General features: G+C 44.7%; 34 protein-coding genes (1 of these 34 running past the window's edge). 27 read left to right on the forward strand and 7 right to left on the reverse strand.

The window, feature by feature from the left end:
• From ACWB0I_RS06875 to ACWB0I_RS06925, 11 genes are all read left to right on the forward strand, one after another.
• The coding region (locus tag ACWB0I_RS06875) for a hypothetical protein (RefSeq protein ID WP_479387312.1) at positions 1-683 on the forward strand (683 nt) is incomplete at its 5' end.
• A 21-nt stretch (positions 684-704) separates the two neighbouring features.
• Complete coding sequence (locus tag ACWB0I_RS06880) at positions 705-2,510, forward strand: flagellar hook assembly protein FlgD (protein ID WP_479387313.1); 1,806 nt, start codon at positions 705-707, stop codon at positions 2,508-2,510.
• Positions 2,494-4,575 carry a T9SS type A sorting domain-containing protein gene (locus tag ACWB0I_RS06885; protein WP_479387314.1) on the forward strand — a complete coding sequence of 694 codons (2,082 nt, stop codon included), beginning with the start codon at positions 2,494-2,496 and terminating at the stop codon, positions 4,573-4,575. Before ACWB0I_RS06880 ends, ACWB0I_RS06885 begins: the two co-directional genes overlap by 17 nt.
• Before the next feature lie 12 nt (positions 4,576-4,587).
• Positions 4,588-5,922, forward strand: coding sequence for a family 43 glycosylhydrolase (locus ACWB0I_RS06890; protein WP_479387315.1), 1,335 nt, complete (start codon positions 4,588-4,590; stop codon positions 5,920-5,922).
• A 12-nt stretch (positions 5,923-5,934) separates the two neighbouring features.
• Complete coding sequence (locus ACWB0I_RS06895) at positions 5,935-6,543, forward strand: hypothetical protein (RefSeq protein WP_479387316.1); 609 nt, start codon at positions 5,935-5,937, stop codon at positions 6,541-6,543.
• A gap of 3 nt (positions 6,544-6,546) precedes the next feature.
• On the forward strand, positions 6,547-9,375 hold the full coding sequence (locus tag ACWB0I_RS06900; RefSeq protein ID WP_479387317.1) for a TonB-dependent receptor: 2,829 nt from the start codon (positions 6,547-6,549) through the stop codon (positions 9,373-9,375).
• 14 nt (positions 9,376-9,389) lie between these two features.
• Positions 9,390-10,313, forward strand: a complete 924-nt coding sequence (locus ACWB0I_RS06905; RefSeq protein ID WP_479387318.1) for a PorV/PorQ family protein — start codon at positions 9,390-9,392, stop codon at positions 10,311-10,313.
• A gap of 4 nt (positions 10,314-10,317) precedes the next feature.
• Entirely contained in the window at positions 10,318-12,402 is a 2,085-nt protein-coding gene (locus ACWB0I_RS06910; protein ID WP_479387319.1) for a sugar-binding protein, read from the forward strand.
• Positions 12,403-12,417: 15 nt separating this feature from the next.
• The gene (locus ACWB0I_RS06915) at positions 12,418-14,880 is read left to right on the forward strand and encodes a PA14 domain-containing protein (protein WP_479387320.1); all 2,463 of its coding nucleotides are present in this window, start codon (positions 12,418-12,420) and stop codon (positions 14,878-14,880) included.
• A 130-nt stretch (positions 14,881-15,010) separates the two neighbouring features.
• Positions 15,011-15,841 (forward strand): alpha/beta hydrolase, encoded by an 831-nt coding sequence (locus ACWB0I_RS06920; protein WP_479387321.1) that lies wholly within the window; start codon positions 15,011-15,013, stop codon positions 15,839-15,841.
• A 14-nt stretch (positions 15,842-15,855) separates the two neighbouring features.
• The gene (locus ACWB0I_RS06925) at positions 15,856-17,001 is read left to right on the forward strand and encodes an aldose epimerase family protein (RefSeq protein WP_479387322.1); all 1,146 of its coding nucleotides are present in this window, start codon (positions 15,856-15,858) and stop codon (positions 16,999-17,001) included.
• Positions 17,002-17,104: 103 nt separating this feature from the next.
• On the opposite strand, the gene ACWB0I_RS06930 is transcribed toward ACWB0I_RS06925, so the two are convergent.
• Complete coding sequence (locus tag ACWB0I_RS06930; protein WP_479387323.1) at positions 17,105-18,376, reverse strand: galactokinase; 1,272 nt, start codon at positions 18,374-18,376, stop codon at positions 17,105-17,107.
• A 279-nt stretch (positions 18,377-18,655) separates the two neighbouring features.
• Here ACWB0I_RS06930 and ACWB0I_RS06935 point away from each other — a divergent pair, with 279 nt between their 5' ends.
• The 14 genes from ACWB0I_RS06935 to ACWB0I_RS07000 all read left to right on the forward strand — a co-directional run bounded on the left by ACWB0I_RS06935 (position 18,656) and on the right by ACWB0I_RS07000 (position 46,519).
• Entirely contained in the window at positions 18,656-19,657 is a 1,002-nt protein-coding gene (locus ACWB0I_RS06935; protein ID WP_479387324.1) for a LacI family DNA-binding transcriptional regulator, read from the forward strand.
• 50 nt (positions 19,658-19,707) lie between these two features.
• Positions 19,708-22,674 carry a T9SS type A sorting domain-containing protein gene (locus tag ACWB0I_RS06940; protein WP_479387325.1) on the forward strand — a complete coding sequence of 989 codons (2,967 nt, stop codon included), beginning with the start codon at positions 19,708-19,710 and terminating at the stop codon, positions 22,672-22,674.
• A gap of 76 nt (positions 22,675-22,750) precedes the next feature.
• Complete coding sequence (locus ACWB0I_RS06945; protein ID WP_479387326.1) at positions 22,751-25,717, forward strand: TonB-dependent receptor; 2,967 nt, start codon at positions 22,751-22,753, stop codon at positions 25,715-25,717.
• Positions 25,718-25,732: 15 nt separating this feature from the next.
• On the forward strand, positions 25,733-26,788 hold the full coding sequence (locus ACWB0I_RS06950; protein WP_479387327.1) for a PorV/PorQ family protein: 1,056 nt from the start codon (positions 25,733-25,735) through the stop codon (positions 26,786-26,788).
• Positions 26,789-26,816: 28 nt separating this feature from the next.
• Entirely contained in the window at positions 26,817-30,416 is a 3,600-nt protein-coding gene (locus ACWB0I_RS06955; protein WP_479387328.1) for a fibronectin type III domain-containing protein, read from the forward strand.
• 105 nt (positions 30,417-30,521) lie between these two features.
• Positions 30,522-31,952 (forward strand): peptidylprolyl isomerase, encoded by a 1,431-nt coding sequence (locus ACWB0I_RS06960; RefSeq protein ID WP_479387329.1) that lies wholly within the window; start codon positions 30,522-30,524, stop codon positions 31,950-31,952.
• A 2-nt stretch (positions 31,953-31,954) separates the two neighbouring features.
• Positions 31,955-33,745: a sodium:solute symporter family protein gene (locus tag ACWB0I_RS06965; protein ID WP_479387330.1), complete on the forward strand. Its 1,791-nt coding sequence runs from the start codon at positions 31,955-31,957 to the stop codon at positions 33,743-33,745.
• Positions 33,746-33,749: 4 nt separating this feature from the next.
• Positions 33,750-35,579, forward strand: a complete 1,830-nt coding sequence (locus tag ACWB0I_RS06970; protein ID WP_479387331.1) for a glycoside hydrolase 5 family protein — start codon at positions 33,750-33,752, stop codon at positions 35,577-35,579.
• Entirely contained in the window at positions 35,551-36,789 is a 1,239-nt protein-coding gene (locus ACWB0I_RS06975; protein ID WP_479387332.1) for an AGE family epimerase/isomerase, read from the forward strand. The genes ACWB0I_RS06970 and ACWB0I_RS06975 overlap by 29 nt, the downstream gene beginning before the upstream one ends.
• Complete coding sequence (locus ACWB0I_RS06980; RefSeq protein WP_479387333.1) at positions 36,786-37,964, forward strand: glycoside hydrolase family 130 protein; 1,179 nt, start codon at positions 36,786-36,788, stop codon at positions 37,962-37,964. The genes ACWB0I_RS06975 and ACWB0I_RS06980 overlap by 4 nt, the downstream gene beginning before the upstream one ends.
• Before the next feature lie 16 nt (positions 37,965-37,980).
• Positions 37,981-40,938, forward strand: a complete 2,958-nt coding sequence (locus tag ACWB0I_RS06985) for a glycosyl hydrolase (RefSeq protein ID WP_479387334.1) — start codon at positions 37,981-37,983, stop codon at positions 40,936-40,938.
• A gap of 81 nt (positions 40,939-41,019) precedes the next feature.
• Positions 41,020-42,414: a glycoside hydrolase family 26 protein gene (locus ACWB0I_RS06990; RefSeq protein WP_479387335.1), complete on the forward strand. Its 1,395-nt coding sequence runs from the start codon at positions 41,020-41,022 to the stop codon at positions 42,412-42,414.
• Positions 42,415-42,427: 13 nt separating this feature from the next.
• On the forward strand, positions 42,428-45,193 hold the full coding sequence (locus ACWB0I_RS06995; RefSeq protein ID WP_479387336.1) for a DUF5060 domain-containing protein: 2,766 nt from the start codon (positions 42,428-42,430) through the stop codon (positions 45,191-45,193).
• Positions 45,194-45,202: 9 nt separating this feature from the next.
• Positions 45,203-46,519 (forward strand): glycoside hydrolase 5 family protein, encoded by a 1,317-nt coding sequence (locus ACWB0I_RS07000; RefSeq protein WP_479387337.1) that lies wholly within the window; start codon positions 45,203-45,205, stop codon positions 46,517-46,519.
• 92 nt (positions 46,520-46,611) lie between these two features.
• Here ACWB0I_RS07000 and ACWB0I_RS07005 read toward each other — a convergent pair whose 3' ends face one another.
• The 6 genes from ACWB0I_RS07005 to ACWB0I_RS07030 form a co-directional block, all read right to left on the reverse strand.
• Positions 46,612-47,967: an SGNH/GDSL hydrolase family protein gene (locus ACWB0I_RS07005; RefSeq protein WP_479387338.1), complete on the reverse strand. Its 1,356-nt coding sequence runs from the start codon at positions 47,965-47,967 to the stop codon at positions 46,612-46,614.
• 22 nt (positions 47,968-47,989) lie between these two features.
• Entirely contained in the window at positions 47,990-49,246 is a 1,257-nt protein-coding gene (locus ACWB0I_RS07010; RefSeq protein WP_479387339.1) for an OmpP1/FadL family transporter, read from the reverse strand.
• A gap of 727 nt (positions 49,247-49,973) precedes the next feature.
• Positions 49,974-51,155, reverse strand: a complete 1,182-nt coding sequence (locus tag ACWB0I_RS07015; RefSeq protein WP_479387340.1) for an NAD(P)/FAD-dependent oxidoreductase — start codon at positions 51,153-51,155, stop codon at positions 49,974-49,976.
• Between the two features lie 441 nt (positions 51,156-51,596).
• On the reverse strand, positions 51,597-53,693 hold the full coding sequence (locus tag ACWB0I_RS07020; RefSeq protein ID WP_479387341.1) for an acetate--CoA ligase family protein: 2,097 nt from the start codon (positions 53,691-53,693) through the stop codon (positions 51,597-51,599).
• A gap of 1,096 nt (positions 53,694-54,789) precedes the next feature.
• Positions 54,790-55,254 carry a YkvA family protein gene (locus ACWB0I_RS07025; RefSeq protein ID WP_479387342.1) on the reverse strand — a complete coding sequence of 155 codons (465 nt, stop codon included), beginning with the start codon at positions 55,252-55,254 and terminating at the stop codon, positions 54,790-54,792.
• Positions 55,255-55,278: 24 nt separating this feature from the next.
• Positions 55,279-56,121: a TerB family tellurite resistance protein gene (locus ACWB0I_RS07030; protein WP_479387343.1), complete on the reverse strand. Its 843-nt coding sequence runs from the start codon at positions 56,119-56,121 to the stop codon at positions 55,279-55,281.
• A gap of 182 nt (positions 56,122-56,303) precedes the next feature.
• On the opposite strand from ACWB0I_RS07030, the gene ACWB0I_RS07035 reads away from it, so the two are divergent.
• Both ACWB0I_RS07035 and ACWB0I_RS07040 read left to right on the forward strand, forming a co-directional pair.
• Positions 56,304-57,332: a hypothetical protein gene (locus ACWB0I_RS07035; RefSeq protein ID WP_479387344.1), complete on the forward strand. Its 1,029-nt coding sequence runs from the start codon at positions 56,304-56,306 to the stop codon at positions 57,330-57,332.
• Positions 57,305-57,671, forward strand: the beginning of a protein-coding gene (locus ACWB0I_RS07040; protein ID WP_479387345.1) for a FlgD immunoglobulin-like domain containing protein. The gene runs 440 nt beyond the window's last position; 367 of the gene's 807 nt are visible here — the first part of the coding sequence; the start codon lies at positions 57,305-57,307; its stop codon lies beyond the right edge, outside the window. The genes ACWB0I_RS07035 and ACWB0I_RS07040 overlap by 28 nt, the downstream gene beginning before the upstream one ends.

Here is a 57,671-nt window from a genome sequence, read left to right on the forward strand (position 1 = left end):
AAACCGATGAATCGCAATTTCCTGCCAGCGCCAAAACCACAGATGCCCGAGTAGATAGTTTTTATTGGGACTTGTTCGGCCAGCATGACACATGGGATTACGCCGCACAGGGCATGCCCGAAAAGAAAATATTGGGTCGATACAAAATGTTGATCTGGCATGCAGACAACAAGCCTACCAGCCGTCCTCACGAGATCATCAATCACACGCAAGAAATTTCCGATTATCTAAATGTGGGCGGCAGTTTAATCATTTCTGGCTGGCGAATATTAAAATCCTTTGCCTGGGAAGAAAATTTTCCCAAATCATTTGAAAAGGGCTCTTTTGTTCATGATTACCTGCACATTAACAAAGTGGATGAAACACCGGCCATCCCATCTGACATGTTTGCCGTTAACGGCATTAACGGGCTGGATGATATGTACGCAGATTCCCTTAAGTTGAAATCGTTTCCCTACCTTTACAAACTAAATCAGGTAAATATCATTACCGAACTGGGCGGTTTTACTAAAACAATTTTTTTGTACGGCGGGGCCAATATGGATTATGTGGGACGGCCCTGTGGTTTGCATTACTATGGCACCAGCTTTGACGTGGTAGTGTTAGGCTTTCCATTATATTTTATGAAGCAAGATCAAGCTAAAATTGTAGGGCGACAACTTTTGCAAAGCATGGGGTTTTAAATGAGGAATTCGCAAGGGTTGATGAAAAAATTAATTTTACTGCTTTTAGTAGGCCTTTCCTTTTGTTTCTCTCAGGAAATAACGATCGATTGGAAATATCATAATGTAGGACAGGTGCGGCAACTAATTACAAATAAGGGGCCCTTATGGCCGGCAGGCTATCCTGTAAGAGATATGATTAATTGCGAATTCCCGCCAGGTAGTTTTGAAGAGCACATTGGCGAGGCCGGCATTTGGGTGGGCGCTATTACACCCACAGGCGATACTCTCGTCTCAGTGACCTCCTGCTGGAATCCCTGGAATTCCCATTTTGAATTCTGGCCTTTTTCAAATGAGCCATGGGATACCATCTGGGTGGCGGGACGCAACGATACGTTAAACATCCCTTACTGGCCTGGTTACATCGGCCTTTCCGACCAGGATTATATCTGTCGTTACAATGATTACAATCCTGTTAGCTTAAAAGATAGCTGGCACCATCCACTTTACGTGGATGTCATTCAGGTAAGCCATGCATGGGCTTCGCCGCAACCTTTAAATGAGATTATTCTGTTTGATTTTTATGTTGTGCCAACAAAATTTGATTTAAAAAGAACCTTTATTACCTATTGGGTCGATCCAAATGTCGGCTATCGTTTTAGCGACATCCAGTTGTTTTTACGTGACGACCTGTCATGGTATTTCCCCGAAGAACGCATGGGAATGGGGGTGGATAGTAAGGGCGGAGGCGACGGCCAGTCTTTTAGCCCCATTGGTTTTAAAATTATTCCACCCAAAGGATACGATCCGGATGCCTTAAAATGGTCGTTCCAATGGAATGCAAGCACCAATCCTCCGGGATTGACCCCGGCCACCGATGAAGAAAAGTACAAACGATTGATGGACACGAACATAATTATGGATAATCAACAAATACCTTCCGGTAGCCATTTTGTAATGTCATTTGGTCCGTTTGATCTGACGGTGGGAGATACGCTTTTTTTTAGAGTCGCTGAAATTTTAGGCGAAGGCGTGGACGGCGTTTTAAGTACGGCGCATAAAGTCGATTTACTGGCTGCACGTGATTTTCAATTGCCTGCCCCACCTCCCATGCCTCCTTTGCGTTTTGTAACGGACAACCATAAGGTCAAACTGATCTGGAAACCAACCGAAGAGAATAATCCGGAAAATTATGTCGATCCCAATCGCGCAGACGGAGAAACAAAACCATTTGAAGGGTATCGCGTGTACAAAAGCACGCAAAGCATCCAGGGACCATGGAAACTTTTAGCTGAATACGATATTGCAGATGACGATTACGGTCAGAATATTGGCCTGCAATACGAATATGTTGATGAAGGCTTGTTAAATAATGTTGAATATTATTATTCCGTGACAGCCTTTTCAAAGGAAGATCATGCTTTAAACTGGCCTTCTCTGGAATCGAGTATTAATCAAAATGCCCGGGTGGTTGTGCCCGGGCCGGCACCGCCCAAAACGGTGGGACAGGTGGCTGTGGTACCTAATCCCTATCGTGGCGACATTGATTATAACTCGTATAATCCTCCGTGGGAAAAACCGGAAGGGCGTCGTTCCTTCTGGATGGAGCAGGACCGGCGCATTCAATTCATAAATTTACCGGAAGATTGTATCATTAAAATTTACACATTGGCTGGAGATTTAGTAAACACTATTGAACATCACGGCGGTTTTTCCGGAAAAGGTTATCACGATTGGAACCTGACTTCCTCTGTGGGGCAGGCCGTAGCCAGCGGCATTTACATGTTCTCAGTTAAGGATTTGAAAAACGGTCAAATACAGGTGGGAAAATTTGTTATCATCAAATAAAATCAAACTTAATTATTTACATGTTTTAATTGTTTTTGCTCTTTTATTTTTGAAAGGCATGGTGTATGGTGAATGGAAACCGGGAGATGTGCCCCTGATGAGTATCTGGGCTGAGCAGCTTGATCCACATAACGTTTTGCCTGAATATCCGCGTCCCCAGATGGTACGTTCGGCCTGGTTAAATTTGAATGGGTTATGGCAATTTGAAGAAGCCAGCGCTTATGATTCGCCGCCTTTCGATCGATTATTGGCTGATTCCATTCTGGTTCCTTTCCCCATTGAGTCGGCGCTTTCGGGCATTACACGCGCGATGGATTATGCCTGGTATAAACGATCTTTTCTCATCCCGGCGGCCTGGCAAAACCAACGTGTTTTATTGCACTTTGGCGCTGTCGATTGGCACTGTAAGGTTTACCTGAACCGGCAATTGGTTTTTGAACATAAAGGAGGCTATGATCCCTTTGTCATAGACATAACGGATGTTGTGCAATTTGATAAGGCAAACGAGCTGTTGTTATGGGTGCATGATCCCACGGATGCGGGAGAGCAACCGGTAGGCAAACAGAAAGAGCATCCTGAGTCAATCTGGTTTACGGCTGTGACCGGCATCTGGCAGACGGTGTGGCTGGAGCCGGTTCCGCAAATTTACATTCGATCGATCAAGATGGTGCCGGATGTGGATGCAGAACAACTAAAATTAACGGTCTTTTTGAACGAAGCAAGTACCGGCACTCAGGTCACCGCCGAAGTAGAAGTTGATTCTGCAGTTATTGCTCGGGCTTCTACTTATGGAGGGGCAGAAATGATTCTACATATTCCTCAAGCCCATCTCTGGTCGCCAGAAGATCCCTATCTTTACACATTGAAAATTAAAACGCAAAGCGCGTCGGATCAAAAAGATTCCGTTGATTCCTATTTTGCCATGCGTAAAATTGGTTTAAAACTGGATGACCAGGGAAGAACGCGCATTGCCTTGAATAATAAAATCTATTTTATGATAGGGCCTTTAGATCAGGGGTACTGGCCGGCCGGACTGTACACTGCGCCTGCCGATCAAGCGTTGAAATACGATATAGAAATGGCTAAAAAGTGGGGCTTTAATTTTATCAGAAAACATGTAAAAGTTGAGCCAGATCGCTGGTATTATTGGTGCGATAAACTGGGTATGCTGGTCTGGCAGGACATGCCCAATGGAGGGAATTTTTCCCTTGAATCCAAAGAACAATTCCAGCAGGAACTGAGCGCCATGGTCACGCATTTGATGAATCATCCTTCTATTGCGGTTTGGGTTGTCTTCAATGAAAATTGGGGTAAGTTTGATACGCAGGCCATGGTTTCACTGGTGCGCAGCCTTGACGACACACGATTGATTAATGCCAATTCTGGCTGGAACATCAATGGCTACGATGAAGGATTGGGCGATATTAATGACATCCACAATTATCCTGAGCCTCGGTCGCCGGCACCGGAGGAAGGGCGAGCCGTGGTTTGTGGTGAGTACGGCGGTTTATGGCGCGAAATGGAAGGCCATACCTGGGCGCCATTTACCGGGGCGGGATTTTCCTCTGGTAATGCCATGGCTCTGGAATACATTGCCTATACCGATTCATTACAGAATTTAATTAATCAAAAAGCGCTGAGTGCAGCAGTTTACACCGAGCTGACCGATGTTGAAAAAGAATACGCAGGTTTGCTTACGTATGATCGAAAAGTAGAAAAATGTTATTACCTCCCTATTTTTCTGGCTAACACGAGAACCATTGCCACCAGGCTTAGCCAGCAAACGACTGGCATGGGAATAGACCGGTTTACCCTGTATCAGAATTTTCCGAATCCTTTTAATAGTTACACGGAAATTCGTTTCTATCTACCACGGGCTACGAATGTAATGATTCGCATGTTTAATGTGCAGGGCAGAAAAATATTAACGTTAAAAAGGCGTTTTGTAAAAGCTGGTCTGAAAAAAATAAAAATAGACGCGCAAAATTGGGCCAGTGGTATTTACTTTTATCAGGTTTCGGCAGGGGCTCAAAGTAAAATCAAAAAAATAATCTTAGTTCGTTAGGGAGGAAAATTGATGAAACCGATGACTTTCACAATCATATTACTAAGCTTTTGCCTTATTGGAACAGCCCAGGTTACGGATAGCACATATACCAATCCAATTACAGAGGTTAGTCATATTGGCGATCCTTTTATTTTTCAGGATGGCGACACGTATTATCTATATGCAACTTCGAACACAGTTGTTAATCGTGGATTTTTTGTCTGGACCTCTAAAAATCTTGTACAATGGGATCGTCACTGGCTGGCTTTAGATAATACTGTAGCCAGCAATGAATGGGGAAAAAGCGATTTTTGGGCGCCCGAAGTATTTAAGCTGGGCCAAAACTATTATATGGTGTACAGTGCGCGGGCCGCTGATGGAAAGTTAAAATTGGCCCTGGCTAAAAGTGATGATCCTCTGGGACCATTTGTAAATTTTAAGGCCCCTTTGTTAGATAGTTCACTGGTCTGTATTGATGGCGATTTTTTTATGGATGATGACGGCAAGCTCTACCTGTATTATGTTAAGGATTGTTCTGAAAATATTATCAACGGCAGACATGTGAGCCAGATTTATGTCCAGGAGATGATGCCGTACAGTTTCTATCAAATTGGCGAACCGGTGCTTTGTGTTGAGCCCAGCCAGGGCTGGGAGCATCCTAATGGAGACTGGTCCTGGAATGAGGGCCCATACATGATAAAACATGAAGGTCTGTATTATTTAATGTACTCGGCCAATTATTTTGCTTCAGTGGATTACAGCATTGGTTATGCTACTGCCACATCACCTAAAGGGCCATGGAGTAAATATTCAGGGAATCCCATTCTGAAAGCGGATCTGGCAATTGGTGTGTCCGGGCCCGGCCACAATAGCGCAGCCTATTCTCCCGATGGCAAAGAGCTGTTTGTTGCCTATCATACGCACACCGATCCCAATAATCCTTCAGGTGATCGCATTTTGAATATTGATCGCATGTACTTCGAAAATGGTTTGCTCAAAATCATGGGACCCACGCGTACTCCACAGCCCCTGCCCAGTGGTGCAACCATTTCATCAGTGGAAGACAACTCGGAACAGGGTTATCTTGATTCGTATGACCTGTTTAAATGTTACCCCAATCCATTCAATGATCGTTTGATTATTGAATTCCAGGCGCCTGAAAGTGCCAAAGTTAAAATTCAGATTTTGGATTTAGGGGGACAGATTATTAAAACTCTGTTTTCTGGTACAAGCTCAAAAACAAAACTCCGGCTTATCTGGAATGGAAAAGACTACAAAGGACATAATGTTAGTAGTGGAATCTATTTCTGTCGTCTGAAAATTGGCAATATGAGTAAAATTGAAAAAATTAGTTTTATTAAATAGAATGCACTGAAGATGAAACGCATATTTATTTTTTGTTCTACTTTATTGACTTTGACGCTGTTTTTAAAGTGTTCAACAGGGGTTGAGAGCTCACCGGATCCGGGTATTTTAAGGGTTATCCTCCATGGCGACGACAATGACACGTCCATTGTGATCATCGATGAAATTTACACAGTGGATACCAGCGATGTTTTTATGATCAATGTGTTTGAAGGCAAAGCTTATCAGGGAAAACGATATGCGGTTCTTTATCCCGATCTTCAAGCTTACCATAATCCAGGACATAGCTACAATATTCTGGCGCGCGACAGTCTAAACAAAGTTTATGTGCGATATAAGATTTTCGAAACGTACGTTCCACCGGGTAAATATAACAGGCTTCAGATCGGCATAACCGCTAAAGAGTTGCGAATTGGAAATTTTGATCCGATTCCTGTTCATCTGCCGCCAGAAGATTCTTTACTCTTTAATGCCGATTTTGAATTCAATGTACAGGAGAATATGATTACGGAAGTGGAGCTGGTTTTAAAACCCTTTGCCTCGGTTCAACGATTTAAAGATACTTATTTGTTTAAACGACAGATTTTTGTGAAAAGCGTTAAAATTTTAAAACAGGAATAAAAGATGCGCCTGAGCAACACGATTCTTTTAGTATTATGCATTGGTTTTGGTTTGCAGGCCGGCAATACTGGCAAAATTGCCGGCGTAGTTACAGATGAGAATACGGGGCAGCCATTAATTGGCGTAAACGTGGTGGTAAAAGAAAAACCGCTCGGTGCTGCAACCGATGAAAATGGTTTCTACTATATTTTGCAGGTACCCCCGGGTGTTTACACATTAGAATTTTCCTATGTCGGTTATCAGACTGTGAAAGTAACCAATGTAAAAGTGCATGTGGACCTGACCACCAATATTAGCGTAAAGATGAGACAAACGATTTTGAGTACTTCCAGGCCAATCACCGTTGTGGCGCAAAGGCCGGTAATCCAGAAGGACATTACTTCTACAAAGCGAACAACCACGCGAGGAGAGCTTCAGAATTTGCCGGGGATGGAAAAAGCGCTTGATATGTTTCGCACACAAGGAGGTGTGTTTTTTAATCAGCAACCTCAAGCGATTCAACTGGCCAGTGGTGTTCGTTTACAGGTACGGGACGAAAGTTTGAAAGATGTCCATGTGCGCGGCGGGCGTGGCGGAGAAATCCTTTACATGGTCGATGGCGTACCTGTTACTCATCCCCTCTATGGAGGGCGCAGCGTTATTGATCTGAATGTTGAAGACGTTGAAGAAATAGAAATGTTGACGGGTGGGTTTAACGCCGAATATGGGCAGGCTCAGTCAGGGGTGATCAATATCACCACGCGTTCTGGTAAGAATTATTTTGAAGGCGGCGTGGAGTATAAAACAGACCGGCCAACCTGGTTCGGGCCGTCATACGATACGCAGTACGCTATTTTTCATCTGGGAGGCCCCGAAATTCTCTCGCGTTACCTGTTGCCCAAAATGGGCATAAAGGTGCCTGGCGAATTAACTTTTTTCTTTTCTGCTAATGCGAATTTGACAAATACGGAGTACAATAATCATCGAAAGCGAAATTTTCTGGATGTTCTGAGCGCAAAAATTCGTGAAAAACAGGATAACACAGGGAACCTGAATTTTAAATTAAATTGGCGCATTTCTCCCAGTTTACGTATTGCCACCACTTATCATGGTTCCTGGAAAAGATGGAGCCGTTTTGACTGGTTGTGGAAATTTAATCCAGACCATACAGTATCTTATGGTAGGGACAATCACAATTTTACTTTCAAATTTAATCATACCCTATCAAACTCAACCTTTTATGATCTGAGCTTTGGCTTTTTAGGCGTAAAATATCGCGCCTCTCTTGATGGAACCATGCCCCATCAATTTTGGCGATTTTATAAAGATAGTACCGATCAAACGGGTTTATCTTATGAAGACTGGTTAACGCTCTTTCCAGACTCTACCCCCTATCAAATAAAAAGCACCATTCATCCGCCTACAATAGATGAACTAACCGGCTTTTTTGATGACCGCGGTTATGAGTGTTTATGGCGTGACGATAATACCAAAACATTTACCTTGCGCGGCAGTATTACATCTCAGGTTCACAAAGCGCATTTAATAAAATCGGGCATTGAATTTCAATATAACGATTTGCAATATGTCGATATTCAAGACGGGGGATATGTCCTGTCAAACTATGGTAAATGGCGTTTTGGTCAGTCGCAGAGTTATTATCCCAAACCGCCAGGTCCTGATCCTGAATTCGGACAAAATCGTTGGGTATTTCACGCCTTCCCCTGGATTGGCGGATGGTACCTGCAGGATAAATTTGAACATGAAAGTCTGATCATCAACGCTGGGTTACGTCTGGATTGGTTTATGCCGGGAAAATCAGTCTTTAGAAAGGAATACAAAACTCAATGGCAGGCGGCTACAGGCTTAGAACCCAACTGGAAACGATTTAAGTACAAAATTAGTCCACGCTTTGGTATTTCGTTCCCTATTTCTACTAAAACCGTCTTATTTTTTTCTTATGGACATTTTAATCAATTGCCGGAATTGCAGTTCTTTTATCGCGATCCTTATTCCGGTGGCTTTACCGGCAATCCCCATCTGGATTATGAACAAACGGTACTCTATGAATTTGGCTTTACTCATCAATTATTCAATGACTGGTCTATTGATATTAAAAGCTATACCAAAGATATTTCACAACAGGTGGGCACCACAGCTTTGCGGGCCGCTTTGGGCGTGCCTGTTTCGCTTTATGATAACAAAGGCTACTCCCGCGCACGTGGAATGGAATTTCGGCTGGAAAAACGTTATGCACACCATTTTTCCGGCAACCTGACCTATACGGTGCAGTGGGCTACCGGCTATGCCTCTTCTGCTTTTGACGATTACAAACGTTCGCTAACAGATTTTCCTAATCCGATTCGTGAAAGACGCCTCTCCTGGGATGTAAGACATCAAATTATTTTTGAAGGCATGATCAATTTTCAAAGGGAGCATCCCAAAATTTTTGGAATTAAGTTGCCAACCAACTGGAACATGACCATTCTCTCCAATTTTTCTTCTGGCTATCCTTATACTCCAGGCAGTCACGATTTAATCGAACTACAGACCAAGGAGAACACCAAAACCGGCCCGCCGCTTTCTACAACCGATATAAAATTACAAAAATATTTTCTCCTTTCGTCGAAAAGCAAATTAACCTTTTCGTTAGATATATTTAATATTTTTAATCAAAATAACGTTCAAATCGGATATGGGTTTAACCCCTGGACGGGGAAACCGTATCGCTATGGAGATGTAATCGACGACCAACGAAAATTTTACACCTGGTACGATATGTATCGTTTGATGGATCCTCGGCAATTTTCCACCGGACGGTATGCAAAGTTTGGCGTTAAAATCGATTGGTAAATGGTGGTAGAATCATGAGAATTAAACTGTTTTTGTTAATCATTTTGCCTTTAAGTGTTTTTGCCCAGTACGAACGCCCGGGAAGTACTTCTGCGCAATTTTTAAAGATTGGCGTTAGCGCCCGGGCGGCAGGAATGAGCAACGCCATGATTTCGGCTGTGGCCGGACCTGAGGCAGCGTATTACAATCCAGCCGCGCTGGTTAGCGTTAAACAATGGGGACTAGCTTTATCGCACACTACATGGTTTGCAGGTATCCATCATGATTTCGCCGCCCTGGCTTACAATCTGGGCCGCAAGAATAGTGTGCTGGCCCTGTCCTTAACAGCTCTTTACACCGATGAAATGAAAGTGCGAACGCCTCTGCAGCCCGACGGAACTGGGGCAACCTTTTATGCTGGCAGCAATCGGCTGGGAATCAGTTTTGCACGCCTTTTGACCAATCATGTCAGTTTTGGCGGAACGCTTAATTTGATTAATATTTATCTGGCCAAAGGATTCAGCCAGAATGCCCTAACCGTAGATGTGGCTGTTTTGTACACGACTAATTATCATGGCTTTCGCTTTGGAATGATGATCAGTAACTTTGGCTCCAGCGTTAAATTTGTTAATGAATCCTATCCGCCGCCCACAACCTTTACATTTGGTTTAAATTTTGACGCTTATGAGGCAAAAAATCAAACATTAATGTTTACCCTGGCTACTGAAAAACCAAACGACGGTAAGCCGATTGGCAAAACAGGTTTTGAATACACCATAAACCAATTAATCTTTTTACGTGCCGGTTATCGCATCAATTCGGATGTGGAAACCTATTCATTTGGCTTTGGATTGAAATTCAAACTGTACACATGGCCATTACAATTCGATTATTCCTATAGCGATTTTAGAGAATTAGGCGCCGCCCATCGATTTAGTTTTAATGTGAATTTGGAGTAAATGAATGTTAAAAAAAATTTTGTTTTTTCTATTGATCCTGAACTCAACGGTACTGGCTTTTGAAGAAGGCATTCGCATTGCATGGGATTTTAAGACACTGAAAAAATTGTATGGCAGGTATTCGTTTTATCCCCGAATGATTCGTTTGCAAAACGGACGGATTTTATGTGCTTTTGAGAACTGGAAGATGGAGGACGGAGAGTTAAGTGCCTCCATTTTGGTGTTGTACAGCGATGATGATGGCCATAGCTGGTCGGAACCGGTTTTGGTAGCAAAAACGGAAAATGGCGTTAATCCAGCAGTACCTGATCTGACGCAGTTAAATACTGGTTATGTTTTGCTGGCTTACAATCCAAGACCGCCTAAAAACAATGTGGACCCAACAAAACGTTTTGCCATCAAAACTGCCATTAGCATGGATGGCGGGCAGCACTGGCTGCCGTGGTCTGATGTTTACACGGGCAGCTATCTGTTTGCCGATGGCTGCTGGGAACCGTCTCCCCTGCAACTACCCGATGGAGAATTACAACTCTATATTGCCAATGAAACTCCGTATCCACACTCTAACGAACAAGAGATTTCTATGTTTCGTTCTTATGATTACGGCTATTCCTGGAGCGATACGGTTACGGTCAGTTTTAGAGAAGGCTTTCGCGACGGCATGCCCGTGCCCCTGCTTCTGCAAAATGGGCAAGGGATTGTCTTTTCCATTGAAGATAACGGCTGGGACGGTCAATTTAAACCGACGATCATCTGGAGCTCGATGGAAGATAACTGGCGTTCCGGACCGGTCGGGGGAAATAGTCTGCGCCGCTGGCGGGCGTTAAAAGCTGAATACCGTATTTCAGCTGGTGATGTGGGCGCAGCCCCCTACATTATCCAGCTACCTTCCGGAGAAGTGATCCTTTCGTATCAGGGAACAGAAGGCCGGCATCCAAACAGCAATCCTGAGCCCAACCTGGTTTCCATGTTTACGGCTATTGGCGATGAAAATGCCCAGAATTTTACTCGTAAATCGCAACCGTTCTTAATTAAAACCGACCGCACCGCCATGTGGAATTCTCTATTTGTTAAAAATCAAAAAATCATAACTGCTGTAACCAGTACCACCAATTATTCAGATGACGCATCCAGTGAAATTTACATGATTGATGGCTACGTTTTGCCAGAACCTGAGGTGCATTATGTGCCTGAGATAAATCTGGACGGCAAATTGGATGAAGCGGAATGGTCGAAAGCCGATTCCCTGTTTATTGGCGCCTATTCGACCACGCAATATTGGTTAAAACTGCTGTGGAACGACTCTGCCCTGTACATTGGCGGTTGTAGCGCCGATTCTAACTTTTGGGCGGATGATCAAGGTAATGTATTTGATGACGACGGACTGACATTCTATTTCGATTTGCGCAATCTAAATACCCACCAGATACGACCTGGAATTTTCCGACTGGGCGTGGATATCAGTGGAGAAGTAAAGCTTGATCAGGGAATGGAGAATGGAGGCTGGGAAGCGGAAGCAGCTGTAAACGTGAAAGCAGGAGCTGTGTATCGGGGAACAATGAATGACATGCAGCAAGATTCTGGATTTACATTTGAAATACAAATACCCTGGAACCAGATCGGTGGTAAGCCCCGTGTCGGAGAAGGGTGGGGATTTAGCACAGAATTAAGAGAGGATTCAAACGGCGGAGCTATTGAATTAATCGAGCATCTTTCAGGAAACGAAGCCCTCCGACCTTTTACCTGGCTAAAAACAACGTTAAAGGATAGTCTGGCAACACTCATTGTTCCACAGCGCGGGCAAGAATCTGGACCTGTCAACAAATTAAACATTTACCCCAACCCGTTTAATCATTCAACGCAAATTACTTACCAGCTGGATCGGTTAAGCCTTATCAGGCTCGGAATCTTTGATGTTTCAGGCAAAAAGGTAAATACATTGGTTAATCAACCATGTCCGGCGGGAGTTTATCAACAAACATGGGACGGAACAAATAGGGCTGGCCATGAGGTGGCAAGCGGTATCTATTATTGCCTGCTTGACAATGGTTTTCAAAAAGTGGTTCGTAAATTAGTGTTGATTAGATAAAAGAGGAAAAAAAAGATGATTCGATTCATTTTTTATTCGATATTATTAGGGATTGTTATCTTTAACGGATGTGCAAAAAAAAGTAGCTGGCACATTCAACCCGTTTCGATATTAACGCCCTGGGCAAAGGAGGTAAGCCCAGAAAATGTGCATCAAGAGTATCCCCGCCCGCAAATGGTGCGCCCGGAATGGAAGAGCCTGAACGGTTTGTGGCAAATTCAATTCACTAAAGATCTGGACAATCCACCGTTTCAACAAAAATTAGAACGTAAGATTCTGGTGCCATTTCCTATTGAATCGGCGCTTTCCGGTGTGCAGCAAAAAACGCGATATGCCTGGTATCGCCGTTTGTTTGTTGTCCCGGAAAACTGGAAAAACCGCCACCTTCTTCTACATTTTGGCGCGGTTGACTGGTATGCCGTGGTCTATTTAAATGGGCATAAAGTGGGCAAACATCGGGGCGGTTACGATCACTTTACCTTTGATATTACCCCCTACCTACAGGAAAATAAAACACAGGAGTTGCTGGTGGGCGTCTTTGATCCCACAGATGACGGAAATTATCCGCGAGGCAAGCAGGTGGATGAACCCGGAGGCATATTTTACACCTCGGTGACCGGTATCTGGCAAACCGTCTGGTTAGAACCGGTGAACAAAACGCATCTAACGCGTTTGCAGCTTGTACCGGATGTGGATCAAAAAATCTTAAAAATAAAGGCTTTTGGCGAAAATGCCACTTCGGGCAATAAAGTGCGCGTAACGGCTCTGGATCAGGGGAAAAAAGTTAGCTTTGCAGAGGGGGTTTTAGGCCAAGTTTTCAATTTACCGGCCTACGGCGCCAAATTGTGGAGCCCTGAACATCCTCAACTATATCAATTGAAAGTAGAATTATGGGATGAGGGAAAACTGCAGGATGCGGTGGAATCCTATTTTGCAATGCGAAAGGTCAGCCTGGGCAAAGATGAAAACGGCGTGACGCGATTATTTCTAAATAACAAACCAATATTCCAGGTCGGACCGCTGGATCAGGGGTACTGGCCAGATGGTTTGTACACGGCGCCCAACGACGAAGCCTTAAAATTTGACATTGAAGCGGCAAAAAAGCTGGGCTTTAATACCATTCGCAAACATGCCAAGCGGGAACCCGATCGATGGTATTACTGGTGTGATCGATTAGGCATGCTGGTCTGGCAGGATATGCCCAGCGTCAATCCCAAAGATTTCGAGAAAAAGCGTACAAAGGAAACGGACGTGCAATTCGAGATGGAATTAAAAGAGATGATTAAAGAATTGTACAATTTCCCTTCCATTTACATGTGGGTCGTGTTTAATGAAGGTTGGGGCCAGTTTGACACTGAAAGATTTGTACATCTTGTACGTAGGCTTGATCCCGCTCGCCTGGTAGATAATGCAAGCGGTTGGGTCGATAAAGGCATAGGAGATGTGATGGATATTCATGTGTATCCGGGACCGGCTGCTCCTCAGCCTGAAGAGCAGAGAGCGGCGGTATTGGGGGAATTTGGCGGCCTGGGTTTGCCCATCCCCGGACACACCTGGACGAAAAAAAATTGGGGCTATCTGAATTTAAAAGACAAAACAGAATACAAAGCACGATTTGAAGCCCTGTTCGATAAAATCTGGCAATTAAAAGAACAACCAGGGCTTAGCGCTGCCATTTACACACAGATAACCGATGTGGAAACCGAAACCAATGGGCTTTTAACCTACGATCGTAAAGAACAAAAAATCTCTTTTGAGGATGCCCGCAACTTCATTCAGGATCACATGGTCTCTTTGCCGCAATTTCAGCCATTGAGCTCTATTTTTCTCGATTCCATTGTGATTCAACTAAGTAATCGGAAAGGCGAACCCATTCATTACACGCTCGATGGCAGCGATCCCGGGTCTTCGTCTCCTCTGTATGCTAAGCCCATCGTTTTAACTCAAACGACCACGGTCAAAGCTCGTTCTTTGGCTAACGATGGTCGGATGAGCGGTCTGGTTGCTGCTCATTATCAGAAAACAACATTGCGTCCGCCTGATGTCGGTTTAGACAGTGTAAAGCCGCGTCTTCAATATGAATATTTTGAGGGGAAATGGGAACAGCTTCCTGATTTTGATACCGTTCAGGTCAGAGAAAAAGGCATTACCGGGCAGTTTGATTTGACAAAAGCCAGAAAAAAAGATTTTTTCGGTTTCAGATTTTCGGGTTATATTCTGGCGCCTGAAGACGGTATTTACACCTTCTTTACCGAATCAGACGATGGTAGTAAATTGTTCATCGGCGATCGGGAAATCGTTAACAATGATGGGTTGCACGGCATGAATGAAAAGAGCGGACAAATTGCCTTAAAAAAAGGATTGCATAAAATTAAGGTAATCTTTTTTGAAGGCGCGGTAGATGAAGGACTCATCGTCCGCTGGCAGGGCCCGACTGTTGAAAAACAGGTGATTCCGGCCAGTGTGCTTTTCCATTAATGGTGAAATACAGTGATGAGCTTTTAAAAGGTAGGGGTTTGAAACATAAAACAATGGGCGAAAAAGTAATGGTGTCGATCCGCTGTTCTGTTTTTGAAAGCTGACGATTACTTAGTCATTGGAGATAATCATGAGTGAATTGAAACGCAAAATAGGGATGTTTGTTGTTTTAGGCTGGGTTGTCGCACAAGGTTTTGCCGGAACCCTGGATACGTTGCGCATCCCCAGCCCTTCCATGCACAAAACATTTTCTGCTGTGATCGTGTTTCCGGATGCTTACCATGAAAGTCAACAATCGTTTCCTGTAATTTATTTGTTACATGGCTGGAGCGGCAGCTACCGGGACTGGCCGGCGCATATCGATTTGCGTCCTCTGGCAGATAGGTATGGTTTTATTCTGGTTTGCCCGGATGGGGGATTCGATAGCTGGTATCTGGATAGCCCCGTCGATTCGACCTGTCGCTATGAAACGCACATTATTAGTGAAGTCATTCCTTATGTGGATGCTCATTTCAGAACATGGAAAGGGAAGAAGAGCAGGGCCATAACGGGTTTGAGTATGGGCGGACATGGGGCCCTTTATCTGGCATTGAAACATGCAGATCTATTTTTTGCCGCCTCGAGCATAAGCGGGGGCGTCGATTTGACCTTTTGGCCCCACAAATGGGGTAAAGAAAAATATTTGGGCGATTTTATCCGGTTTACTGAAAGGTGGGAGAATTATTCAGTTGTGCATATGATCCCGCTTTTCCAGAAGTCCGGACTGTCCTTCATGCTGGATTGCGGCGTCAATGACTTTTTTATTCATATTAACCAACAGTTGCACCGCAAACTTCTATTGGCAAAGGTAAGCCATGATTATGTGGAACGACCCGGCGGGCATTCCTGGGCTTACTGGACGAACGCCCTGGAGTATCATCTCTTGTTTTTTAGAAAACAATTCTTGAAAAAGTCACATTAACTTAAGAGGGGAATATGAAACGTTTTATCTTTAAATTCTTATGGTTCTTTTTTTTAACGGTAATATTTTTGTTTCAGCTTGTGGCCTGTAAAGCAGAAAAAGAACAAGAGTCGATTAAGCAGGAGAGGTTTGGAACCGTGGAAGGGAAAAATGTAGAGTTGTACACGTTAACGAATGCACAGGGCATGGTCGTAAAAATTACAAACTATGGCGGCATCATTCAGTCGTTGACCGCTCCGGATAGAAATGGAAATTATGAAGATGTAGTGCTGGGTTACGATTCGTTAGCGCAGTATGTTAATAACAGCCCCTATTTTGGAGCGATTATCGGACGCTATGGGAATCGCATTGCCCGAGGCAGATTTGTACTGAATGGCCATGAATATCGTCTGGCAACCAATAATGGGCCAAACCATTTGCACGGAGGGATTAAAGGCTTTGATAAACAAGTCTGGAAGGCAAAACCTTTCCAGAATGATCAGCTGGTCGGTCTGGAGTTGAGCTACCTGAGTAAGGATAATGAAGAAGGTTATCCGGGAAACCTGGATGTGAAGGTTATCTATTCGCTGAACAATGAAAATGCTCTTAAAATTGAATATTTCGCCACGACCGACAAACCCACGCTGGTTAATTTAACCAACCATAGTTATTTCAATTTCACCGGATGTAAACGCGATGTTCTGGACCATCAGTTATGGATCAATGCCGATTACTTTTTACCTGTGGACAGTACCTTAATACCAACCGGCGAAATTCGTTCCGTGGAAAATACGCCTTTTGATTTTCGTAAACCGACCAAAATTGGCGCACGCATCCACGCCGACGATGTGCAGCTGAAATTCGGTCGGGGATACGATCATAATTGGGTGTTGAACGATGCCGATGGCAGCTTAAAAAAGCAGATCGCCGTGTATGAGCCCACAACGGGACGTTACATGGAAATCTTTACCGATCAACCGGGAGTGCAGTTTTATTCCGGCAACTTTCTGAATGGAACGATTAAAGGCAAAAAGGGAATCGTTTATCAACAGCGCTATGCTCTGGTGCTGGAAACCCAGCATTTCCCCGATTCGCCTAATCACCCTGAATTTCCTAACACCATTTTAAAACCGGGCGAAACCTATCACACGGTAACGGTTATGAAATTTAGCGCAAGGTAAAAAGATTACTTTCAGGGATTTCCGGTTAACCCGTAGCGCGACTTTTTAAAGTCGCCTCATGCCTGTTCGCTGATTAAAACTGCGCCCTAATGAGTAAATTGCACTAAAGAGCATGATTGAGATAGCGTGTTCCGAATGGTCTGATTCTTAATACAGAAACGCAGTTTTTACCAAACACAGGTTCCATCTTTTTTACATATTCATCAATGGCGTTAACCGGTAAAAGCGCCTGGATGGTTCCGGCAAAACCGCCACCGTGTACTCGGCAGGCGCCCTGCCCGATTTCCCTTAAATAATCTTCCGTTAAAGCCAGAGCCAGGGCCATGTTTTGTTCGCGGATCTGGTGAGGCGCAAAAATATTCTGTAACCATTTAAAAGATGAATTACCGGATTCGTTCATTAATTTCAGGAACAGAGCAAAGTCTTTGTCGTGCAGGGCCTTTACCTGTTCTAAAACGCGTTGATTTTCACGCAGGAAATGGAAAGCGCGCAGCAAGGCCCGATCGCCCACTTTTTGACGCAATTCTGGAAGAGCCAGAAGAAAAGTTGCCTCGTCCAGTTCGCGGCAGACCTTCTTGCCCAGCGCATTGGCCACCTGCTTCATCTCCTGAGGAATGGAGGCGTAATCTTCCGTTAAGTCGGCATGGCTTCCACCGGTGTTGACCACCAGTACCCGGTAATCCTGTTTTTCGAAATCAAAATCTATTTTTTGGAATGTGGGGTTTGAAGGATTTTTAAAATCAATAAAGATGATGCCGCCAATGGCGCAGGCCATTTGATCCATTAAGCCGCAGGGCTTGTCAAAGTACACATTTTCGGCAAACTGGCCGATTTTGGCCACCTCTTCTACGGCGATTTGACCCTCATTGTAAAGATGATTAAAAATGGTGCCAATTAATACTTCGATGGTGGCCGAGGAACTCAGGCCGGAGCCGGGCATGACATTGCTGGCAACGCAGGCCTTAAAACCACCGATTCGATAGCCTAGCTGGCGCATGCGAAAGGCAATGCCCCGCAAAAGCGCTGTTGTGCTGCCGAATTCCTCTTCACTTTTTTGCAGATGACGTAAATCGATTACAAATGGCTGTTTGTAACCTTCTGAAAATAGCGTAACTTGCCAATCTTCTGTGGGATTGACGGCGGCAATAGCGTCCAGATGCACGCTGGCCGCCAGCACCCGACCATGATTGTGATCGGTATGATTGCCGCCAAGCTCCGTCCTGCCCGGCGTGCTAAACCAGTGTTGGGGAGCTTCATTAAACCGTTCCCGAAATTGTTGCGCAAGGGCTTGATAGCGGTTTTCCTGAAAAGCCAGCTCATCCTGGCTTTGCGCATAAAGAAGACGCAATTGATTTTGTAAAAATTCTGGGAGCATAAGCCATCCTTTGGTTTTAAAACAGATCTTATCGGTGCACTGTCCCGGGTTACCAGGGAACATGAGCAAACGTATGCTTTTAAATAGTTGTTTAGTACCCGTTAAACGATGTTTTGGTCACTTTTTTCTGTCTTTTATTTAACTGCTTAAATATAAAAATTTCTTTTATTTAAGGCAAACTGAGAGTGCGTTTTGGAAAAAATTTTTAAAAAAAATTGACGAAACTTTCGAAACATATTACCTTAATTTCGAAAATTTCGTTCAATGTCATGAGGAGTTATGTCGACCATTAGAGATATTGCCCGGCTGGCCAATGTGTCTGTTTCTACTGTTTCCAAAGCCTTAAATGCCCGCGCCGATGTTTCGCAGAAAACGCGTAAAAGAATTTTACAAATTGCCCAGCAAATTAATTATGATATTTCGCGTTTAAGGCGCGATACCCCGCTTGTTCAAAGTAAAAATATCGATGTAATCTTCTGTCGGGAAGAAAAGCCTCTGTCCTTAAATCCATTCTATTCGCGCGTTCTGGAAGGGATTGAAGCAGAATTAGCCCTGAATCATTTTAATCTTGTGCTAACATTATTGCCCAACAAAAAGGAGGTCCCCTTACCGGCGCCGATCCTTAATCAGGAGGTGGATGGCGTTATTCTGGTCGGCGTCTTTAGTCAGGAATTTATTGACAAGATCAAGAAAATAAAAATGCCGGTGGTACTAATTGATCCTAAAATTGTAGTGGAAGAATTTACGCAGGTTCTGATTGATAATGAACATGGCGGCTACACGGCCACCCAATACTTAATTCAGAAAGGCCACCGAAGAATCGGTTTCATTTCGGGCCCTTTAGAGCGCCAAAGTTTTTTCCAACGCTACCTGGGATACAAGAAGGCCCTGGAATTTCATGGTTTGCCCTTTGACAAAAACCTGGTGCAAACTGGCGGTCTGGAGGAGGGATACCAGAATACCAAACGATTAATCCAGTTAGCGAATCCGCCAACAGCCATTGTTTCTGCCAATGACATAAACGCACTTTATGGGATTCGTGCTATTCAGGAGGCGGGGTTCAAAGTTCCGGACGATATTTCTATCATTGGTTTTGACGACATTGAATTAGCTAAAATGTCATCGCCTCAGCTTACTACAATTCGTGTTTACAAAGAAGAAATGGGCTCCATTGCCGTTCGTCTGTTAATGCAGCATCTGAAATGCGAAATTAGCAAACCTGTGACCTCTATTGTACCAACGCGATTGGTAGAGAGACATTCGGTGAAAGAAGTAGCGTAAATGCTCAACTAATATAGTTAACTTTCACTAACCAAAGAGGAGGGTGTTTTATGCGCACCAAATTATTACTACCCATTTTATTTGTTTTTTTTAGTTTGTCCCTGGTAATGGGGCAGGTAATAGCCGATTTCGAAGCCGGAACCGATGGTTTTGATATTGGCTGGGGGAACACCATTACCGGTGTTTCACAAATGGCAGATCCCAGCGGGATGAGCGCCGGGGTTCTGGCCCTTACTTTTGATGCTTCCGGCTCCGAACAAAAAGGCGCTGTACAAAAGCTGAATATTGAGGCCAGTGGAGCCAAAGTGATCACCTTTTTTCTCTATCTTCCTGCCGATCTGCCAGATGGAGTGCTGATTAAAGCCTGGGCGCAGGACAATGACTGGACATGGATGGATTTTAAATTTTATTCGCAAAATATTCCTAAGGGAGTCTGGTTTCCGGTGACCTTTGATCTGGAACAGGCCCACGCTTTGAACCCTGACTTTGATTTAAGCCAGGGCCCCTTGCAAAAAATTGGTCTGGAATTTGGAACGTGGAATGTATCTGGCGAAAACCTGAATTACACAGGGACGATCTATGTGGACAATGTTAGCCTTTTAGGCGTGTTGCCAGTAGAGGTAGCGATGTTTGAGACGGGGACCGAAGGTTTTGATATTGGTTGGGGAGATTTTATTACAGGCGTTTCTACGGCAACCGATCCTGCGGGCATGTACGGGAATTCACTGGCCATTTCCTTAAACGCTTCCACCACCACCGAAAAGAAAGGCGCTTTACAAAAAACAAATCTGGATCCGGGCAATGCACAATTGATTACCATGTACGTTTATTTGCCCTCTGGTACTCCGGATTCCATTTTAATTAAAACCTGGGCGCAGGACAATGATTGGACCTGGCTGGATTTTAAATTTTATGCCGTCGATATCCCCAAAGACACCTGGTATCCATTACACTTTGATGTAAAAGCCGCTCATGCCTTAAATCCCGACTGGGATGCCGCCGCTGGCCCTATTCAAAAATTTGGTCTTGAATTTGGCACCTGGGATTTGAAAGGCGATGATCTGAACTGGTCAGGTACGATTTATGTAGATAATGTCCTTTTGCAATCGACAGAAGTTGCTCCCAAATGGGTGATTGCCAGTTTTGAAAAAGAGGCAGCCGGCACTCAAGGTTTTTCAAATACAGGTTGGAATAAAGCCATTACCTATCTCGATCGTGTTGCAGACCCCACCGGTAGAACCAATGGCGTTTTGCAAACCGATTGGGATTTTGGCCTTGATGTGAAAGCTTCTTTCTCTAATGGCAATGTAACTTTTGGCTGGAGTGACACAGCCGGTGTGGATACCGGGGCTACAGAAATTCAGGTGGATGTCTGGTTACCTGCAGATTTTCCGGCAGACTCGAGTATGCAGCTTTCTATTTTTGTCCAGGATCATGACACCTGGACCTGGACGGAGGATAAATATTTAGTTAATGCATCTCAATTTAATCTTGGAGACTGGACTACCATTTCTTACGATCTACTGTCACATGTGCAAAGCGGAGAAGTTAATCCCTTTGTCACGGCAACGGTTGGCATTCAAATTTACGACATGACGGAATCGAGTACATGGACAGGAACGACTTACTGGGACAATGTTACGTTAGTCGGTGTAGAAGAACCACAGGGGGAATTGGTCTCGCCAAAAGTAGTCGCAACCGTGGATACGATTACTACTTCTGTGGTCAGTTACCAGGTGGCTAATATTCAGTGGGTTGATAACACTCTGGGCAGTGAAACCTACAGAGTTTACATGAGCGAGCAACCTATTACAGACCTTAACGCTGAGGGTGTTGTACGCATAGCGCGCGAAGTGCCCCATGGCACGGAATACTGGAACTATCGGCCTTTCACGAACGAACCGCAGGAGGTCACCCTGTATTTTGCGGTGACCGCCGTTAGTCCGGAAGGCGATGAAACACCCCTAACAGAAGACTGTAAAACAGGCCCCATTTCTTTAATTTCAAGTCCTACGGCAAAAGCGGTTTATGTAAAAGATTTTGCCAGTTCTTTTGTGCTGGATGGCCTGGACACGGAATTTTTACCTTATGCCGACTATGAAATTAAACCCGAAAGCGCAGGCGGAAGAGACGCAGAAGGCTGGGATTACAACTCAACAGACCTGATGTGGCAGGCGACCTTTGTCATTGATGATGATTACCTTTACATCTCTGCCAGTGTGATCGATAATGATCTGAACGCGACGGGCAGCGATCCTATTATAGGCGGTCAGGCTTGGATGGGCGATGCCCTGGAATTTTACATGGGCTTTTATGACCGACGAGACCTGACCCAATTCCATGGTTACAAAGATGTGATGAGTCCCGGCACCGGTGATTATCGCATCAGCTTTACAGCCTGGGGCGAAGTACAAAGTGCATCGGCTGCTTACGATTTCCCCGGATTGGAAAGTACGGTTTTCCAGAGTTTTACAGGCGATGGTTACATCATTGAAGCCAGAATTGCCCTGGATTCTCTGGCCCTGGATGGCGATTTACAGGTTGTTGACGGATTCAGCTTTCCCTTACGCATTGACGGTACAGATTTAGATCCTTCTGATGGTGATGAAGGGCGTACCTTAATTGCCCAGTGGGGCGGCATGGGCGGCAACACCGAAGACTGGCTGAGGCCCAGTAGCTGGGGCATTTTAGAAGTGATTAACGGCCCAACAGCTATTGACGAACAGTCCGAAACACCATTAACCTTTAAGTTGTACGAAAATTTTCCCAATCCTTTTAATCCCTCCACAAATATAGCCTTTGATTTGCCGCAAACAGATAAGGTGCGAATAGAAATTTTTAATATTCTGGGTCAAAAAGTACGTACTTTAATCGATCACCAATTTACTTCAGGCAGGCACACTGTAACCTGGAATGGGCAGGATGATCAGGGCAGAGTGTTGAGTTCCGGAATCTATTTCTTGAAATTTCAAAGCAAACAATATTCGGCCATCCGAAAAATGGTGTTGATGAAGTAGGCAAAGCTAACGTTGAGAAAAGCAGAAGCGAATGTTCGCTTCTGCTTTTATTTAATAATCTAAGCACGGAGGATTAATGTCGTTGGCTGATAAAATCCATGGCAAACGTTTACAGATCCTTATTCTGATTTTGCTCACAGCCACTATTACCATAGCAGGTACTACAGGCAAAATTGCCGGCACGGTTTACGATGGGCAAAACGGTGAACCATTGCCGGGAGCAAATATCTACCTGTTAAATACTCCGTATGGAGCGGCTTCTGATCTGGATGGCTATTTTTACATTCTCAACGTGCCACCGGGCCGCTACACCCTGGTAGCCCAGATGGTCGGTTACGGTGAATATCGCATTAAAAATTTGGTAGTAAGCGCCGATCGAACGGCTAATGTTACTATTACTTTGCAGCCTCAGACTCTTGAAGGAGAAGTCATAGAGGTAATTGCCGACAAAATTAAAGTTCAAAAAGACCTCACGGCTTCGGAAGTTTCGGTCGATGCTCAAAAAATTGAAGCCTTACCCATCCGGTCTGTTGGCGAAATTATTTCTTTACAGGCCGGTATTGTTAAGGATTCTGACAATAAGATTCACATTCGTGGGGGAAGATCAACGGAAGTTTCGTACATGGTGGATGGAGTTCAGATACTCGACCCATTAAATCGCGGCTGGGGCGTATCTATTGACGATCAGGCCATCGATGAGCTGAAAACCATTTCCGGTACTTTCAATGCTGAATATGGCCAGGCACTTTCCGGTGTGATTAATATTGTTACTAAAAAGGGCAGCGATCAGTTTAAGTGGAATTTAACAGGGTATTTTGGAGATTATTTAAGTTTTGATGAAAATAATTTCTATGTGATGAATAATGCAGAATGGGCCCGAGCCGCAGGAGAAGCCCTGGCCCGCGAAAACAAATTTATTCTGTTTGATTTTTCAAGATACGGGGATGATGATCAAAAAATATTTAAAGAAAAGCCTTATTTAACACATCAGTCCTATTTAAATGCGTATCAACCCTGGAAGCATCAGGATTTACAGTTGAATCTCTCCGGTCCCTTGCCCTGGACAGCAAAAAGGGTAAAATATTTTGTTTCAGTACGTTACACGCATCATCCTGGCTATGTTTATGGTAAACGCTATTTCATGCCCTGGGGGTTTCGGGCGCCGGCGATGGATAGTGTACACACCTTTAAATTACCCGATAATAAACTTGTCGCTTTGAATCAGGATCGAAATTGGAGCGGACAATTCAAGCTGTTTTACAACCTTACCAATACTATTGAAGTAAGCTATGGCTTTTACCTGAACAAAAATCACAATTTCAGTACCGCAGGCTATCAATACAAGTATGTGCCGGACGCAGGTAAGCATTATTACACCGATGTATTTACGCATATCGCTTCTTTAAAACATGTTTTATCACCCAGCACATTTTATGAGTTTAAAGCCAGTCTGTACGAAAAACATCACAAAAATTATTTGTACAAAAGTCCTTTCGACTACCGTTACATGCCCAATAAAACCAGTGATTTCGAGCTGTACGTTTTTGGCCGTGAATTAGCCGATTACATTTCGTTGACGCAAAATCCCAATGATTTTGCCTATTTTGGAAATCCTCTGGATCGGGGCCGGGAAAACGTAAAATATTACTCTTTAAAGTTTGATTTTACCAGTCAGATCAGTCGTAATCATCTAATTAAAACAGGCCTGTCATCTGTTTTGCATGATTTAAGCAACGAATGGTACACATTACAGTTCTCCGAAGAGACCTACCGGCCGATCATTCCTGGGGTAAATTCCCCTTTTCATGAAAATTACCACGTTAAACCGAAGGAATTTGCAGCTTATCTGCAGGACAAAATAGAATTTAAAGATTTCATCGTAAACTTGGGTGTGCGCTACGATTATTTTAATTCTGACGGAAATATTTTAGCGGATCCCAAAGACCCGCAAATTTATGATCCGTTTAAATTTGATCACATTTACAAAAATTATGAACCAGGCGTTCCGGACAGCGAACTGGTTGAATATTCCATCGCTGAACGAAGAAAGTTCTGGTACAAAAAGGCGTCACCCAAATGGCAAATCAGTCCGCGCCTTGGTTTTTCTTTTCCGATTACCGAAAAAGGAGTCATTCACTTTTCTTATGGCCATTTTTTCCAGAATCCAGAATTTCGCTTTTTGTACACCAATCCCAATTTCTGGATTGAAGGCGCCGGAGCGCAAAATCTGGTAGGCAATGCTAATTTGAATGCCGAGCGTTCCGTGATGTACGAAATTGGTTTACAACAGGAGTTGAGTAATCACCTTTACCTGCATGTGACCGGTTTCTACCGCGATATCCGCGATTGGGTGGGAATCAGTCCCCCAATCGATACCTACCGGGGCATCACTTACTACAAATACATTAATAAAGATAATGCCACAGCCAAAGGTCTGACGCTTTCCGGAGCGCTTAATTACCGCCATTTTAATGTAAATCTGGATTACACCTACATGGTTGCAAAAGGCACATCCTCTAATCCGCAGGATGCCTATTATGACGCCCAACAAAATCGTGCGCCGCGATTGACTTTAATCTACTTGAATTGGGACCAAACGCATTCGCTAAATACGATAGTCAACTACAGCAACCATGGCTGGAATGCTACATTAACCGGCACATTGGCCTCAGGATTTCCTTACACGCCCACATTTGCTCGTGGGGAGGTTTCAGGTTCCGGCACCTTTGTTGGATTAACCGAAAACAGCGCACGAAAACCTATGACCATGAATTTTGATCTACGGCTTTCAAAAAACGTTCGTTTTAGTAATGGATGGCGTTTTACATTGTTTGCAACGATTACCAATCTATTTGATATCCGTAATGCGCGTAATGTTTACTCAGATACCGGTCAGCCAGACTACACTTTGCAAGGTGTAAATCAAATTGACCGGCCCGGGGATCCGGATGTTGAAATTTCTAATGTCCAGGAATACTTCACCAATCCATATTACTACACTCCACCCCGCTTCATTGAATTGGGGTTCAGGATAAGTAGATAATGAATGAGGGATGTTATGATTAGCAAACGAAAAGGTGTACAATTTGTAACGGTCTGTCTGTTGACAGTCGTGCTGGGCATGTCATTGTTCCATCCGCTTCAGGCGCAAAGCGTATCGCGAGTTGGAACAGCGGCTGCAACCTTCTTAAAAATTGGAGTAGGGGCGCGGGCGCTGGCCATGGGCGAGGCCTACACAACCCTGGCCGGCGATGTAACTTCAACCTACTGGAATCCGGCCGGACTTGCCGCCCTGGCCCAAAATCAGTTTCTTTTTACGCATTACAATTACATTGCCGATATGTATTTTGATTACGCTGCCATGGCTATCCCCTTTAAAAATCTGGGCACTTTTGGCCTGTTTATTACTTACCTGGGCATGCCGGACATCGAGCGCACGACCATTACTGAACCCTACGGTACCGGTGAAAAAGTTTCGGCCTCTTCCTTTAACATTGGTGTGTCCTATGCTAAATTTTTAACCGATCGCTTTTCCATTGGTACAAACGTTAAATACATCCAGGAAAATTTGTGGCATACCAGCGCACGCACCTACGCCTTTGATGTGGGATTAATCTATCGCACCTATTTTAAAAACCTGACGCTGGGCATGTCCATTTCAAATTTTGGTCCTGGTATGCGCTTACAGGGTAGGGATCTGTTAGTACAACACGATATCGACCCCGTACATGAAGGCAATAATGGCAACATCAATGCCGATTTGAAAACCGACGAATTCAGCCTGCCCATTTTATTTCGGGTCGGTATGTCCTTTAATTTTTTACGTGATGTGCTGGCCTTTAAAAATAACGACTTAACCCTGTCCGTAGATGCCGTACATCCCAATGACAATTACGAATATCTGAACATGGGAATGGAGTACGCCTTTAAAAAGCTGATTGCGCTACGGGTCGGTTACCGGGAAACGTTTTTAAAAGATCGGGAAGGCGGCCTGACATACGGTTTGGGGTTAAACATCCATTTGATGGGGCTTGGCTTTAAGCTGGATTACGCTCTGGCCGATTTCGGCCGGTTGGATGTTCTGAATAAATTTTCTCTGATTTTAGAACTCTAACGAACTACAAGATGGGAGTTAAACAGGCATGAAAATAATTAAGCCGATATGCATCCTCATTTTTGTAATGCAATTGGGCTTTGCGCAGGATACGCATGGCAGCGCACAATACCGGGCGCGCAATGATCATTCCGGAAATCTGATTCGTCTGACCTTCTGGAATCATGGAATGTTAGGAGCCCAGAAAGGGGACAATAGTTTACATTATTCCGGTGAATGGCCGATTAATAGCGGGATGGTTCAATTGGGTAATGCTTCCAGTTATGTAGCCAGTAAGTTGCGCGTGCCAACTGTAATCGATTCCACCGGAGACACGGTATTTGTAGAAATTACACCGGTGGTTTTTTGCCAGGGCTGGGACCCCATGATGTTTTCTCACGACTCCCTGGGCAATTTTTTGGGCTTTGAACCGTTGCCCGGTTTCTACAATATCGCCCATAAAGAAGAAGACCCCTTCCATGCGGTGGCCATGAGTCACCAGGCATATACCTGGCCTCCGTATTGGCCGGATAAAATGGATGATCCTGTTGATCCGGGATGGTCAAAACACTGGAACGGCTATTTTGGCAAGGATCAGAAAAATGCAGATCAGGAAAGTTATTTTGTGCTTGATGATTACATGTTCAAAAAACGCGTATCCGGTGTCAAACTCCCATTACCTATTCCTTCGCAACCCGATCGCGGCGGATTGGGCTTAAAACAGGCCATTCGCGGATTGCAATGGTCCAATCCAGATGCGGAGGATTGTATTTTCTGGATTTACAAAATTACCAATTTTGGCCAATTGGAATTACCGCAAACCGTGTTTGGTGTAAATGTGGGCGCTTCCATAGGCGCTAAACTGAGTTTAAATACCGATTATGATGACGATTGCGCCATTTTCTATCGTGATCTAAATTTGACGGTAAATTATGATTGGGACAATGTAGGTACGGCCGGCTATTCACCGGTTCCCTGGTTAGGTTTTGCCTTTCTGGAAAGTCCAGGCAATCCCTTCGATGGCATTGACAACGACGGCGACGCCATCGATGCTTCGGGCGGCGGGAAATTAATAACAACCGAAGATTTTCTTCAATCTTACGAAGTAGGCGATCAAATTGTTTTGATCGATTACCATACTTATGAACGAACCGTTACCACCATGCCTGCCGAAGGAATTACCTTTCGCGCAAACGGGAAAAAGTACAAAAAAGTACCCGGCGCTCCGCTGGAAGAAATTCCGCGTAACGGGATTGACGATAATTTGAATGGCCTGATTGACGAATCGGATGGCGCTCTGGCTCCGGATTCTGTTTATTATTATTTGTACATCCGCGATCCCATTTACAACAACAAAGATTATCTGGCCAAAGATTACATTACTGGCGAAGGTATGACCAATCTGATGATCGATGAAAGACGCGATGATGGGATTGACAATGATGGCGATTGGGACAAAAATTATGACGACACCGGCCTGGACGGTAAACCAGGTACGGGCGACCCCGGCGAAGGAGACGGATTGCCGACCCCAGGATTTGGTGATTTGCAGGGAGAATCGAACATTGACATTACCGATGTGGATGAATCGGATCAAATTGGTTTAACCAGTTTTATTTTTTATGAGTACGGATCGTTAACCTATTCCAACGACGAAGATATGTGGCATGTCTCGCGCCCTGGCTTTTTCGATAGCCATCTGACCAATGTGGATGCAGATTATGTTTTTTCTACGGGCTATTTCCCTTTACAATCCGGTCAAAGCGAGTCCTTTTCGGTGGCAACCATTTATGGCTGGGATGAAGAAGATTTAATCCGAAACAAAAAAATTGTACAGGACATTTACGACGCAAATTACAACTTTGCAGTCGCTCCCGAGAAACCAAAATTGCAGGCGGTAGCCGGTGATGGTAAGGTGACCCTGTTCTGGGATGATCGGGCTGAAAAAAGTTTTGACCGCTTTTTAAAGGAATATGATTTCGAAGGATACAAAATTTACCGTGCTACCGATCCCGGTTTTGTTGATGCCGGAACAATCACCGATGGCTATGGCTATGCCTATTACACCAAACCATTAGCCGTTTTTGATAAAGTGGATAGTGTATTCGGCTTTTTCCCAAAAAGCTTTGGTCGGGGCGTGCAATTCTTTTTAGGCAACGAATCCGGTCTGGTTCATACGTATGTCGATTCCCCGCTGATCAACGGGGTTCGCTATTTTTACGCTGTAACGGCCTATGATCGCGGCAATGTAGAGAAAAACATTATGCCTTCAGAAACCAATAAATTTGTAACGGTTAGCCCCGGAGGTGAAATCAGAACCGGTGATAATGTGGTGGCCGTGGTTCCGACTCCTCCAGCTTTAGGTTACAAAGCGCCCGATTTCGATGTTAAACCGCATCAGTTGGGCAGCGGTGTTACAGAAGGAAAAGTGTATGTCAATTTTGTTGAACCGGATAAAATCCCAGACGGTCATGAATTTGAATTGCAATTCCTCGATCAATCTATGGATCGACGCGATAATGATCTGGATAGCCTGATCGATGGAAAGGATCAGGACGAGTTATTACCTACCAGAACCACAGGCTTTGTTCTGAAAGACTTGACGGCAAATGACCTTCCGGACACAGTATGGTTTTATGAGTACATTAAAGTAGACGATCAATTACTGCCACTTAAAAACTTGTATGCCGACGATGACGGTAATCCCAGAACGTTAACAGCCAATTTACGAGGCATGCGTTTCTTCATTTACAATCCAGCGCCGGCTATTCTTAATATTCCACGCCTGCGAATCTACAACGGCATTCAATGGAGCCGGAATATCGATTACTATTCTGCTTATCCTTTGCGTTTTGGCGTATTCGACCTGGGCGGATTTAAGAAAGGAATTTCCTATCCCCGCCAGTACAAAATTGTATTTTATGACGAAATCGTGGGGCAATCGGTCACGGTCTATCCCGTTCTGGAACAAACAGGTACGCCGATTCCAGTGCCTCCGCGGGATGTGAATTTTAAAATTTACGATCAGCAAACCGGTGAGCCCGTCCCTTTCGGATTCGTAGATGTTTCCACCAATCCGCAAATACCGGCCGGGCATTTTTCTGCTAAAGATCGCATCTTCTTTTTTGAAACCCTGCCCGATAGTTCTACTGTAATCACCTTCAGTCTTTTAAACAATGCCGTTGAGGATACTTCATTCATCAATTATCATGGAGGATTGCTTGGTGCAGGGGACACCCTGAATCTTTATCCGGATTTCCCTTTTACGGGCAATGTGCGATACCGTTTCAGAACAGTGGGGCAAACAATCGATAAGAATGAAGCCCGGGCAAATTTGAATAAAATTACAGTGGTTCCCAATCCCTATGTTGTAACGGCAGCCTGGGAAATTAAAAATCCCTACAGCAGCGGTCGCGGTCCACGTTCCATTAAATTCATGAATCTGCCGCAAGATTGCACCATCCGTATTTACTCGGTTGATGGTTCTCTGGTACGCAAGTTGGAACACCATTCTGCCATGACCAACGGAACAGAAGAATGGGATGTGCTCTCCAAAGACAACATGGAAATCGCCTTTGGCGTTTATGTTTACCATATCGAAGCGCCAGGCATTGGCGAAAAAGTAGGAAGGATCATTATCATCAAATAGTAAAGGTCCTGTTTTTATTTTTTAGGAAAAGACGGATTACAGTTAAACGAACGCTCAGGACAGCAGAAGTACGCTCTGGAGAAGCTGGAAATTAGGTATAAGAATATGCAAAGGCAAACAATTGTATTTGTTTTGATCATTTTGATTTTCGGAGCCTGTGAACGCAATGCGCAGGAAATTGTGGTGGCCATGCTCGGACGCCAGACGATTTCTCTGTTAGAATTCAGGCTGGCCTACACCGAGCTACTAAAACAACCCAATGTATTTGATTCCAGAGCCCTGCGTGAACAATTTTTGAACGAACTGGTGAACCGTCGTTTGCTGGCACAAGAAGCACAGATTAAAGGATTTGCGCAAAATGAAAAATTGCATGCTTTAATAGAGGCCTATCAGGAAAAGGTACTGAGGGAAGCCCATTACAAAAAGGTAATCGAGCCCAGAATTGAAATAGATTCCGCGGAAGTTAAGGCCATTTATACCTACACCAGACAGCAACGCAAATTAAAACATCTCTTTTTTAAGACTCGCGCCCGGGCTGACAGCGCTTACCGGCTTTTACAAAAAGGCATTCCCTGGGACAGCCTGGCGCGAAAAACGTTTAAAGGAACCGTTTTGGCCGAAACCGGCGGCGAACTGGGCTGGGTACATTGGGATCAAATGGAATATGAGATGGCCATGGCCGCTTTTGGACAACAGAAAGGAACCTTTACTAAACCGGTAAAATCGACCTATGGGTATCACATTCTTCTGGTAGAAGATTTAAAAATCGACCCTTTTGTGACGGAAGAAAAATTCAGATTACACAAAGGGAAAATCATTAAACTGGTCAGGGCAAAAAAGGGGCAGGCCTTAGCTCGCGATTACATCGAACAAATGATGAAAGATGTAAAAATTAAAGTTCGGCCTCGGACTCTGCAAATGCTTGGCAATAAAATGGCTAAAATCTTCAGGCGCAAACCATCTTCTTGGGATCCAATGAAAACGTTTCAGTTAAATGATCCGGAAATGCGTTCTCTGGAGCTTTCGTTGTGGGATGTGCGCAATGAAATTCTGGCTTACGTTAACGGCCAACCATTAACGGTAAAAAAGTTTATTTATGCCTTGAATTTTGTGCCTTATCACGCTGTTTACCAGGGACTTAAAACAGCTCTGGATTTTGTCATTCGTGATCAGGTTTTAACGAGCGAAGCGCGCTCCATGCATCTGGAGAAACAATACCGTTTTGTTTCGTTAAAAGTCCGCATTTACCAGGATTATCTAATCCAACTAAATTTCAGAAAAAGAATGGCACAACAGGTCAGGTTAACAGAAAACGACTTACGCCACTACTACCATAGCCACAGGGAACAGTTTGGTAAGTTGCCCTTTGATTCGCTAAAAACCTTTCTGCAAAAAACGGTTAAAAATGAAAGAAGAATCCAGAGGATGAAAACAGTTATCGATTCATTGCGTCATAGGCAAAATATTGAACTATTTCCGGAACGCATTCACCAATACTATGACAGGTTGATAAACAACAACCAATCGAAAGGGTAAAAATGCATCTACACGGGGTGGACATTGCCATCATCATCTGCTATCTCATTCTGGTAGTAGCTATTGGTTTTATAATAAAAAAGAAGGCCGGCGAAAATTTAGAATCGTACTTTTTAAGCGGACGTTCTATTCCCTGGTATTTTCTGGGCCTGTCCAATGCCTCTTCCATGTTTGATGTAACGGGCACCATGTGGTTTGTTGCCATTCTGTTTGTTTACGGTTTAAAAGGGGCCTGGTTGCCCTGGCTCTGGCCGACGTTTAATCAGGTCTTTTTGATGATTTACCTGGCGGTCTGGATTCGACGCTCCAATGTGGTTACCGGAGCAGAGTGGATGCAAACACGGTTTGGTAACAGTAAAGGCGGAGAACTTTCCCGGCTGAGTATTGTGGTCTTTGCTCTGGTTTCAGTGGTGGGATTTCTTTCTTATGCCTATCAGGGAATTGGAAAATTTGCCGCCGTTATTTTGCCCTGGGGATTTTCAGCAGAATTCTATGGCCTTGTTTTAATGGTCATTACTACAATTTACGTGGTATTAGGCGGCATGTACAGCGTTGTTTTTACAGATATTATTCAATTTGTGATGTTAACCATTGCCTCTTTGATCATTGGTATTGTGGCCATGAAACATGTTTCTGCCCCCCAATTAGCGGCCGTTATCCCTGATGGCTGGAAAGAATTGTTATTCGGCTGGCATTTAAATCTGGACTGGGGTTCCATTTTACCGCCCGTAAATCAAAAGATTGCAGCGGATGGTTTTAGCCTGTTTGGCCTGGTCTGGATGATGATTTTGTTCAAAGGAATCTTTGTCAGTCTGGCCGGACCAGCTCCCAATTACGACATGCAACGCGTGCTGGCCACACGGAAACCTAAAGAAGCGTCGTTCATGAGTGGCATCGTGTCCATAGCCCTTGTGCCTCGCTGGTTTATGATCGGGGGAATCACTGTTTTGGGCCTGGTATATTTTATGCCTCATCTGAAAGCCATGGGATCCGAAATCGATTTTGAAATGATTATGCCCTATGTGATCCAGAATTTTTTACCGGTGGGCGCGGTGGGTATTATCATTTCCGGGTTGCTGGCCTCTTACATGTCCACTTTCGATTCGACGGTAAATGCTGGCGCTGCTTACGTGGTGAACGATATCTATGTAAAATACATTAATCCAGAAGCTTCTTCCAGAAGAATTATTACTATGAGCTATCTGGCATCATTTGGTATTGTTTTACTGGGCATTGTTTTTGGAATGATGTCAACTTCCATCCACACGGTAATGCAATTCATTGTTTCCGGACTCTATGGCAGTTACACAGCGCCGAACATTTTAAAATGGCATTGGTGGCGGTTTAATGGTTACGGTTATTTTTGGGGTATGGTTTCCGGGCTGGCCATTGCCTTAGCCCTGCCGGTTTTATTCCCTTCTTTAAATATACTCATAGGATTTTTCATTATTTTTGTTCTTTCCATGGGCGTAAGCGTCTGGACCAGTTTGCACACAGAACCGGATGATGAACGGGTGTTAATGGCCTTTTACAAAACGGTACGTCCCTGGGGGTTCTGGAAACCCATCCATGATAAAGTGGTGGCAGAAGATGCGAGCTTTAAAAACAAAAGCGATTGGAAACGGGATGCGCTTAATGTGCTCATCGGCATTGTCTGGCAGTTTAGTCTGGTGATTTTGCCCATCTATCTGGTCATTAAACAGTTCGATTCACTGGCGTTGACATTGGTCATTTTGATTCTGACGACCTGGTTTTTAAAAAGAAATTGGTTTGATCATCTGGAAGAGGAATAAAAAGATGAAAGGCAATAAAAACATGTTGAAACAAATAATTCCTATTCTGTTCGTTTTACTTATTCTAATGCCACCGTCACTCAGGGCAAAAAGCGTTTTTAAAAATTTTGTAACGGTAAAAGATGTAAAATTAATGGCTGGCCAGCAGGAGCTCTATTTTGTTTCCATGAACATTCCCAATTTGCTGCTCATTGAAGACAATATGCCTTTCCATGAGAAAAATCCCTGGCGGTTACCGAACCAATACGAAATCCGTGATGCCCTGCTTTCCATTAAACAGATGGGTGGCCGTGTGGCGCGGACTTATGTGATTACGGTAAAGCGTAAAGACGATTTGCCCGGAACCCCCAAACATATTCTTGGACCAGGTGTATTAAATGAGCAGGCTTTCCGCGTAATGGACACGCTATTAGCAGAGGCTAATCAATTAGGCGTTCGACTGATCATTCCTTTAATGGACAACTGGAAATGGATGGGCGGCCGCGCACAGTACGCCGACTTTCGCGGTAAACAGGCAGATGAGTTCTGGACGGACCCACAACTGAGAGCAGATTTTAAAAGCACAGTGGCTAAAATCCTGAACCGTAAAAACAGCGTAACCGGAACGGTTTACAAAGACGACAGGGCTATTATGATCTGGGAATTGGGAAATGAATTGCGCAACTGTCCCATTTCATGGATCAATGAAATGGCTTCCTTTATTAAGTCCATTGATCATAACCATTTGATTAATGATGGGATTCAAAGCAACAGTCTTTCGCCGGAAATAATTAACAATCCTTATGTTGATGTGCTGTCGACCCATCACTACGAAGGCAATCCGCAACAAATGATCGAACACATTAAAGACAATCTGATTAAGATTGATGGAAAAAAGCCGTATTATCTGGGCGAATTCGGCTTCATAGGCACTCAGGGCATGCGAGCCGTATTGCAAACAATCAGATCACAGCAAAACCTATGTGGCGCTTTAATCTGGAGTTTACGCTTTCACAATCGAGATGGTGGATTTTACTGGCATTCAGAACCTTTTGGTTCAGAACTGTACAAAGCGTACCACTGGCCCGGTTTTTTTTCCGGACAGGCCTACGATGAGCAAGGCGTTTTTGCACTGTTAACAGAATTGAATGAAATGCGTTTGGATTCTTTGCCAGCGCCAGTCCTGTTGCCCGTTAAGGATGCCGGCCATATTTCCTGGCAGGGGGCAACAGGGGCCAGCGCCTATGTTGTTCAGCGGGCTAATACTTCAAACGGCCCGTGGCACTCTATTTCTGGCCTGATAGATGATGCCCAGCAGGCCTATGCCCCGCTCTTTTGCGATGCCACAGCCAGGATCGGTAGGACGTATTATTACAGAGTAAAAGCGCTTTTTCCTGATGGGAGCAGCACGCTTTCCAAAGCCTTCGGACCGCTTCAGGTAAAAAGTCGATGGCTTATTGACAATTGCGATAATTACGGACAACTGTATCGTTTTAAGGGCAGGCTGGTTTTTCAAAAAAATAGAAATCGATCATTTAAGGAAGATCTGGGACGATTGTCCGGAATGTCTGGTACAGAAGTACAATATTGGGTGCCAGGGGAAATTCTTTCAGTCAATGTACAGTCTTTTCAAAAAAACAGCATACCTTTATTGCAAATCTGGCTCTCCAGAGATGGCCAGAAATTTGAATTACTTGTGCCCCAGATAAAAAACAGAGCTATTGAACAAAAAGATTACGATTATTGGGTGCCGCTTGCTTATCAGGCGCGAAACAAAAATGGAATGTACCAATTTGTAAAAATAAGGTTTACAGGAGAGGCTCAACTTGGAAGAGTTGAAATTGAATATCGATAGGGAAATAATTCAGGCATTCACAGAACGCCTTGAAAAAGTCCTGTTTGAAAATATTATTCCATTCTGGCTTAACTGTTCCAGAGATGAAAAATATGGTGGTTTTTGGGGGCGTGTTACAATTCAGGGCCTCCCGGTTAAAGAGGCACCCAAAGGGCTGATTTTACATGCCCGGATTCTCTGGACGTTTTCCGTTCTTTACCGCAAATATCAGGAAGCGGTGTTTAAGGAAATGGCTGAACGGGCCTGGGAGTATTTAAACAAACACTTTTGGGACTACGAATATGGCGGGGTTTACTGGCTTTTAGATCACACTGGCGCTGTTCTGGATGATAAAAAGAAGATGTACGGTCAGGCTTTTACCATTTACGCTTTTAGTGAATTTTACAAAATTAGTCAGGAACATCTGGCCTTGCAACGCGCCATCGATCTATTTGATTTGATACTTCAACACAATTTCGACAAAGAATACGGCGGTTTTCTGGAAACCTCAGGACGCGATTGGAAACCAACCACAGATATGCGTTTGAGCGACAAAGATCTCAATACGGAAAAATCAATGAACACGCATCTGCATTTAATGGAGGCCTTTAGTTCGTTTTTGCAAATCTGGCCCGAAAGCGTATTGAAAGAACAATTAAAACAACTGGTTGATCATTTTTTGACGTTCATTTTTAATCCACTAACCGGACATTTAAACCTCTTTTTTAACAGAGCGTGGCAGCTTGAAAGCCAGAAGGTCTCTTTCGGTCACGACATTGAAGCCAGCTGGCTTTTGCTGGATGCCTTAAAGATTTTAAATGAACCGGCATTGCTTCAAAAGGGGGAAAAGGTAGCCATTAAACTGGCCGAAAGTACCCTGCAAGAAGGTTTAACCTCCAATTATGCCATTTACAAAGAACAAAGCAACAATAGGTCGTTAATTCCTGTTTTGGAATGGTGGCAACAAGCCGAAGCAGTAGTTGGCTTTACGCATGCATTTATGCAAACTAACCGCCTTGTTTTTTGGACAGCGGCGCAGAAAACCTGGGATTTTCTGGAAGCCTATGTGGTAGATTGGCAAAATGGTGAATGGTTCTACGAAGTGGATATGGAGGGACACCCTAATCTGGACACGTTTAAAATTTCTGAGTGGAAGGGGCCTTACCACAACATCCGCGCCTGTCTCGAAATAATGAACTGTCTGGAAAAATTGAAAGGACAAAAGCAATGAGCGATTTTCAACAAAAGCTTAACGAACTAATCGCCAGACAGGAGCAACTTATTACTCGGCAAAATAAACCAGCCGATGAATACAATGGTATTTTTGAGCGTTACCAATTTCCAGTGCTTACACGCCATCATGTACCCATTCATTGGCGTTTTGATCTGGATGAAAAATCGAACCCCTTTTTCATGGAACGGTTGGGTGTGAATGCCACGTTTAATCCCGGTGCCATTAAAATCAACGACAAATATTACCTGGTGGTGCGGGTGGAAGGGTGGGATCGCAAATCCTTTTTTGCAGTGGCTGAAAGTGATAGCGGCATACAGGGTTTTCGTTTCTGGGATGTGCCGATTGTTCTGCCAGAGAACGACCGCCCGGACATAAATGTGTACGACATGCGTTTGACAAAACATGATGATGGCTGGATTTACGGTGTTTTTTGCACCGAACGCAAAGACCCTTCCGCTCCGGATTGGGACACATCAGCAGCAGAAGCCCAGGCTGGCCTGGCCCGCACCAGAGACCTCATACGCTGGGAACGCCTGCCAGACCTTAAGACGAATTCTGCACAGCAGCGAAACGTGGTGCTACATCCTGAGTTTGTAAATGGCTGCTACGCCTTTTACACCAGGCCTCAGGATTCGTTTCTTGAAACGGGCAAAGGCGGGGGCATTGGCTGGGGACTGGTTAAGGACATCGGGAATCCGGTAATTGAAGAAGAAAAAATTATGGATCAACGGGAGTATCACACCATTAAAGAATTAAAAAATGGCGAGGGGCCGCCACCCATTAAAACCAGTGAAGGCTGGTTGCATCTGGCCCATGGCGTACGTAACACGGCTGCCGGTTTGCGTTACGTTTTGTATCTGTACATGACCGCTCTGGACGATCCTTCACGAGTCATTTATCGCCCGGGCGGTTATTTTATGGCCCCGTTCGGAGAAGAGCGCATCGGCGATGTTTCCAATGTCCTGTTTTGTAATGGCTGGATTGCCGATGAGGATGGCACCGTTTACATCTATTACGCTTCCAGCGATACCCGTGTCCATGTGGCCACCTCTACGCTTGATCGACTGGTCGATTATGTTAAACATACGCCACCCGATGGCCGGCGATCGGCTGAGTGCGTCAGGCAACGGATGCGACTCATTGAAAAAAATCTGCAAATACTAAATCGCTAATGGAGAATTGAGAAGAATGAGCCTGAATGTACCAATTTTAAATATCGGTCGCATTAAAATGAGTAACGTTAATATGAAAAAGCGAGTTTTATTTCTGATTTTTTTCATGTGTTCTGCGCTTCATGCTCAGGTAACCGGTTTTGTTGAAAATTTTGACGACAATCAGCTGGATGGTTGGCAGGTACCCGGAGATGCGCTGCGCACTTTCGAGTTACAGGCGGTAAATGGAACCATGGAGATCAATTACCACCGGGTGGCTTCCAGCTGGGAATGGGACAATTTTAACTGGACGCCTCCGCAAAAAGTGGATGCTTCCGGCCGGCGTTACATTACCTTGCGTGCCAAATCGAACATCATTACTGAGCTTACCTTAAAACCAATCTATGACAATGGTTCCAATGACTGGCTGCAGGTCATGTTACCTGCTGATGAACAGTGGCACACCTACAAGTTTGAACTATTGGCACCGGCACCGCTGATGATGAATCGTATCTATTTCTATCTGGACGGCGGTACCACAAATCCCAGAAGCGGCCTGGTTTATTTCGATGATTTACGGATAGCCGATTCGGTTCGGGCGGCCGATTTGCTGGATAACCGCGAATTGGAACGAGCCTTGAATGCCGCTCACGCACTTTACGACAACAGCGTCGAAGGCGATGAAGAGGGACAATTCGCTGCAGGTTCCAGAACGCAATTATGGGCAGCTATTGAACAGGCCGAAGCTGTTTTTAATCAGTCTGATGTAACCCAGGAAGCATTGGACCAGGCAACCTGGGATTTGTACGATGCATGTTCTATTTTTGAAACCAGAGTACATGGTCCTGAACTTGCACTGGTGGATGAGAAAGCCACTCTACAAACACGCTACCTTTACCTCAACCTCGACTATCTGAAAGATAAAGGCATTTTGTTTGGAATGCACGATGCCACTGGATATGGCGTGGGCTGGAGCGGCGATGACGATCGCAGCGATATCAAGGATGTGTGTGGCGATTACCCGGCATTTTATTCGGAAGAGATGTACAAAGTGACGCGCAATCTGGAAACGGACAGAGTGCGTTATCGAATGACCTCGGCCTATCGGCGAGGAGGCGTGCTCTCCATGTGCTGGCACCAATACGATCCGCAGGGCCGTGGTTTTTATGCCGATGATGTAGGCGGTGAGAATGTCGTGGCCACCCTCTTGCCGGGTGGGGCATTTCATCAACAATACAAAGACAAATTAAAAAAAGTCGCTTTGTTTTTTAAATCGCTGCGCGGGGAAAACGGGGAATCCATTCCGGTCATTTTTCGTCCTTACCACGAACACAATGGAGGCTGGTTCTGGTGGGGCAAAGGGCAATGTACAAAACAGCAATATATTGACCTCTGGCAATTTACAGTCACATATTTGCGCGATTCTTTGCATGTACACAATTTGCTCTACGCCATTTCACCCTCTTTGAATCAGGCCAATTGGGGAACCGATTACAAAGCGATTTTCCCCGGGGAAGACTACATCGACGTGTACGGCGTGGACCACTATTTTGGCGATGTGATTACGACTGCTGATAAGGAAATATTTAAAACAGGATTGCGTCGTGTGGCCCAACAGGCTCTGAATGATCAAAAACTTCCCGCCCTTACCGAAGTGGGACAGGAAGGCCTGGACACCATCGATTTTTTTACCAATGTCCTGTTGTGGGCCTTAACCACCGATTCCCTGAATGACTTCTACAGCTATGCGGCAGTCTGGCGTAACCAGGATACCAACCACCATTTTGCGCCTTACCCTGGCCATCCGGTTGTGCCCGATTTCTTAAAATTTTATAACGATCCCTACACCTTTTTCGAAAGTGATCTGCCCGATATGTATGGACCGGTAGCGGCCGATACCATTCCGCCGCTCTTCGTAGAATTTCCTCCTTCTCCTTTTGTAGCTACTGACACCGTGTTTTCCATCCAAATAACAACCGATGAAAAAGCTTTGTTAAAATACGATTTTTACGACCTATCCTTTGACAGCATGCAATACGACTTTGAAGAGGGACAAAGTCGCACGGAACACAGTACGAAGTTACATGGCCGACAGGGACAGACGTTTAACATATTTGTACGGGCACGGGACCTGTTTGGCAACACAATGGACACATCCTTAGCCATTACCATTAAAGTAGATACCCTGCAACGAGCGGTTTACTGGTTTGATTTAAAATACGATTTAAGCGATTGGGCCAGCGGACCGGCGCCGTTTGTGTTTGAAGGGCAAAACGATGGCAACACGCAACTGCCTTACTCGCGTACAGTCTATTTTCGTAAAAACTTTAACTTAAACGATGTGCAAAATATCTCCATGCTGGCGGCCATTGTAAATTTTGACAACGGCTTTGCGCTTTATCTGAATGGACATGAAGTTCACCGGCACAACTTGAATGAAGGCCATCTTAATTACGATGTTTGGGCGGTTGAAGATCTTTCCGCTACGCAACAGATCATTCTGGATGAACAGGATGTTCAATATTTACGTAATGGTAACAATGTGCTGGCCGTAGAAGTGCACCAGGCGAAGGAGGACAGCAGTGATTTAAAATTCGATTTAAAGTTAATCACCGCAACGTATCAGACGCTCATAGATTATCAGCAAGAATGGTTTTATTTCTCTGGAAAACGCGCGCCAGAGGTGCAAATTTTAGGAGCGTTGCCTGTCCGTCAAACCCATCAGCAGCTTGCAACGTTTGAACTCTTCCAGAATTATCCAAACCCATTCAACAATCAAACGACCATGGCTTATTACTTGCCACAGACAGGAAAAGTACATTTAGAAATTTTTAATTTACTCGGTCAAAAAGTTCTAACAGCGCTCAACGAGGTTCAGAGCGCCGGATCACACAGCGTGCAAATCGATTTAAGCAGTCTGGCCAGCGGGGTGTATTGGTGCCGATTACAATGGAAAAATAAATTGAAGATCAAGAAAATGCTCCTCTTAAAATAAAAAATTTTTATCGGCTTGTTTAACAAATTAAGGCGCGGTTTAATACGTTCATTAATCAAAAAATTTACAATAAGGTAAAACGTGAAGCCATTTTTATTTTTTTTGCTGATTGCTTTTAACATGGCTTCCTGTCGGAATGGCCCGGAGAATGATGCCATTCCGCAAGAGCTGCAACCGCTCAATGAAGCCATTCAAATCGGAGAAAAATTGCTGGCCAACAGCGTGCAGGGTAATAACGAGGGACAATATCCGGCGCAAGCGTTTACCGAATGTCAGATGGCTTTAAACGATGCAAAAAAATGTTTAAATAACGCGGGTAAAAATACAATGGCAAGTCGGATTGACAGCATGGTCAGTTTTGTTTACAACGCATTAACGGTTTTCGAAACTCGTGTTCATTCCAACTTACGTGCGTTAATCGATGACCGGGCTACCAAAGAAACCCGTTACCTCTTCCACAATCTGAAGCAGCTTGCGAAAAACTATATGCTATTTGGCATGCACGATGCTTTAGGCTATGGCGTGGGCTGGAAAAACATGGACACGCGGTCGGATGTGAAAGATGTTTGCGGCGTTTATCCCGCGCTATTTAGCTGGGATGTCTACTACCTTTTTCAGACTTCCGAAGATGAATTAAGGCACTACACTTTTCGCATTAAATATGCACACCAGATGGGGGGTGTTACCACTTTTTGCTGGCACCAATTTGATCCGCAGAGTATTGGATTCTACAAGGAGCATATTGATTACAATGTGGTTGCTTCACTTTTGCCTGGCGGCCAATATCATGATTTTTACAAGAAAAAATTGGAGATGCTGGCCAGATATGTTAAACGGCTTCGCGGTACGGATGGCACAAGTATTCCAGTTATTTTCCGGCCTTACCATGAGCAAAACGGAAACTGGTTCTGGTGGGGCAAAGGGCATCGTACTGAAGAGCAATACAGGCAGTTGTGGAAGTTTACCGTTCACTATCTGCGCGATTCACTCAATGTTCACAATTTGATCTATGCTTTTTCACCCGATGGAAATCAATTTGAATCAAAAGGCGCTTACCTTACAGACTATCCTGGTGATGAGTACGTGGATATTTTAGGCCTTGATTTTTACTTTGGTAGAGGCGATGAAGATGAAATTCGTCGTTTTCAATCCAGAGTGGTCTGGGCTGTTGAACATGCGCAGCACAGAAGAAAATTAGCGGCTTTGACCGAAGTTGGCGATTATTACGGCTTTAGCGGTCAGGAAGCCAATTTGAAAATTCCCAACTGGTACACGCGCTGTTTCCTGGCACCGATTAAAAACCATGCGCAGGCACAAAAAATTGCCTATGGCGCGGTGTGGCGCAATGCCAGCAAAACGCACCACTTTGCCCCGTATCCCGGGCATGCTTCAGTGCCCGATTTTCTTGATTTTTACAAAGACGACTTTACTCTGTTTTTAAAAGATTTACCGGAGATGTTTAAATTAACGGAATAGGAAAAAAGCAAAAGTGAATTTCATAAAAATTTTAATTTCGATTTTAATTTTGAACCGATTTTTACTGGCCGGGCTTTCGGTTGATGTAAAAACCATTTCGCCGCAAAATCCGCGTCTTTACGAAAAAGTGGAAATCGAACTGACATTGCAAAATGCCGCCTTTACCAATCCCTTCAATTCCAATGAAATTGACGTGATGGGATACTTCACTTCGCCTGGCGATAGCACCTGGAAGATTTTCGGTTTTTACGATAATTACCAGACCGCCAATGCCTGGAAAATCCGTTTTGCGGCCAATGAAACCGGAACCTGGAGAGTTGTGGTGCGCATCATCAACCAAGGCGATACGGCCTGGAGCCCGGAATATGCCTTTGATGTTGATTCATCCGAATATCATGGCTGGATTCGCGTTAGCGAACGAAATCCGCGCTATTTTGAATACGATGATGGAACGCCTTTTTACGGAGTTGGAGCCTACTATCCCTGGGGAATTAGCAATGGTTCTAACGGATTGGAACTGTTGCAAAATTCCGGGGCCAATATCTTTGGCTACTGGAACATCATGTACGGCGATGAAAAGGGCATTATTGAGTCTTTGAATTCGGGCATTGGCCGTTACGATCAGACGAAATGCGGACGCATTGATCAGGTGTTGCAATGGGCAGAAGAGCGCAATTTAAAAATTATGCTGGCTATCTGGCCGCACGATTTGCTTTCCAACACGGTTTGGTCGCATCAGTGGCACAACAATCCTTACAAATACATTTGCAGCGCAGAGGATTTTTACGCCAGTGAAGAAGCCTGGCAATATCAGCAACAGCAATATCGTTACATTATTGCCCGCTGGGGGTACTCGCGGGCGCTGGCCATCTGGGAAATTGTGAATGAGATCAATGGCACCGACGGCTGGCAGCGGGGGCATGAACAGGAAGCAACGCAATGGGTAAAAAAAGTTAAACAATTTTTTAAAACAAATGATCCGCATCAACGTCCATGTACCGCCTCGCAGAGTGGCGGCATCTACTGGCAAGAGGGCTATCAAATTGTCGATGTGCCGAATGTGCATTTGTACGAAACCGAATGGTCGGCCCCTTTTCCTGGTAATCCTCTTCGCAGCAGCGGACAGCTTTACTACGACATAGCCAGCCAATTGTGGAAAGATTTTGAAAAACCGGCCATTTTAGGCGAGGCAGGATATCTGAACACTTTTGGTGGGTTTGCCGTCCCCTCGCCTGAGTACACACAACTTTACCACAATGCCTTGTGGGCTGGTTGGGCTGGCGGTTACGCCACAACGCCATTCTGGTGGTCATTTACCTCCCGCAATATCATGTCTCTGGAAGTGATGAACCAGTTAAAAGCATTCTCGAAAATAGCGCGGCTGATTAATTACCCGGATTATCGCTTTGAACCTTTTAATGAAATCCAGAATGAGGTGGATATTTATGCTCAAAAGAGTGCGGATTTAACTTTTGGCTGGGCGCGTCAATCCAGCGCCAAACCTTTAGCCGGTAAGGTTATTCGGATCGCTGACCTTACTGAAAAAGATACGGTTTTTAGCGTTACCCTTTTTAATACCTGGAACGGAGAGAAAATCGGTATTCAATATGTGCCCACCAATAATGGACAACTGGTTTTCTCCATGCCTGAAGATGGTCAACAAAATCCGGATCAGGCCTTTATTATCAAGCCGGTTCATTATGGCGCCATTCCGGAAAAGCTAAAACTATTTACGCCCACCAGTCAGCTCTTTGCTGCTGATACAAACCGTTTTCCTGTCTATTGTTACATCATAGATCAGCAAGAACAAATCGTAAAATCAAATCTGCCGGTCCATTTCCAATTACTGGGAGCGGGGCGACTAATCGGTGAAAATCCTGTGCAGGCGCAAAACGGAATGGCCACCATCTGGTTTCAGTCGACCGGAAAGAGCGGTACGGCAAACATTTTTGCCACAACGCAGAAACTGCTTTCCGACACGTTATCTATTATTTTGAGCAATGAAATCTGGATCGATAGATTTGAAGAATATGCCAGCAATATTGCCTTAAACAGTGCCTGGCAGGTACGCGGCGGCACGAATGCCGAACTCTCATTAGAACAGACAGATGTTCTGGAGGGCAAACAATGTTTGCGCGTAAACTATGCTATTGGCAATGGCAATGCCTATTATGCCGGATTTTTCAAAACGATTAATTCCCACTTTACAGGGGCGGATGTTTTGAGTTTCTGGCTGAAAGATGACAATAGCCAGCGCAATCTGACCCTTGTTGCCAGAGATACCTCCGGGGCGACCTATCAATTTTCCATGATTTTAAACCATCCAGACTGGCAATTGATTAAAATCCCCTTTTCCCATTTTAACTTACCGGGGCTGAGTTCGGCTAATCTTGCAGAAATAGCCTTTAATGTGCTGGCCGGATCAAGTACCAATGGCCAGGGTTGGTTGAAATTAGATGCGCTTTCGTTACAGACGTCGGCCACTGCTTTGAGCGAACCTGAAAATCAGGTGGTAAATGAATTTAAGCTATTCCCGATCTATCCCAATCCATTCAATGAACAGGCTCTGGTACGCTGGCATCTACCGGAAGCGGGAAAAGTTCAACTACTGCTTTTCAATTTATTAGGTGAAAAATGCGTTACCATATTGGATGGTTTTTTACCCGCCGGTGATCATGCCGCAACATTGAATGGTAACAGGTTGGCCTCAGGAATTTACTTTTTACAATTGAAAATGAATCGTCAAACAAAAACACAAAAGTTGGTTTTAATTAAATAGGATTGTTCAATGCGTACATTAATCTTGCTGGGCGTTTTATTAATGTGTTTGCCAGTGGGTTTGATCGCTCAACCCGGGCAGGGCTTTGTGAGTGTTCAAGGGAAAAAATTTTTGATTGACTCTAAACCTTATTATTTTTTAGGAACCAATCTCTGGTACGGGGTCAATTTAGGCACCCTGGCCGAAGGGGGCAATCGTCAACGTTTAGTGCGCGAACTTGATCGGTTGGAAGCGTTGGGCATTTCCAATTTGAGAGTGCTGGGCGCTTCCGAAGGTTTGACTCAGCACAATACGGTTTATCCGCCAATTCAGTCTCAGCCTGGTGAATATGATGAACGCCTTTTAAAAGGACTTGATTTTTTACTGGCTGAAATGGCCAAACGCGACATGAAGGCGGTGATTTTTTTGAACAATTTCTGGGTTTGGTCTGGCGGCATGTCGCAATATATTTCATGGGTTACCGGCCAGGATATTCCCAATCCTTTTAAGCCGCAATATTCCTGGCAACAGTTCATGAACTTTAGCGCCAGATTTTACGATAATGACAAAGCTAAGGAACTTTTCCGAACCTATCTTAAACATTTGATTTTAAGAAAAAATACCGTTAACGGTCGGCGCTACGTTGAAGATCCAACCATCATGTCCTGGCAAATTGCCAATGAACCCCGACCGGGCAGCGGCCAGCAAGCTAAACGGAATTTTCCTGTATTTTTAATATGGATTAGAGAAACATCCGATTTTATTCGCTCGCTGGATGCAAATCATCTGATTTCCACCGGCAACGAAGGAATGTACGGTAGTGAATTTTCAGACACGCTTTACGTACAGATGCACTCCTTTAAAAATATCGATTATTTGACATTTCACCTCTGGATATTGAACTGGGGCTGGTTTGATCCTTTAAAACCGAAAGAAACGTTTACAACAGCTCTGAAAAAAGCAAAAAAATACATCGAACAGCACATTGAATTGGCCGAACAGGTAGGAAAACCGCTCGTGCTGGAAGAGTTTGGCATTCCGCGCGACAACCATTCCTATTCGCCGCAGGCAACAACAAAATACAGAGATCAGTATTTTAGTAAGGTTTTTACCTGGATTTACCAGAATGCCAGTAATAGCGGCCCGTTGGTGGGTAGTAATTTCTGGGCCTGGGGTGGAGAGGGTCGCCCACGAGACCCGCAAAATCCCGAATGGCAGCGCGGCGACGATTTTACCGGCGATCCGCCGCAGGAACCACAGGGACGCAATTCGGTGTTTAGTTCGGATTCGAGCACGTTAAGCGTCATACAGTTTCAGGCTCAAAAAATGAATGGATTAATGCGCTGATTGTTTTCTTTTGAGCAGCTTCTAAAATAAAATTGGCGGAAAACATTTCCGCCAGTGTTAAAGAGTGGGTTTAAAAACTATTTAATTCAGGTTCAAGGATTAACCAGCAGCGAATCGCTGTACTGGTATTCATGCAGTTTATCCATTACATTTAACAAAGGCACGCTGATTCTGAACTTGTTATTGATGGTTTGCAGCCATTCATTGGCGATTAGCACGTGTCCCAGATCAGAGGGATGAACCCCGTCTAAGCTGTAAAAACCGCCTGTAATTGGCTCAGCGGAAAGCGTTAACCCGCTAATCTCGGTGCCCTGGGCAATTTCTTTAAAAAAGCTGTACATATCGACCACAGGAATATTGCGTATGGCACAGATGGAATCAATGGAGGCGTTGTAACCATCAATTAAATCGCGGACAATGGCCTGTTCACTTTGATCTAACACTACCGATTCCGGCAAAGGTTCGCCATTGCTTTTTGGAAAATCAGAAGGTAAACCATAACCCTGTTTAATAAAAATTTTAGCTGGCGAGAGAATCAGATCGCCATCGTTTACTCCAACAAGAGGCATGGGCTTTCCGTTGTCATCAAGCACGGGCGTATTGGTGACCGTATCGATCACCACCCCGGGGACGGAATGAAAATAGGGCATGTCCAGAATATCGGGGATGTTGGCTACCACCACGCCGGCCTGAGTACTTTTAAGGGAATCCATTAAAGCCGAAAAGTATTCACTGAACGCTTCCCCGGAAGTAGGCGGCTCTTCAACGGGATTAATGGCGCTGTACTGGGCATAGGCTAAAATATCGTACATTCCAATCCAGCAAAGAATCAAAGAAGGCTGAAATAGTTTGGCCTGAGCAAAGGCCGTTTTGTAGCCGTAAGGATCGGGAAGTGGATTGCGCAAAATGACATCCAATAGTCCGCTTTTACTACGGCTGCGTAAGCGTGTTGTGGCTTTGTAAACATCATCCACGTAAATGCCGGGCACAGCCAGATTGTTGTAGGGCAGCGGCCAGAATTTAACATCGTCCGAAGAAAAAGGATTGGTGGCCGGATCGTAGCCATAGTCGGCAAAGGCCTCTGCAACAATCACCGGGTCTGGATTGACCGTTTTTGGCGTTTCAGGATCATCGAGGTATTTGAGTTTTAGGATCCCATAGCCTGCGTACGATTCCGAGCCCAGACCAGGGTAGGCAATGTAAGGCTGCATAAAATCGGGTGTTTCCGTTTGCTCTGCGATCAGAGCCACAAAACTCCGTTTTTGGTGCTTTTCGGTCAGGGCTGCGGACTGATAACCAGAGATGATGTTGTCTCCCAGGGCCATCAAGCGGCTGAAAAGTAATTTTTCATTGGTGCTTAAAGTCGATTGTTTGACTTTTGGTTCTAAAAGGCTGCAGGAGGCCAGTAAAACCGCAAATCCCAGCATCAGAAGTAATTTTATTTTCATTGATCGATACTCCTTCTGTTTCCTAAAATGAATATCCGACACTCATGGCGTACAAATTAGCCATTCCGATGTACGTTCCATTGAACGCATGGATATTGTTGGTTACCTCACGATTATCCTGTAGCAACAGGTGATAGGCCAGATCGATTGTCAGTGTTTTGTAACGATATCCCAAACCGAGTGTGTAGTTGTGTCGATTGTATTCAGGTAAACCGGGCTCAACATATTCATTGGGAACCGCGTGTTTGTCCCAGAAATAACCAGCCCGCACAGCAAAATTGTTTTCCATCTGATATTCCAATCCAAAGCGAATGCTGTAAGAATCCTGGTAATTTCGTGGAGCAATGCTTTCTGTTTCACCGGCAACCGGTTGATCAAATTCTATTTTAAGTTGTTTGTACGAGCTCCAGTATTGGAGCAGGTAATCCAGTTCAAAACTTAAGTTTTCGGTCAGGTCAAACGCCAGTCCCAGAGCAAAAGAAGCCGGCAATGTCAGTTTGGCTTTGCCTCCGGTCTTTTTCGGAAAAAAAGAAGCCACTTCTTGATTTATCACGGGATCGCTGGTTTCCGGGAAGTCAAAGTAGGCGGTCCCTTTGTCAAAATTTAAATTGCTTGCGCTACGATAGTGTGCACCAAAATGCAATCGATGGAGCAGGGTGTACTGTAGCGCTAAATTGAATTCCAGTCCCTGCGTGTTGGCTTTCAATCTGGAGTGTCCGTAAAGGCCACGGGGAGCAAAATAAATATCTTTTTCCAGATTGGCGCTGGCCTGTAAAAAAGAAAAACCAACTGCCAGAGACAATTGATTAAAGAGGCGGTAGGCCACTACAGGATTAATGAACAGTGTAGTTAACTCTGTTTTGGTAGCCAAAAGACGACCAACCCATGGTTGCGATTTCGTTCCCCATTCTGTAGCCAGGCCAAAGGGGGAGTAAACGCCTAAGCCCACTGTTAACCCAGGAAGCCAGTTGTAAGAAAGGTACAGAGTAGTGGGGAAAAAACTTCCTTTTTGAGCGCGAGTAAAATAGCGGGCGTCCATATTGGCCGGGCCGCTAAAACCAAATTCTGGTGCAATTACTGTTGTGCCTATGTTGAACTGTAACCCTTTTAGACTGGCCAGACCAGCGGGATTGTAAAAGATAGCCGAGGGGTCATTGGCCCTGGCCACAAATGCACCGGCCATCGCGGTGGCCCGTGCATTTTGCTCGTAAATTGAAAACCCCGATGCCATTAAAAAAGTGGTGGGCAAAAGGAGCGTTAAAATAAAGGTTTTGAACATGGAGCCTCCTGTACGCCATTTTTGTGCAGCATAGTCTAAAGTTCTGTGTTCTTATTGTTCCTGCCTGCAAATATACACATATTTTTGTCTTTGTTAAATACAATTAAATCACAGAATATTCAAATTTACAAAAAAATACGAGAAAATGGATTAAAAGATTCAAAAAAACTAAGGCAGCAGATCAGCAACCAAAAACATTTCTAATCGGGGATTAAAGCAACCAGAGGGAGCGCCAAGAAGTCATAAAGGACGCAAAAAAGTAATTTTAATTAAAAATTACGAATTACGAATTATTTTGTGAAACCGCAAGTTGTGCCCAGGCGGTTAAGGCCTGTGCTGGCCTGTGATCCTGAATCCCTCTTCCTTCGTAACTCGAGCTTCAGCTCGAGACTTTGGTAAGAGCGAAGCATTCACAAAGTGGGCAAAGATTGCAAATAGAAAATTGCAAAATATCTTAACATATCGGAGTAGAACTCAGCAAACCGGCACGATTTGCTCCTCCTTCCCTTTATTAAAAGAAGGGAAGGGGGCGGGGAGTTAGGATCTTCAGCACAAAAATTTTCGCACGCTAAAGCATTAGAAGTTTTGAAGGAAATATTCTAAAAAGATCCACCCTCGCGTTACTTCCCTGTTTGCGGACAATACGTTTCTCTTAAATGGCAATTTTGTACAGCAGGAACCAACAGTTTCGTCAAGGAAACAGAGTTTAATGACAGGCGATTGGTTCCTATTTGCCTTCCAGGTCAAAATCAAAATCCTGAGAAAGGTGGCTAAAAAAGCGGCGGAAAGCAGGCTGGCTGTGACGGGCCAGAAAGAAATAGAGTTCCAGCAACCAGGGTACATGGCGCATGCCACGGACAAAAAGTAATGAACGCTTGATGGTCGGTCCAAGAACCTGCCAGGCTCTTTTTTCGTATTGCCTTAAAAATGGTTGAGAAACATTGTTGATTTGCAGAGCTTCGCTGACTACTTCAGCAGCGATCATACCCGTCTTGAGTGCGTTGTGAATGCCCTCTCCGCTTAAAGGGTCCACCCAATAACCGGCATCGCCAACGAGTAAAGCGCCGTCAAAGGCCCGTTGCATGTTAAACAATCCGGCCAGGGGGATGGGCCAGGATTTTAATTCGGAAATCTCCATCTTATGAGAAAGCCGATCCTCAAAGAAGGGTTGGCGCAACAATTTAAAAAAGTGTTCTTTGAGTTTAATGCCGTTTTTCTGGTACAGGTCTGCTGGCAGCCCCAGGCCGATGTTGGCTTCTGTTTGGCTGGTGGGAAAAATCCAGAAGTAGCCCGGTTTCAGCTCCGAAGTCCAGATAAATTCCACCATGTGTTCATACGTCCGGAATCCTTTTACGTAGCCGCGGATGGCTAAAAAACGGTGCGTGGCCGGAATTTTAGGCACATGCAGGGAGCGGGCTACTACGGAACTGACGCCATCGGCGCCGATAACGATACGGGCTTTGATGGTTTGCCGCTGGCCGCCTGTTCGTATGTGAACTCCCTGAACATAGTGGTCTGCCTTTTGTAGACCAAGAACCTCGCCCTGCAGAAATTGAGCCCCACTGTGCTGCGCGCTTTTTAAGAGCGCAAAATCCAGATTTTGGCGTTTGATAATTAAAAAGCCGGCATCGCCATATTTGGATTTGAAAGGCACACGCAACGATTGCCATTTAGGGGTGACAAATCGAATGGCGTTAATGGGGTAGGCAGCCTCCGCTTGCAGGAAGGAAAAGACATCAAGCTTTTGCAACAGGCTGGTTGCCCCGGGCGTCAGCCCATCGCCGCAAATTTTGCTCCGGGGAAAAGATGCCCGATCGATGATCAGGGTTTTAAAGCCCCTGTCTGCAAGCATTTTGGCCGCCGCGCTTCCTGCCGGCCCCGCTCCTACCACAATAACATCGTATTCCATAGAAATAGCGAACGTACGCTCCTCAGTTTTTTTCTGCCAGGGTGTTCACTCTTGAGCTGCTGAAGACCATCAGATAGCCGTAATGTCTAAGGCAGCAAAGCCGCACCCAAAAACTTCTTGAAAAAATGACAGGCCGATGCCCTGGAACCCTTTAACTCTTACACTATTAAATCTTCTCCTACAACAGCGGAAGTCATTTCACCAATTAGCCCTCACCCCCTCGATCCCCGTCTTCCAGAATAAAAATCTGGGAGAGGGGGAAGGCTTGGTGGGGGAATTTTCTCACCTGTATTGAAAACACCATTCACGAACAATGGAAATTCGCTATGTCAGCCCGATGCTCATTCAACAAATCAACAAATCAACAGTTTTGCTTCTTCACACAGCACAAAAATTTTCGCATCCCGCTGTGGCGGGATTAGATCTTTTAAGGGAAGTATTCTAACCACCAAAGGTAGCCCGCACATCAACCACCATGGGGAACTCCATGCCAGCAGTCCAGATCAGAGGATTTAAGTCGATTTCTGCAATTTCCGGATGTTCCGCCAGCAGGTGACTAAAATATTGAATCAAAATACCGAACTTAAATCGATCTAGTGGTGGAATATTTCGAAAGCCATTCAATAGTTTCTGGCCCTGCAATTCGCTCAGCATCTCTTCGGCTTCGTAAGCATTAAGCGGCGCTATGCGAAAGGTTATATCGCGTAGAACTTCCACAAAAATACCCCCCAAACCGACCATTAAAATAGGGCCAAATAAAGGATCCTGCTTCCCACCCAACACCAGTTCCAATCCCTGGCTAATTTGTTTTTGAATCAGGAACAGCGGTTCGAGCCCTTTAGGTAGAACCATTTCCGCCTGTTTGAGCATCTCTTCATAAGCGCTTTTTAATTCGGCAATGGAATTTAAGTTAAGCTTAACCAGGCCCTGTTCGGTTTTGTGGATGATCTGTTCATTGGCGATCTTTAAAACGCAAGCTCCATCGTGTTTGTAAAAAAACTCAGAAAGTTCTTCCCAGGATGAAGTGATTTTAGAATCAATCACTGGAATTTTGTATTCATCCAGCAGCTCCAACAAAGATTTAAGGGGAATTTGTTCGCCTTTCTTGCCGGTCAGGGGCTCCATGCGCAAGGTAGCGGCTTTGGTTGTTGCTTTGGATTTGAAGAATCGCTGCTGGATATTCTGGTATGTCCACATTTTCCCTAAGATGTTTACGGCCGATTCTGGGTATGAAAAGACAGGCAGGTGCAAGCGGGAAAACACTTCCAGTCCGGCATTTTCATCCTTTTGAGCCATCAGCACCGGAATGATGGTCTTGGCGCAGTTGCTGACCACCGGTTCCAGATGTTCGGCAATGATTTTGGGTGTTGTGTTGACCGGTGGCTTAACGATGATTAGAATAACGCTATCCACTTGCGGGTCTTCCAGTACAACTTCCAGAACGTCGTGGTAGGTGTCGTGATCGGCGCTGGCAATCATATCAACCGGGTTGCCGACCGCCGCTTCTTCCGGTAGAATATTTTTTAATCGGTCGATGGTTTCCTGAGAGAAGCGGGCCAGTTCCAGGCCGGCAGCCTCCAGAGCGTCACTGGCCAGAATACCCGGTCCGCCGGCATTGGTCACAATGGCCACGTGTTGTCCCTTTGGTAAATGCTGAACGGAGAGGGCACGCGCCAGATCAAACATCTCTTCCAGTGTCTGGCAACGAATGACGCCACACTGTTTTAAAAAGCCATCAACGATGTGTTCCGGATTGGCCAGAGCGCCCGTGTGGGAAGAAGCTGCCTTTTGACCGCTGTCCGTGCGTCCGGCTTTGACAGCCAGCACAGGCTTTTTGGTAACTAGCGCCTTACAGTTTTCCATGAAGGCCTGAGGCTGATCAATGCTCTCCAGGTAAAGGGTAACCACATTGGTGTTGACATCATTTTTAAGAAAATGCAGAACATCGGGCTCGCTGACCACAGCCTTGTTGCCGGTGCTAACGAAAACGGAAAATCCTAAATCGCTTTTAGCTGCCAACTCCATGATGGCCACTCCCAGGGCGCCGCTTTGCGAAACATAGGCCACATGGCCCGGATTGGGCAAAGTAGGCGAAAAGGTTCCGTTTAACTGTACCTCAGGATCGGTATTGAAAATGCCCATGCAGTTGGGCCCAATCAAATTCATCTGATATTGCCCAGCTAATTTTTTCAATTGATCTTCACGTTCCAGGCCCGGACCACCGATCTCTTTAAATCCGGAACTGATGACCACTACATCTTTGATGCCAGCTTCACCTATTTCTTTTAACGCATCAAGCACAGAGGGCGCCGGTAGTAAAATAACCGCCAGATCGGGTGTTTCGGGAAGCGCGGCCAGCGAGGGAAAACTGGGAACGCCATTGATTTCAGTCGCTTTGGGATTTACGATGAAAAGACGGCCCCGGAAATCGAGGCGTAAAAGAGCCTCTAAAAATTTTTTACCGAGCGATCCTTCTTTGCGAGAAACGCCAATCAAAACGATGGATTTGGGGCGCAAAATCTTTTGCAAATCATGCATTTTTAGTCTCCTTCTTTTTGATTTTAACGCTGCGTCTCACAACGGCTTGCCGAATTTGCGCAGCAGTGTATTTTGTTTTTTGGAGATAAGAAAATTTACAATCGAATTAAAAATAAAAAAAGTTTTATTTAAAGGTGCCCTCGATATCGCCTAAAATTTTACAGCGAATTTTCAATACAATTAAATGGAACAGAAGAGCCACAACTATTAGTCAACAACATAAAACACAGAAAAGCCACTAAGGGGTACAAAAAAGTTCTTTTTAATTAAAAATTACATATTGTCTTTTAAAGGGGAAAGTTGTGCCATGACGGTGAAGGCCCGAGCTGAGAATCATGCCGAATCCCCATTTAAGAGGAAAGAATTCCTTACATGGGAAGGCTTAGAATGCTTCCCTTAAAAGATCTACCACTTTAGCGTGCGAAAATTTTTGTGCAGTGTGAAGAAGCAAAACTGTTGATTTGTTGATTTGTTGAATGAGCATCGGGCTGACATAGCGAATTTCCATTGTTCGTGAAAGGTGTTTTCAATACAGGTGAGAAAATTCCCCCACCAAGCCTTCCCCCTCTCCCAGATTTTTTTCTGGGAGAGGGGGATCGAGGGGGTGAGGGCTAATTCGTGAAATAACTTCCGCTGTTGTAGGAGAAGATTTAATAGTGTAAGAGTTAAAGGGTTCCAGGGCATCGGCCTGTCATTTTTTAAAGAAGTTTTTGGGTTACGGCTGTGCTGCCTTAGTTCACTTCCGGATCGTTTTGCGGAAATGAGAAGGCCTGTGTCGGGTATGTTTTCTCAACAAGCCATTTCCACATTCCTGTTTAATAAGCCGGCCGGAGAGGCTATTCAACGATAAAACAAATTTTGGCCCAATAAAATGTCTGAACTTTGAAGGGAAGTATTTTCAATAGGCAAATTATCATTTCGAATCATACTTCATCAGGCTGAGATGTTTTTAACCACAATAACAACAGTCTTACTTCCAGAGTATTTGTGTTTAAATATCAAAAACCTTTTAAGAGTGGATTCATTTAAATTACAGACACAGAGCTTTAAAATAATTTTAATTTGTGATGAGCGGGCAGATTGTAAATAGAGTTCGTTAACGAAAATTTTTCTTTATTCTGTTCCAGAGCCCTTTACCCAGGTAATAATCGGCTACGGTCAATATGTTTTGAATGCTGGCCAGCACGTCACTGCGTCCGGCCCAGTGTTCGTAAATGATGTCCAGATCGCCCTGATTGATGAAATCATTCAGCACATAGGCAGCCAGGGCCAGATCGTCCATGTAGCCAATCGGACCGAGCACGGCTTCCGGCAAAATATCAAGCGGGGTGATGAAATAGGCCAGCACGGCTGCCAATTTTAATTTCTTTTCGCCGGGCACACGCGGATCACGCATTAATTTGTAAAGCAGATGAAAAAAATCGGGCACCAACAGGAGCAGATCGCCATGTTCAAAATTTTTTTTGGCCAGGAAATCATCAATTTGTTTCCGCAATTTTTTGTAAAAATCTTTGTATTGTTCTTCATCGATGGCTTCAGGACGAATGGGTTTTTCCTCCATTTTGTCATTTCTCCTTTGTTGAATTTAAAAGCCCCGTTCTTTACGGATTTGTTCGTAGGCGGCGTTGATTTCTACCATCTTGTCATTGGCCAGTTGAATAAAATCCTCAGGAATTCCTTTGGCTATCAGGCGGTCTGGATGGTACTGGTAGACCAACTTTTTGTAAGCCGCCTTGATCTCTTCAACGCTGGCCTCGGGCGTCAGGCCTAAAATTTGGTAAGCTTTATGATTGACCTTAACAAACAGCGCTCTGATTTGTTCAAATTCGGATGGACTCAGACCAAAAATGTCTGCCACCTGGCGAATGAATTGCTCTTCCTGCGGATGGTAATGTCCATCGGCCATGGCAATGCGGAACAGCAGGTGCACCATGGTTTGTAAAATTTCTGGCTGGTAACCGATAAGCTCTTTAAATTGCCGGGCAAAGGACATAGGATCTTCAGGTGAGTTTTTAGCCTGATTAAAAATTTGGGCCACGATTTTGCGTTCTTCTGTGGAGAGCTGTAATTCATTTTTTAAGAATTGATCAAAAACGTTGATTTCTTGTTTTGTTACCTGGCCATCGGCCTTAGCCATTTTGGCCGCCAGAGAGGTTAAGGTAACATAAAACAGGAATTGCCGATCCAGTTCACTTTGAGGGTGACCCGGTGCTGCTTTGCGCAAATCGTTGCCGCAAACTGGGCAGTGACCATCCCTCAGCGGTTGCACCTGTCTGCCACAATATGGGCAGCGCAAACCAGGCCCGACGCGTTTTTGATCTGATTCTTCATCGTACATGTGGCCCAAAATACCGCCCAATACTGCGCCCAATGGTCCGCCTAACATAAATCCAAGACCAACTCCCACGGCTTTTCCCCAGAATCCCATTCTTGAAACATACTCCCCAATTTTTTGTCAACGAGTTTGCTTTAAGTACTCAGATAATTTACAAGAAGTTTCAAAAAAATTCGAGAAAAATTTGATTTTCCGTTTCTGGATTGCTTAATTTAAAAGTGTATTCCTGCAATATCATCATTGATTGTCAAAAAGGCTAAAGAAAAGAGGTGGCCATGAAACCCAGAAAAAATTTTGGGCTTGTGTTTTATCTGGCACTTTGCCTTTATCTTTTGTCATTTCCGTTGTACGGGCAATCATTAAAAACGGTGCTTGAGCATTATGGAGTAATGCATGCTAATGAGTGGATTATGTATTATGCCAACGATTACTTGGGTCCCGTCCATTTTACCAAAAGTGAACCGGAAGGGGGAGGCTTTTTCCCTGTAAAGGAAGCCCCTGTAATTTATAATGGGGGGCTAGTCTGGTGCGGGAAGTCAAGTGATGGCAGACAACCGGCCTTACGAGCAGGAGGCTCTTACTATGAAAGCGGAGTGAAGGCCGGCTGGATTGTTACGCCCGGAAGCCCGGGCAAATGGCCGCAGGCTGTCGCCTCTGATCAGGAAGGAGTGCGACTGTACCGCTGGAGGAACGATTTTTTTAATATGGATGAACAGGCTTTAAAAAAGGAAGTTGCTTTACTGCTGGGCATCCCGCAGGAAACCATGACGCAGATGCAGGCAGATACTTTACGCCAGGAATATTTGAGAAATTTACAGGAGTGGCCGGCTGATCTTGGAGCCCCGTATTATGATCGAAATGAAAATGGAAAGTATGATCCCGACTACGATGAGCCGGGCCTTTTAGGTGCCGATCAGTTAATCTGGTATGTGGTTAACGATGCTACCCCCTCCCAGGCTAAAGGTATGTTTGGCGCATTGCCCCTGGGTTTAGAAGTACAGGTTACCGTGTGGAGTTATCGGCGCGGTCTGAGTTCAGTGGTTTTTAATCGCTTTAAGTTGATTAATAAATCCGGCTTTCAGATAGATTCCATGTTTGTGGGTCATTTTGTAGATTGTGAACTGGGCAGCTTTGCAGATGATCTTGTCGGTTGTGACACAACGTTTAATTATGGATTTGCTTACAATGGTTATCAAAATGATGTGGTCTTTGATCGATTGGGCATGGCACCGCCAGCCATTGGACTTGTACTGCTCCAGGGGGCAGTACAGAAGCTGTGGCCATTCAAAATTTTGCAAGAATAGAAGGCTACAAAAATTTACCTATGACCTCCTTCTGGTATACCGCTGCAGGCGATGCATTTTCCTATCCCAGGCTTGGCGTTTATCAAGGTACACTGGATGTGTTTGCCAATCTTCAGGGCTATGGCGCCATTGCCAGCAATGGACAGCTGTTCCCCTTTTATCTTGGTGATCAATTCGGCGTTGTCTCAACGCCCTGGCCTCTGGCAGGAGATCCGGTAACAGGTGTAGGCGATGTGGACGGTAAAGGGTATAACACCAGGCCCAGTAATAGTGCGTTTATGGTTAATTGCCGCCCCTTCACAATGAGGCCCGGACAGGAACAGGACCTGGTGTATGCCT

The organism is Caldithrix sp. (genome assembly GCF_056497305.1).

What these genes read in the sequence shown, in the direction of transcription:
- ACWB0I_RS06880 (WP_479387313.1), top strand. Translation starts at nt 705, where the DNA reads ATGAAAAAATTAATTTTACTGCTTTTAGTAGGCCTTTCCTTTTGTTTC.
- ACWB0I_RS06890 (WP_479387315.1), top strand. Translation starts at nt 4,588, where the DNA reads ATGAAACCGATGACTTTCACAATCATATTACTAAGCTTTTGCCTTATT.
- ACWB0I_RS06895 (WP_479387316.1), top strand. Translation starts at nt 5,935, where the DNA reads ATGAAACGCATATTTATTTTTTGTTCTACTTTATTGACTTTGACGCTG.
- ACWB0I_RS06900 (WP_479387317.1), top strand. Translation starts at nt 6,547, where the DNA reads ATGCGCCTGAGCAACACGATTCTTTTAGTATTATGCATTGGTTTTGGT.
- ACWB0I_RS06905 (WP_479387318.1), top strand. Translation starts at nt 9,390, where the DNA reads ATGAGAATTAAACTGTTTTTGTTAATCATTTTGCCTTTAAGTGTTTTT.
- ACWB0I_RS06910 (WP_479387319.1), top strand. Translation starts at nt 10,318, where the DNA reads ATGTTAAAAAAAATTTTGTTTTTTCTATTGATCCTGAACTCAACGGTA.
- ACWB0I_RS06915 (WP_479387320.1), top strand. Translation starts at nt 12,418, where the DNA reads ATGATTCGATTCATTTTTTATTCGATATTATTAGGGATTGTTATCTTT.
- ACWB0I_RS06920 (WP_479387321.1), top strand. Translation starts at nt 15,011, where the DNA reads ATGAGTGAATTGAAACGCAAAATAGGGATGTTTGTTGTTTTAGGCTGG.
- ACWB0I_RS06925 (WP_479387322.1), top strand. Translation starts at nt 15,856, where the DNA reads ATGAAACGTTTTATCTTTAAATTCTTATGGTTCTTTTTTTTAACGGTA.
- ACWB0I_RS06930 (WP_479387323.1), bottom strand. Translation starts at nt 18,376, where the DNA reads ATGCTCCCAGAATTTTTACAAAATCAATTGCGTCTTCTTTATGCGCAA.
- ACWB0I_RS06935 (WP_479387324.1), top strand. Translation starts at nt 18,656, where the DNA reads ATGTCGACCATTAGAGATATTGCCCGGCTGGCCAATGTGTCTGTTTCT.
- ACWB0I_RS06940 (WP_479387325.1), top strand. Translation starts at nt 19,708, where the DNA reads ATGCGCACCAAATTATTACTACCCATTTTATTTGTTTTTTTTAGTTTG.
- ACWB0I_RS06945 (WP_479387326.1), top strand. Translation starts at nt 22,751, where the DNA reads ATGTCGTTGGCTGATAAAATCCATGGCAAACGTTTACAGATCCTTATT.
- ACWB0I_RS06950 (WP_479387327.1), top strand. Translation starts at nt 25,733, where the DNA reads ATGATTAGCAAACGAAAAGGTGTACAATTTGTAACGGTCTGTCTGTTG.
- ACWB0I_RS06955 (WP_479387328.1), top strand. Translation starts at nt 26,817, where the DNA reads ATGAAAATAATTAAGCCGATATGCATCCTCATTTTTGTAATGCAATTG.
- ACWB0I_RS06960 (WP_479387329.1), top strand. Translation starts at nt 30,522, where the DNA reads ATGCAAAGGCAAACAATTGTATTTGTTTTGATCATTTTGATTTTCGGA.
- ACWB0I_RS06965 (WP_479387330.1), top strand. Translation starts at nt 31,955, where the DNA reads ATGCATCTACACGGGGTGGACATTGCCATCATCATCTGCTATCTCATT.
- ACWB0I_RS06970 (WP_479387331.1), top strand. Translation starts at nt 33,750, where the DNA reads ATGAAAGGCAATAAAAACATGTTGAAACAAATAATTCCTATTCTGTTC.
- ACWB0I_RS06980 (WP_479387333.1), top strand. Translation starts at nt 36,786, where the DNA reads ATGAGCGATTTTCAACAAAAGCTTAACGAACTAATCGCCAGACAGGAG.
- ACWB0I_RS06985 (WP_479387334.1), top strand. Translation starts at nt 37,981, where the DNA reads ATGAGCCTGAATGTACCAATTTTAAATATCGGTCGCATTAAAATGAGT.
- ACWB0I_RS07000 (WP_479387337.1), top strand. Translation starts at nt 45,203, where the DNA reads ATGCGTACATTAATCTTGCTGGGCGTTTTATTAATGTGTTTGCCAGTG.
- ACWB0I_RS07005 (WP_479387338.1), bottom strand. Translation starts at nt 47,967, where the DNA reads ATGAAAATAAAATTACTTCTGATGCTGGGATTTGCGGTTTTACTGGCC.
- ACWB0I_RS07010 (WP_479387339.1), bottom strand. Translation starts at nt 49,246, where the DNA reads ATGTTCAAAACCTTTATTTTAACGCTCCTTTTGCCCACCACTTTTTTA.
- ACWB0I_RS07015 (WP_479387340.1), bottom strand. Translation starts at nt 51,155, where the DNA reads ATGGAATACGATGTTATTGTGGTAGGAGCGGGGCCGGCAGGAAGCGCG.
- ACWB0I_RS07020 (WP_479387341.1), bottom strand. Translation starts at nt 53,693, where the DNA reads ATGCATGATTTGCAAAAGATTTTGCGCCCCAAATCCATCGTTTTGATT.
- ACWB0I_RS07025 (WP_479387342.1), bottom strand. Translation starts at nt 55,254, where the DNA reads ATGGAGGAAAAACCCATTCGTCCTGAAGCCATCGATGAAGAACAATAC.
- ACWB0I_RS07030 (WP_479387343.1), bottom strand. Translation starts at nt 56,121, where the DNA reads ATGGGATTCTGGGGAAAAGCCGTGGGAGTTGGTCTTGGATTTATGTTA.
- ACWB0I_RS07035 (WP_479387344.1), top strand. Translation starts at nt 56,304, where the DNA reads ATGAAACCCAGAAAAAATTTTGGGCTTGTGTTTTATCTGGCACTTTGC.